We start from the raw sequence: 57,671 nt of genomic DNA, 5'->3' as shown, positions 1-57,671 counted from the left end.
AGAGGCGCCCGCAGATTGAGTGAAAGCAAGAGTATACAGGCAACTATCACGGCCACAGTGAGCGGGGAGCGCCTGGAAGCGCGCTGAACGGGGGTCCGGGTAGGTTCATTCGTTTTCAACACGAATCACTCCTTCACGTTTTGCTTATCGTGTAATACAGGCAGTCAGGCAGAGCAGAAAGCCTTTCTTGTTCGGCTCTCATAGAGAAAGAGAGAAATATGCTGATTGTATCAATGTATGTCATTCTCAAAGCGCGAACATGCCTGTATGGAAGAGGAAAACTGCTAGACGGGAGGTGTTTCATCTTTTATTATATCCTTCATGTAAGAAAATGCACAGGGTCAGCGCTTGCTTCTTGACGATGCTCGCAAGTTCTCTTATCCTGACGGTTCTTTTGAAGAGGGAAAGCGTATGGCGTTATTTGATTCCGGGCTTGCCCGCGAGGTAGTGCGGCGACACTATTTGAAACTTGGTGAAGCATTGGGTGAACTGGCTGCTGAACAGTTGACTGAAGAGGTGAACGAAGAGAGTCCCTTATATCAGGATATGTTGCTGTTGATCGATGTTGCCAATGGCAGATATCATCGATCAGAAGAGCTGATTCAGCAGGTTGAGCAAGCGCTGACAAACCTGATGGAAGTGCTGTTCGGGAATACGCTCCATGCTGGTGTGACCATTCCTGATAGCTTCTGGCAGACCGACATTGGTACGATGGTCTCACAGGTGCGCTGGTGGATCTCGGTTGATGACCTCATTACGATCAGTAGCGCGGCTGCTCTCGCCTTTGGAGCGAACACCCAGGCGAACCGCATGCGAATTTCACGAGCAATCGATAAAGGTCTGCTGGAATGGGTGCCTGATTCCTCAGTCATGAACCCGCAGCAGCGCAAGCGAGTGCTTCGCTCGCAGGTGGAGCGCTTGAGCGAGCTTCGTCGCCTGCCTGAGTAGGGCTATATTTCTTCGCATTGCGCGGAGTGCAGGAGCATGATCGTGCGATTGAGCCATTGCATTTCGGCATTCAGCACCGTCTGCAAGTGATCCTGCATGATTTGAGTGATCAGATCATCATCACTCTGATGCAGTACGAGCTGTTCTTGCAACGATCTGACTAGCTCGCGCCGCTCTACAAGGACAGTCAGAGCCTCATCTTTCGTCAGATAGCGCAGAAAATCGAGGCCTATATCTTGCGCCAGTGGATCACTTCCTCTGGCTTCCAGTGCCTCTTGAAGCCGATTGAGAAATTGGGTGCGCTCGTATGAAGTCTGAGCGGCCAGACAACAGCAGATGAATTGCCACATCATACATCATCCTCTCAAGGGAAAACCGGACCGGAGATCGGCCCGGTTCTCTCCTTTTTAGTCGTGTTGCTCGTTTGCTTCTTTGGGCTGTGGAAGCTTGCCAGGCCACCAGTTCGCGCCGCGTAACAGTAGTACGATGCCCGGAACCAGGAACCCGCGGACCACGAAGGTATCAAGCAGAATGCCAATCGCGACAGTAATGCCAAGCTGATAGAGCTCACGAACCGGCATCGAGCTGAGTACCAGGAAGGTACTGGCAAGAATCAGGCCAGCCGAGGTAATGACGCCGCCTGTATGGCTCAGGGCAATGGGAAGACCTTTTGCCAGGCCGTGGGTGCTGCTTTCCTCTCGCACTCGTGACATCAGGAAGATGGTGTAGTCTGCACCCAATGCGACCAGGAAAATGAAGGTGTAGAGCGGCAGGGCATAGGATATGCCTTCATCACCACCGATACGGGTGAAGATGAACGCTGAGATGCCCAGGGCCGCGAGATAGTTCAGCGTGACGGTGGCAAGCAGGTACAGCGGCGCGACGATACTACGCAGCAGTAGCCCCAGGACCAGCGCGATCAGCACAAGCACCAGCGGGATAATCAAGAGCTGATCGTGCGTGTTGACGGTACGCGTGTCGGCCTGTTGGGGCGTCACTCCAGTCAGCATGATCGAGTCCACAAGCTCTTGAATACCATTGCGGGCGGCGGCAACCTTTGCAGCATCGCGCACCGGTGAAATCGTATCCAGCGCCTTATCACTGTACGGATCACTTTTCAGCGTGACCTGCAAGCGAACGACCCGATTATCATTCGAGATAGATGAGATGGTTGCGCCATAGAGGCCGATACTGCGCGGATCTGTGGTGCGCATGGCCTTGCGAATCGTCTCCGAGTCGCCTGAACGCAGTGCCTGCCTGAGTTCCTGCGGCAATTGTGCAATGCTTTGCTGTATCTGGGCAGAAGTCATTGCGGGCTTCTTGCCATCAGGGCGTGTTGGTCCTGTAACCTGAGCAACATTGTCGACCTGTGTGATGGCCTCGGTGATCGCGTCGATGGCGTCGAGATGCTCGTAGGCGTTCTGTTGATCCTTCAAGTGAATCAGGACGCTAAAAGGTGCCAGCGTGCCCGGTGGGAAGTGGCTCGACAGGAGCTTATAGCCTTCATTGGAATCGGTGGCGCTCCGAAAACCGGTCAGCGTGTTGAAGACCTGCGGAATGCCGAGGTTCCCGAGAGCTAAGATCACCAGCAGGAAAGCGCTACAGAGTGCGGAGAGCGCTGGACGGCGTGTAACAAGCGATGCGACCCGCTCCCAGAGCCCGGGGCGTGCTTTTTTCGTGTTCGCACCCACCTGTACCGAGACGCGGAACGGCCAGAATGCGGCCCGTCCGAAGAGGCTCAACAGGGCTGGAACCAGCGTCAGGCCAACCAGTGCCATGACAAAGAGCGCGATTGCCAGCGCTGCCCCCAGAACGTGATAGAGGCCAAGTAGCGTCAGCAGCAGTGTTAGCACGGCCACGATGACGGTTCCTGCACTGGAAAGAATTGCCTCCCCCACAGCGCGAAGCGTCTTCTGGAGCGCTCGTACATGGTCGGCCTCTAGCTGCAACTCCTCACGGTAGCGCGACACGATAAAAATGGTATAGTCGGTGCCCGCTCCAAACAGCAGCACAGTTACAATTGAGGTGGCGTCCTGACTGATGCTGAAGAGGTGCGCCTGAACGCCAAAGCCAAGTAATCCGTTTACCACCACTTGCGCGATGCCAACCCCGATCAGAGGGAGTAATACCAGCAGTGGTGAGCGATAGATAACAATAAGGAATAGCAGAACAATACCGATAGTCGCAATCGTCAGGGCAAAGTCGGCATGTCCAAACACAATGCTCATATCGCCTGCAATGCCTGCCGGACCCGTTACCTTGACTTTCAGTGAGTCCCGGTCGAACTGGCCGGTATAGGCGCGGATCTGCTTGATGAGCTCGGAGACTTTGACCCCGCTCTCGTTATCCAGCAGAACAATCATATTCATCGTGGTTTCGTCGGGCGAGACAAGCTGCGATTTTGCCTGTGGTACTGTGTAGATCGAAACGACCGATTTCACCTGTTTGGGACGATCTCCCGAGACGAACCAGTCGTTCACCTTTTTTGCGGTGTTGTAATCGTCCTGACTCAGCCTGGCTGGATCATGGAAAACGATCAGTGCCGGAATACCTCGTTGTCCGGGGAAAGCCTGTTTCAGAAGTTCCTGGGCTCGAACTGACTCCTGATCCCCAATAGATGATGTAATGGAGCTGTCGTACAGGTTTGCCAGCTTGGGGGCAAGTCCCCCCAGAACACCCGCGAGGACCAACCAGAGGACGATGACGATCCAGCGTCCTCGGCGCCCGGCGGAGGCGTCGGTCAGCCAGTGAAGCGGATTCCACATATATGCATTCTCTTCCTTTTCTATGGTGTGGGAAAGAGGTCTCTTACCCCTTGCCTTATTAAGTCAAATCTGACTTAATAGAGAGATGGAAACCCTATCAGGCAAAAGTATAAGAGGGGGGGATGACAGAACGATGAATTTCCGCCGCAAACTCTGTCATCGTTTTGTCATCTTTCTCCAAAATCGATAAACAACGAGATGCAGCAGTAAAAAGGAGTAGAAAATGCATATACTGGTCATTGAGGATAATCAGAAGCTGAATCTTTCTTTACGCCAGAACCTGGAAGCGGAAGGATACCGTGTTGATAGCGCATATGATGGGCAGGAGGGACAGGATATAGCGGAATTGCTCTCCTATGATCTGATTATTCTTGATGTGCTCCTGCCCAAAAAAGACGGCCTGGAAGTGTGCCGCGAGCTGCGCAGAAGGCGAGTGCAGACGCCAATCTTGCTGTTAACGGCCCGTGATAGTATTGACGATCGTGTCCAGGGCCTGGACAGTGGCGCGGACGATTATCTTGTCAAACCGTTTGCCATGCGTGAATTGCTTGCGCGGTTGCGTGCCTTACAGCGGCGGCGTCATCCTCAGGGACGACTGACGTTTGCTGATCTGGTGGTTGATCCGGCGCTGCATCAGGTGATGCGGGCTGAGACCGTCATTGAGCTGACGCCGAAAGAGTTTGCGTTACTCGAATATTTACTGTTGCATCCCGATCAGGTGGTGACACGCGAGATGATCGAAAGCCGTATCTGGAACGATGAGCTAGAGGGAAGCTCAAACGTTGTTGATGTCTACATCCGGCGTTTGCGGCGCAAGATTGACGATCCTTTTCCCGTCAAGCTGCTTGAAACGGTGCGAGGGATTGGCTATCGTTTGCGCTCTCCACAGCGTCACCCTGCCAGAGAGTTCGTATGAGATGCCCGGAATCAGGGCGCATCGGGAGATTCGAGAAGAAAGAATTGTTATGGATAAGACATTGAGAGAACCATCAGGGCCTATGACAGCGCTTCTGGTGCGGTGCTGGAACTTTCTCGCTCGTGTTCGGGTGCGGCTGACGCTCTGGTACCTGGCGATCGTGATGGTGGTGCTGCTTGTCTTTGGGGGGAGCCTCTATAGTGCACAGGAGCACATGAACGCGACAAAAGTCGATACCGAGCTTGATGGCTTGCTGCGCAGAGATGCCCTGCAATTAACGGATGCATATCGCGAGGCGGTGGTTCGGCGTGTGGCATTTGAGCGCATGCTTGCCAGCAAAAACGTGAGGCTGCCAGAGAGTGAGGTGGTGGTAGTGCTTGACCAGCGCGGAACCATCCTTTATACGGCAGGGCCGTTGAGCAACCGGGCGATCCTGACATTGCAGGCGCTTGCATCCAGGGGTCATATGACATTGAATTGCATGTTGCCCGACGTGCCACGCGCACAGGGCGATTATCATATCTCCATTTCGCCGGTGCCAGAACAGAATGTCACGCTGCTGGTCGGGCTGCCTCGGGAGAAGATTCAGCAGGAGAATCAGGAACTCCTGCTTATTTTGTTGCTGCATGGAAGCGGGATTCTGCTTGTCTCTGCGGCTGGTGGCTACTGGCTTGCGGGAAAAGCTCTGAAGCCGGTGAAGCTCATCACGCGAACCGCGAACACCATCTCCGAGACCGATCTACAGCGTCGTCTCTCCCTGCAAAGCAATGATGAGTTTGGTGAACTGGCTGCCACCTTTAACCGCATGCTGGATAGATTAGAAGAGGGCTTCCAACGCCAGAAACGTTTTACTGCCGACGCCAGCCATGAGCTGCGTACGCCGTTAACGTTGTTGCTCCTTGAGATCCATCGCGGCCTGACTGCTCTTGAGAAGCCGGAAGAATACCGGCAGCTCCCTTATCAACTTCAAGAGGAAGCCGAGCAGATGTCCACGCTGGTAGATGATCTGCTGATGCTGGCCCGTGCCGATGCCGGACAGATCACGCTCCAACGCGAGCCGGTTGATCTGAGCGATGTGTTGGTTACGGCTATCGAGCGCTTGCTTCCTTTTGCCCGCCAGCATGAGATAACGCTTGCTACCGGCTCCCTGCCCGAACTCTATGTGTTGGGTGATCAGCAACATCTGGTGCGTATGTGCCTGAATTTGATGACTAACGGAATCAAATATACTTCGGGAACGGGCTCGCGGGTGATGGTCTCGTTGGAAGAGGGGATGCCGGGAGAAGAGGCCCTGAAAGAGCGATCCTTGCAAGGGAATGCGTTGCAAGGACGGGAAGCGAAAGAGCCGACCCGAGAAGGGGATGCGTTGAAGGAGAGAGAGCTACAAGGGGGTGAGTTGCAAGGGCGGGGAGAAGAAGAAACTGGAAGTTTGTTAAGAGGAGGAATGGCGAATAGAAGTCTCTTGAGTGGATGCAGCGACGAGAATGCGACACGAGATAGAGAAGCTCAGCAGCCTGTCGGATGGGCCTGTATTTGCATTCAGGACGACGGGCCTGGCATCGCTCCGGAACATCTCCCCTCACTTTTTGAGCGATTCTACCGAGCAGACGTGGCGCGTACGCGCCACTCGAAAGCAGGAGGGATAGGGCTTGGCCTGTCAATTGTCCGCTGGATTGTTCAAGAACATCGGGGCTGTATTGAGATAGAGAGTCAGCCCGGGTGCGGCTCAACGTTTCGTGTCTGGCTGCCCGTCGTTGCCTCTCATCAGGACTTATAGATCCCCGGGGCTGATAGGGGATTTTTTCTTTAAAAGATAATATCAAAAGAGAAGCTATCAAACGGGAAGCTATCGAGCAAGCAGGGCGCGTACGCGCCAATAGAGAGCGAGGATGAGGCTTCCGGGTTTCTGTCTTTCCATCATTTCCAATCGGCCCTTTGCAAAAGGGAAGCCGCACTGATCTCGTTCCGGACTTGTTTGGTGCTTGCTCAGTGCTCTTGTGTATGAGCTTCTGTTCAGCACTTCTTCTGATCTCGAAACAGGAACCAGTGCGGCTTATGAGCGTCGCTAGCGATGATATGAAGAGGCAAGCAGCTCAGTGCATCGCGAATCGGCTCTGCTGTTCTCGTGGAACCACGCGCATCGCTAGCGAGCCACCTGGAAGGCAGCGGCGCTCTGTGGGGCAAGCGTGATGCGGGTTTCCTGTCCGTCGCAATGCAACTTTGGAGTCTCTGCCGTGGCAAGCAGGCAACGCAATTGAGCGATAGGGACCGGAATTTCCCGGGGACTGTCGCTCAGATTGAAGACCGTCAGCACATCGCCTTCTGCCGGCTGCTCTTCCCCGCTTCTCAGGTAGGCGTAGCACGCGTCGCTCAGGTGGAGCAGGCGGCGTTTCCCGTGCGCAAGAAGCGGCGTCGTTCGGCGGATTTGGATCAATGCCTGATAGAAAGCGAGCAGATCAAGGTTCCACTCATCGCGCTTCCACGGCATATTGCGGCGGGCCTCAGCATCTCCGACCTGCTCAATGGCGGCACGTTGCGTCAACCCGATTTCGGTTCCATAGTAAAGAATCGGGGTGCCTGCGAGCGTGAACTGACAGAGGGCGGCCATTTTTAAGCGTTCGATGGAGTTCCCTGCAAGAAACAGGAAACGGTTCATATCATGATTATCAAGGAACGTGGCGCGTCCCGGGCCGTCAGCCATGAAGTGTTCATAGGCAAAGAGAAATTGTTCAAATTGTTGCACGCTCCAATCCTGAAGCGCGAAGGTATGACGTAGCGCCGAGGTCAGGGGGAAATCAAGGATGCCGTCCAGCTTGCCGCGATAGTTGCGCAGCGTCTCGGGGGTATCGGTGGCCTCTCCCAGTAAAAAGGCGTCAGGTGAGGTTGCGTGGGTGGCGTGGCGTAGATCTGTCCAGTAATCCATGCTGTGACCAATGGCGTGATCGAGGCGAAAACCATCAATGCCAAACTCGCGCATCCAGTATAGAGCGCTCTCGATAATGTGCTGACGGGCCCCTTTGCTATCGGAGCGCAGCGAGGGAAGCGTGGGAACAAGATCCAGGAAACTACGATACTGGTCAGGCCACTGCTCGAAGGTATACCAGTCATAGGTTTCGGCATCACGCTGCTGCTGTGCCGCGAGGAAGGCGGGATGATGCCATGAAGTATGACTGGGCACATAATCGAGCATGACACGCATTCCTAACGCATGCGCCCGCTCAACAAGCTCCTTGAGATCCTCTTTGCTGCCTAATCGTGGGTCGACGTCAAAGTAATCGAGCACATCGTAGCGATGATAGGTCTCGGCGGGATGCAGCGGAGAGAGCCAGAGACACGTGATTCCCAGTTCTTGCAGATAGGGCAGAGCCTCCGTTACGCCACGCAGCGTACCGCCGTGCAGGGCTTGCGGATCGTCGTTTTCATCAAAGGAACCATCTGGCTTGCTGGTGCGAAAACGGTCAAGAAAAATGTGGTAGATGACAGCGTTCTGCACCCATGCGGGCAGGCTTGCTTCTTCGACCGTAAAGGCAAAGGTGGTTGTTGCCTGCGTGCCGGTGCGGCGAAAGGCGTAGCCCTGGCCATCTTGAGCCCAGACATCGGGCGTCTCTGATGATGCAGTGCCGTGCGTCCAGCCGCCGATACGGTAGCGCACAATGCCCGGGGTGGGTTGGGCCGGGATCAGTGCTCGCCAATAGGTAAGGTAGCCCGCTTGTACATCCCAGCTCATATGATGACGCTCCATCGGGATGACGGCTGCATTGCTCTCCGGTTGGCTGCCATCAGTTGTGTAAAAAAGGGCGGCCCGCTCCAATGGCAGGGCTTCGCCACTCACAGCCAGCACCTCAACTTCCTGTCCGGGACGAGGCGCGAGAGGCACGATGGTATTATCATGACGAAATTGATGGCGAAGGGCAAGAAGGCGCTCTGCGATGGCCGGTACAGGGAGATCACCCGGCGCAGAGGCGATATTCAGCGTTTCCACTTCTATTGTCGTCTGCTCAGAAATGTCTGGCATGGTCGTCTCCTTTTCACACCCAGGCTGAAGGTTGTTTGTTGCCGGTGCAACAGTGGTGTATTCATTTGTTGCATCTGCAACAAAGTGTACACGCCGCGGTTGCCAGTTGTCAAGCCTCTCTATGAAGCAGATAAGAGTGGCATGCCGTTCTTTCTGACTGAAAGCTTGACAAAGCGCCTTTTTATAGCCATACTTTGTTGTAGACGCAACAGTTAAGCTACATATTTGTTGCCAGCGCAACAGTCAGGGGCAGGAGGAGCATGTATAGCTATCAGGATTACCGCATATTTCAGGATCTATGTGTATTGCTTGATCATGGCGATAGGCTGGTACTTCGCGCGTTTCATTTAAGCCCGTTGCAGTACCATCTGCTTCTGCTACTCGATAGGGAGGAAGGGTGGCGACTGATTGATCTCAGCGAACGCCTGCTGTGCGAGCGGAGCACCGTAACACGGCTTGTTGACGCACTGGAGCGGGAAGGGCTGGTGTGTCGCGTTGCCAATCAGGAGGATCGTCGTTCACAGCGGGTCACATTGACTGAGGAGGGCTTGCGACGGCGTGATCTGGCTCGGGCCGCGCTCGAAAAGACCATTCAACAGCGCCTGGATGCCTTCAGTCCCGCCGAACAGCGACAGCTTATCGAGATGCATCGCCGCTTACGAGCGGTGCTGCTGGCCGAGATCGAGCGCTCGCAGGAATAATCCCTTTTTGGGGAATAAGGCCCTTTTGGTTTTGCTACACTGTGTTAAAAGAGCCCGAAAAAGCCAGGAATCGCGGTTGTTTCTTTTGACAACCGAGCAGACGTGGCGCGTACGCGCCACACGAAACAATGCAGTGCGCAACCAGAAGGAGGAAAATAGCTGATGCGCCGTCTCATCTCGCATGTTCTGCCAATTCTGCTTGTCGTGATGTTGTTTTGCCCGGCTCCAGTCAGAGCAGCGCCCGCACAGGCACAAACGACTGTGAGCGGGAATACTGCGAATTTCAAACCCGATGTCATCTATCAGGTGCTGCTTGATCGCTTCTTTGATGGCAATCCCGCGAATAATGATCCACCTGAGGCGCGAGGTCTCTATGATGGCTCTCACAAAAACTGGCGGCTGTATTGGGGCGGCGATCTGGCCGGGCTGACTCAGAAGCTCTCCTACCTTGCCGACATGGGCATCACGGCCCTCTGGATCTCTCCGCCCGTTGAGAATATTCACCGTCTCACCGATCACAATGAGGCAGGGTATCACGGTTACTGGGCTCGCGACTTCTACCGCATCGATCCGCATGTCGGAACATGGGATGACTTTGCGACCCTTGTCAGGACGGCGCATAGCAAAGGAATCAAGGTGATTCTCGATTTCGCGCCCAACCACACCAGCCCACGCGAGACCGCCGAACAGGGGAGCCTCTATCGCGATGGGGCCTTTCAGGCAGCATATAACAACGATCCGCAGAACTGGTTTCACCATTTGCCTGCCATTATGGACTACAACGACCCCTATCAGAACGTCTATTATAGCCTGTTCAACCTCGCGGATCTGGCACAGGAGAATAACGGCGTCGATAGCTACCTCAAAGGCGCAATCGCGAAGTTCCTGCAATATGGTATTGATGGCATTCGGCTTGACGCGGCGAAACATCTCTCGGAGCCGGGCGGCGGCTGGTCACGTACCCTCAGCGACGCAGTGAATGCCAATGCGCCTCATTATCTGGTCGGGGAATGGCTCATGTCCGGCATCGACGACCCGACCTACCCGGCGGCTGCCTCGTTCGCCAATCACAGCGGGATCAACCTGCTGAATTTTCCGCTGACCACCGCCCTGCGGAATGTCTATGGCGCCGGGAAGAATGCAACCGAGCTGGACGCCGTGTTGACGCGTGAGGGGCGTGATTTGCTCTGGCTCAACGATCAGGCAGTCTCCATCGATAATCATGACATGCCCCGTTTCCTTTCGCTCAACGGGAGCCATGATCGCCTGCATCAGGCACTTGCGGTTACGATGACGTTGCCAGGTATTCCAATCATTTATTATGGAACCGAGCAGTACTTGCACAATGATACCGATGGCGGCGGTGATCCGTATAGCCGCCCGATGATGACGAACTTTGACACCACAACAACGGCCTATCGCGAGATCAAGCTGCTGGCGCAATTGCGGCATAGCAACCCGGCGCTCGCCTATGGCTCCTATCAACAGCGCTGGCTCAATAACGATGTATTCATCTTTGAACGGCACTTCAATCAAAACGTGATTGTGGTGGCTGTGAACAAGAGCGCAACCCCTTATACCATCTCCAATATGCAAACCCGGCTTCCAGACGGCACCTATCGCGATTATCTGGGCTCGCTGCTACATGGTGGTACCTCGCTTACGGTGACAAATGGTGCGGTATCATCCTTCTTGCTCGGAGCAAATCAGGTCTCAATCTGGCAGGCAAGCGCCGACAAAGGGCCCGCTATTGGCAGCGTTAGCCCCAATCTCAGCAGACCGGGCGGTCAGGTCGTGATCGATGGGCAGGGGTTTGGCTCCACTCCCGGGACAGTGAAGTTTGGCGCAAGCAACGCAACGGTGAAAAGTTGGTCGGCTCAATCCATTACGGTGACGGTACCGCAGGTTACGAGCGGGCTGCAAATGGTGCAGGTCTGCACGTCAACCTGTAGCAATGGCTATCCCACACGGGTCTCAACCGGCCCCCAGACAGCGGTGACGTTTACGGTACGGAATGCGCCTCCGACGAACCCGGGTGATAATGTCTACCTGACCGGGCAGTTTGACGAACTGGGAAATTGGGATGTAAAGGCCGCAATAGGCCCGCTGCACACACCAAAATACCCGGATTGGTTCGTGCTGGCAGGTGTTCCGGCCTGCCAGAAGATCGAGCTGAAATTCGTCATTGTTCGGGCGAACGGCTCGGTACAATGGGAGAAAGATCCCAACCATACCTATACGACGCCCTGCAACGGGACGGGCTCCTTCACCGTCAACTGGCAGAATTGATGCACGAACAGGCCATAAAAAAAGAGCAAGAGCCGGGATGCCCTCCCTCGCTCTTGTTCTTTTTCTGCATATTAGCCTTTGACGCCGCCAATCGTCAGGCCCGAGCGGAAGAAGCGCTGCGCATAGAGGAAGATGGCAATCAGCGGAACCGAAAAGATAATCGAGGTGGCGGCAAAATAGCCCCAGGGCGTGCGGAAGTCGCTTTGCAGGCGGTAGAGCCCGAGAATGAAAGTCAGGTTCGAGCCATCCTCATTCGCGTTTAGCAGCACGTTCGCGACGGCGAATTCGCTCCACCCGCCAATAAAGATGAGTAGTGCCGATGCCGCCAGTGCCGGGAGCGCCAGCGGAAGTGTGATTTTCCAGAAGGCCTGCCACGGGCTCGCACCATCGATCAGTGCGGCCTGCTCCAGCTCAACCGGAATCGTGTCAAAGTAGCCCTTGATGTTCCAACAACTAAACACAATAGAGCTTGCCGCATAGACGATCGCCAGCCCGAGCAGCGGCGCGGTATCCATCAATTGCAGGAATTGCAGCAGGTAATAGTAGGCAACCAATGCCAGCAGCCCCGGAAATGCCTGCAAAACGAGCAGCAGCGTCAACGTTAACTGACGACCCCGGAACCGTGCCCGCGAAAGTGCGTAGGCACCGGTCATCGAGGCAACCAGCCCATAGAGGGTAGAGAGCCCGCATACAAGTAGCGTGTTAAGTAGCCACGCAAAGAGCGGCTCTTTTGTGAAGGCATAGACATAGTTATCAAGGGTTGGCTGGACCGGCAACAAATGCAGGTCGGTCGAATAGAGGTTCTGCCCGCCTGCCAGCGAGGCCTGAACCACAAAGTAGATCGGGAAGAGCGCGAAAATCGCCATAACGATGAGAAACGCATAGGTCAGCGCCAGTTTCACTCCACCAAGTACGCCGGCGCGACGCTTGCGGAGCGGGCGACGTGTTGTCTTCGCGCTGGTGCTCGCTGCAACAGCAGCTTCCTCTGCCACAATGTCGTTCATGCGTAGAGCTCCTTATCTTTCGCTCCCAGAGCGCGTGCAAGGAAGGTGAGAGCGCCCAGGATAATAAACAGGATGATGGCAAATGCCGCGATCTTCGCGTATTGTACGTTTGCGGCTGAACCGCTGAGAATCTGGTTATACACGTAGATCATCACAAAGGAGGTCGCGCCGGGCTTATCCGCGCTGGTGACAGGACCGCCCTGGGTGATCAGGTAGACCGCGCCGAACATCTGAAATGTGGTGATTGAGCTCAGAATGGTGGTTGGAAGCAGTGCCGGACGTAGCAGAGGCAGTGTCACGCGCCAGAAGCTCTGCCAGGGCGTGGCTCCGTCAACACTCGCGGCTTCCAGTAGCTCCTGCGGAATACTTTGTAGCGCGCCCAGAATCACGATCATAAAGAAGGGATACGAAAGCCAGACATTGACAATCACGACGCCGACGAAGGCCCAGAACGGCTCTGTCAGCCAGGGGATGCCCGCCTGTGGGCCAAAAAAGATGCGCAGGATCTGGTTAATCGGACCAAAGTCGTAGTTGAAGAGGAATTTCCAGATCAGCACGGTAATGGCGTAGGGTGTGGCCCAGGGAATCAACAGGATGCCGCGCCAGAGAGCCTGAAGCTTGACACGGGGGTTATTAAGTGCCAGCGCTGTGAGCATGCCGACGATCAGGAACAGGCTGACACAGACCACCACATACAGCACGGTCAGGCCCAGAACTTGCAGGAATTCGCCGCTATCGGTGCCGACCAGCAAGCGCTGATAATTGGCGAGGCCAACGAACTTATATTCATCGTTGAAGAGTGTATTATTGGTGAACGAGAGGTACAGCGTATAAACGATCGGCGTCATATTAATGACGAGAATCGTCAGCAGCATGGGCAAGAGATAGAGGAAGATCTGTAGGCGGCTTACTTTCATCGTTGCACCTTTTCTGTTGGACGTGGAATCACTGCGGTTTTGTCTCCTGGTATGAGGAAAGCCGGTGTATAGCCACGCTACACACCGGTTCCTCCAGAATGAAGGGAAATGCTATCCTTTGATATTCTGGACGCCACTTTCAGCGGCCTTCTGAGCGGCTTTCATCGCATCCGCGGGCGATTGTTTCCCACTCCATACTGCGGTCATTGCGTCCTGCACAGGCTTCCACAGGGCCGACATATACGGTGTGTTGGGCAGAGGAATACCGTTCTCGATCTGAGCAACGTATCCATTAATCGCGGGATTCTCTTTCACCGATGTATCCTGTGCGGCGGCGCTATTGGCTGGAATCTCGCTGGACTGCTTACTCATCTTCACCTGATTCTCGGTGTTCGTGTAGAACTTCATGATATCCGCACAGAGAGCGGGATCTTTCGCGTTGCTCGTCACCCATAGCGATTTGACACCAACAAATGGCTTGGCCGGTGTATTCGTGGCGCCGATGGTGGGGAGCTTGGCGAAACCAACGTCGATCCCGACCTTTTTGTAGTCACTGTAGGACCAGGGGCCGTTGATGATAATCGCGGATTTGCCCTCGGTGAAGAGCGAGGAGGCTACATCATAGCTGATCTGTTTAGGCATATACTGGCGGAAAGACGCGAGATATTCGGTCGCCTTCAGCGAGCCCTCGCTTGTCAGGCCAACGGTGCCATCCTCTTTCACATAGTATCCACCGAAGCCGTAGAACCAGGGAGCATCGAAATAGGCATCGGTTGTGTTCCAGACAACGCCAAACTGACCGGGGTGCTTGGCCTGATACTCTTTGGCAAAGTTCAGCAGCCCATCAGTAGTTTTGGGCACATCGTTTTCTTTGAGCAGCTTCTTGTTATACATCATGGTGACCGCTTCTACAGTCTCAGGGACGCCATAGACTTTCCCATTGTAGGTGACGGCCTGTGCGGCGGGTGCGGAGTAGGTAGACTTCAGGAAGTCGGCGCTGATGTACTGGTCCATCGGGATGACGACCCGGCTTGCGGCGAGCTGACCAAGTGCATCATCTGCCCACGCGATCATATCGGGGCCGTTCTTTTGCTTGACGGCTGTGGTGGCCTTGTTGACCAGGTCAGCCTGCTGGACCAGCTTGATGGTAACGTTGGGGTGCTGTTTGTGGTATTCGTCAAAAATAGCTTTTTTCGCATCCAGGTAGGCACCCTGCCAGTTGTGCCAGAGAACGATGGTTTTGGGTGCGTTGGGATCGCTGCTGGCTCCTCCTGAGTTACTGCCGCCACAGGCTGCAATCACACAAAGAGAGAGCAGTAAAAAGAGTGAAGAGAAAAGACGCGTCGCGGTCTTCATAAAGAACCTCCGAGAAAAACGACTCTGTTACCGAGGTATAAAGAAACCGTTGTTTCTTACAACATGATGACAATATGCCATTATGCGCATGCACAACTTTGTGAACCATAATGGAAAAGGCGAAAAGAGTGATTGATATTGATGTAGTATGTGTCCCCTTCAGCTCCTCAGGTTTTGGCTGGCGTGTTTGCCAGATACTCTTCAACGTGCTGCGCAATCGTTTCAAGACATTCCAGGAAAAAGCCCTGCCGCTCGGGCGGGAGCACACCGATCAGCTCGCGAATGCGTAGTCGGTGCTGCTGTTCAATCTCATCCCGCAGCTTTTTCCCCTTTGGAGTAAGGGTAATGAGGGTAACACGGCGATCCTGCACCATTGGCTGTCGCTTGACCAGCTTGATCTTTTCGAGGCGGTCAATGATGCCGGTCATGTTGCTCTTGTCTGTCAGGATCAGGCGGCTTAAATCGATCATAGAGTGACCCTCTTTCTCGTCGAGATGGGAGAGCGTCCAGAATTGTCGGGGGCTCAACCCATAGTCAGAGAAGAAGCGGCTGTCGCTGTCGTCAAGCAACACATAGGCGCGAACAAGCTGTTGATAAATATCCAGCTCCTTATGACCGTCGTGTTCTTCTAAACTCATTGTGCTCTCTTTCCCCGTGATAGAGATACTCACTGTTCTGTGGAAAAGTATAGCGGAAAAATAGTTTGTTTGTCAACTGTTTTGTTTTCGACTTTTTCACCGGAAACAAAAAGGCATGGATGATTCAGTCCTGCCCTCTGTTTCGGTCCGATGAAATGGGACATATGACCCTCTTTTTGTGGATGAGTATTCTTCTATACTTGGGGAGAAATGCGTATTGAACTCCGACAAGGAGCGTCCTATGTTTCCATATGTTTCTCACTGTGCCGTTTGCGGATATGCGGTGGACCCCCGGAAGGGACCGGCCTGCCAGCAGTGCGGCTATCCCGTCTTCATCCCGGAAGAGCAGCGCTACCTGAAGGCTGTCCTGCGTGACCTGCACCGTGTGGGGAACTTTCAGGGGTGGCAGCTCACTGTAGAGCAGCTTGTACGGCGCTCTCAGGTGCGAGTCGAGTGGCTGGATCACCTGACCGCAGCCGCGATGCAACCGAAGCCCGTCAAGCCAGCGGTGAAGGTGGAGGCGCCAAAGCCGCCTGCGCCAAAGCCCGTCGTGGAGGTTCACAAAGAGAGCGAGCAGCCGAAGCGGCTCTTCTCGCCGGGGACATTCTTTGCCGATCAGACGATTACTATTGTCGCGGCGCTTGGTGCCTGTTTGCTCTTACTTGGCTCTTTAAGCTTTGTTATCACGACACCAGATCTCTTACAGGCTTTTCTGGTGCTGGTGGGAGTACATCTTGTTTTTGGCTGTATCGGCATCATATCGTATCGATTTCGCAGTTTTCGGCTCATCTCAATCATCTACACCGCCATTTTCGCGTTATTGTTGCCATTGGCTGGCTATGCAGGGTTTCGGCTGGTTGTGAATTCGTCGTTGACCATGTCGACCGATGTTGAGATTGCATTGGCGGCCCTTTATGGCGCGTTGACCTATGGGGCGCTGGCGGTCTATCAGCGCTACAAGCTGTTTGGTTATCTCATGGTGGTAGCGCTGGTGATCACCGAAGTGGCAACTATGCGAGCGCTTCAGCTCACGTGGTGCTGGTATCCATGCGGATTGACGCTGCTTGCGGTATGCGCGTTGCTGATTGCGCGTCACGTAGGGAAAGAGAGCCGCTTCCAGCCTGTTGAGGAGCCGCTTCGGCTCTATTCCTACTTCTGTGCAATACTCTGTGCGGTGAGCCTGTCCTTTGTCTTTCAACTCTTCACGCTATCAGCTATCGAAGTCGGAAGAACGTTTGATAGGTTTTCCAGTCCTGTGCAGGCGGTGGTGCTGTTCATCTGGCTCTGGTGCTATGCCCGACAACGGCCATTCTGGCGGCATTTCCTGCCTGGTCTGTTCCTGCTGTCCGCCCTGCTGGGAGCGTCTGCCTTTCGACTGGACAAGGCGGGGTTTGAGCTTATGTTTATGAGCTGTGCGCTGCTGTTTGTGCTGCTGGTATTCCGGGGACGGCTGGAGAAGGAGCTTGTAAAGCAGTTGGAGATCCTCGCGCTGCTTCTGATTCTGCTCTGTCCCGTGCTCAGCCGCCCGGTTCTGCTGCTCGAGTTGCTCTGCCATACCATGCGTTGCCGCTTTGGCCTCTCGATGGAGAGCACGCCCATAGAGCTTGCACTTGTGGTGGTGGGGCTTGTGGCGCTGCTCGCGCTGATGTTCAGGCGAACCGGGTTCCAGCGGGTGCCGAGAGAGCAGGCGTTTGTCTGGCTGCTTGTGCCTGGTGGCCTGCTGCTGCACTGGCTGGTAAGCGTTGCTCTGATCCGGCTGGCTGTCAACCCAATCGGTTTTCTGCTCGGACTGACGCTGGCGTCTCTGCTGGCAAGCGTACTTGTGCGGAAGCTGGTAAGTGCACCCTATGCGCAAGCACTGGAACTGCTGACGGTGCTGTATGCGGTGGGGACATTTGTTATCAGCGCTATCTCAAATAGAGATATGATGCTCTTGCAGTTGCTCCTCTTCGCTGGATTGGTCTATGTGATGGCGCTCTACCAGCGACGTCAAGCGCTTCTGGGTTTTACATTGCTATTCGGACTGCTTGCGCTGGTGTATCTGCCCGCGTATGCACTGGTGGCCTTTCTGCTCGCGGGCGGGCTGCCGCTGCTTGCTGTCGTTGTGCGGAGACTGAAACAGGAGGACGCATGCGGGTGGCTCTGGCCGCTGTGGTTGCTTGCGGTAGTATATGGAGTCAGCCTGATATGGTTTCCTCTGCCATTTCCGGCAGCGTATGCCCTGCTTGCGCTTGCGGTGATCTGGTATGGTGCGGCTTTGATGGCGGATGAGGCGTGGTGGCTGCTGATGAGTATCGGATTTGTGACGATGGGGCTGATCAAAGCGCCTCCAGTAATTGTCTGGTTGCCGCATGCTATCGTGCTGTGTGGGCTGGTTCCGCGTCTGTTGCTGTCTCGAAAGCGTTACGCGTTCCCGTTCTACTGGGCTGCTGTTTTATGCATGTGGTTGCTGCCGTTAAGCAGTCCGGTCGGCTTCTGGGCGCTGGTTGGCTTTGCGCTGGTCTGTAGCGTTGCTGGTTTGATCGACAGTGGTATGTTCTGGCTGGCCTGTCTGGCTGCTCTCCTCGCGGCCTGGAACGCGCTGGCGCCTGGCTACATCTACTATGCCCCGGTGCTTGCGTTTGGCCTGTTTGGCCTGGGGCTGCTCTGTGGGCGGTTTGAGCGCCTGAAGCAGTTTTCCACGCCCGGCTTTATGACGGCCTGTATCGCGGGCCTGCTGATGTATGGACTGCCGTGGCCCCCGGCGGTGCATCTCCTCTATGCGTCGCTGATTTTTGGTGTCCTGTGGCTGAAGCGGAAGCCGACTTTTATGCCCGCTGTACTGCTGTTTACAGCATATAGCCTGTATCAGACGATCCCACATGCGCGCTTTGCTGCGTTTGATCTGTCTGCAATCCTCTGGTTGACTAGTATTGCCGTGGGTGCGGGACTGCTCGGAATGCTCTGCGGATATGTACGACGCAACGAGGAAGAGCCGGGTCTGAAGCGCTATCAATGGAACTGGGCGCTGTATGTCACGATGGGACTGGCAATAGGCCTGCTTTTCTGGTCCAGCTACATGACGCCTGTGCTGCACGGTCCGATCCTGCTGGCGCTTGGCCTCTGTGGCGCGTTGACCATCGGGGTGGTGCTGTTCGAGCGTATACCTGTATTGTTGCTCCTGCCTTTTGTGCTGAGCTTGCGACTTGTGTCACTTCTTCCCTGGGCGCTCTGGCAGCAGGTGTTCGCCTGCAACCTGATAGCTGTCTTGCTGTTTGCTTCTCATCGGCTCTGGGTGCGCAGGCCGGCGGTGATATGCCCTGTGTCACCAAAGGCATTTCATCTTGTGTCTGGTTTGCTGGTTCAGTGTGGTGTGGTCGGTTTCTGTCTGGTACGGGGTATCTGGCCATACGCGCCGTTGACGCATACGGGGGCATGCTCGCTCTTGCTGCTGGCGCTGCTCCTTTTCTGGTGTGGCCGCCTTCTCAACAGGCCGCTCTGGCAGCATGGGTGCATCTACGGAGCTGGAATCCTGGTTGCCCTCAGCTTTACCTGGGAGCTGTACGCGCTTGGTCAGAGTCATCCCGGCCTGTTGACGCTTGCGCCGGCGCTCTGCTTCATCATCATGACACCGGTGCTCATGCGGGATCACACGATTCCTCACTATCGTCGGTACGCGCAGGGAAGTGCCGTGCTCGGGTCGCTGCTGCTGTTGATGCCGATGCTCTGGCTCAGTATCAGTGAGGCAAACCTTCAGCCAACGCTGATGCTGGCGGGCGAGGCGCTGGCGCTCTTCCTGCTCGGTCTGATCATGCGCACGCGAATCTTCGTCCTGGCCGGGGCGGCGCTGGTTGTTGTCAGCGCGATCTATACCCTGTTCCTGCCTTCAACGGGATTGCCGCTCTCGCTGGCGTTGCTGCTGTTTGGTGGCTTGCTGGTAATGCTGGCGACCGCGCTCAGCCTGGCGCGTCATCGGGTGGCGAGAGTCTGGCAGCGGCTCAAGTGATAAAAAAGCGGGGGAACCGATTGGTCCTCCCGCCAGGCACACCATGTGATGAAACGAGCTTTACAGCGCAGGATATGCATTCTTGACCAGGAGCTCAAAGGCATCCTCGAACCAGTGTCCGGCTAACGGAGCGTTCGGCATGGCCTCGGTCAGATTGCCGCCGTTTGCCTGCTGGCTGCCATGATAGGTCGGGTCACACATGCGATCAAAGCCTTTCCCTTCGTCGTTATCGACTGGCTGGCTTGCACCGTCGGACTCACCGGGCGGTTTGATCCACACATAGGCATCAAAGCCGGGGGCCGGATTCGCCTGAGGACGAGCGCCGATGCCGCCATACTGGTTGCACCAATTGCCTCGATGGACGCGGCGGTCAATCTTGGACTGATTGACGAAGGTGTTGAGATCGGTTGAGCTACTCGGGCCGGTCGGTCGTGAACCCTGCGGTCCAGAGCCGCCCCAACCGTTGCGAGAGGTATCGATCAGCATGCCAATCGTATTCGGGAAGCCACGACTGATAAACGCGTTGCGCATCGCGGTTCCATACGAAGCCTCATCAATGTAGTCGTTCCACTGATAGAAGTTCGCCGAGCGCACAGGCTGCCCGTTGATATTCTGGTTTGCCGTCATGTAGGGCTCGGTGGTCGGCGTGTAGTTCGCGGTATTGCTGATAAAGCCCGCGACGCTGTTCACGCCTGCATCGGTGCCCTTCACTGTCGAGGCAATCAGATCAGCAGCGGGACCAAAGTTGCTGCTCCAACCGAGCCAGCCAGAGTGTGCGATATCGATATAGTTGTACACGTTGGGGATCGCGTACAGCTTATTCAGCGCATACTGGATGCCTTTGACATACGCGCCACTGGAATTGGCCTCGGCACATTTTGCCATACTGAGGTTCGTAACCAGATTCGGGAGTGAGTCGGGCTCGATAATCGCAACGATGCGCAGCTTGCTGTACTTCGACTGGCTCAGTGTAGCGGCCAGAGGATCGATATATTGCGATTTGTACTTATTCAGGCCGTCTTGAGCCACAAGCAGCTCACCATTGGAAGCAAGGGCCGCACAGTCACGGTTTGGCAGATCATAGACAACAATCGTGATGACAACAGGAAGTGTGCTGTTACTTGCCTGTTCCAGTGCGGCATCAAGGTGACCGGCAAGGGTGCGAGTCACGCCGGGACCGCCGGTGATTGCCGCGATGCGATCAAGCCAGACAGCGGTAGGATAATTGGCGACCTTTGCCATCTGCTGACCGAGCGTTCCGCCTACTTTACTGGCCGCGTCACGGACCTCTGCCGCGTAATCGGGGTTGATATAGCCCACGGCGCCCAGGTAGGGGTTATCGACGCGTTCGCCCGAAGGTGGTGGCGTCGGGGTTGGAGTAACGGGAGTGCTTGTCGGCGTCGGGGTTCCGGGCGTATTAGTCGGTGTCGGGGTTCCAGGTGTGTTGGTCGGCGTGGGTGTCGGATTACCTGTTGCACCGCAGGTATTGCCATTGACAGCAAACTCTGTCGGGACAGGGTTGCTCGCTCCAAAGGTGCCATTGAAGCCGGGGTTCACGGTGCCGTTCGCCGCAACATTCCCGTTCCAGCTCAAATTCTTCACAGTGACATTCTGCCCGCTCTGGGAGAAGTCGCCATTCCAGCCCTGCGAGACACGCTGCCCACTATCGGGGAACTTAAAGGTGAGCTGCCAGCTTGACCAGGCTGAAGAGCTGATATTTTTGATGACGATATTCGCGCCGAAGCCGCCGGGCCACTGGTTGGTAACGGTGTACGTCACCTGACAGTAGGACGCCGCGCGAATGGCCTGCGTACTGGAAAACAGACTTCCTGTTACCAGTAGCAGCGGGATCATGAAGAGTGCCAGGCCGCGCACCCCTCGTCTGAGGCGTCGCCTGTTTTCTGGATCATGGTCCATAAAGAACATCTCCTTCAGTGAAAACTCGTACTGCATGGCACTGTGACCGCGGATAGTTCCTTCTATCCACTCACAAGTGTAGAAGGGGCAGGAATGAAAGACAAGTGGAAAAATGAGCACTTATTAGTCAAATTCTGGTCAGTGCCGGGAACACCAATGTGCCCCCGGCAGGTGTCCTACGGCTCTGTACCCCAGACCAGCGCCCCTTTATAGTAGGCCGTGACCTTATTCCAGCTAGTGTAGGTAGTGAAGGAGCCGTTGCGCGAGTAGTCATTGCTCTGGTCGTAATTGGACCAGTCGCTCTTGTTAACGCGCTGCTGAAGCTCCCCGGTATCCTTGCCCGGTGCCAGCGTGCCCGAGGTGAAGCTGACTTCCAGGTAGGTATCTGCGCCTGTACGACCCGGCGAGACCGTGACAAATTTCCCGTGAACGGTGCTGCAACCAATGGTCGCATAGTCGCAGGTATACGCCTGAGTGCCACCACCTTCGGTAGTGTACCAGTAGCGAATGGTTACATCTGCCAGATTGATCGGCGTATTGCCGGTATTCACGATCTGAAGCTGAGGCCTCAGGCTATTTGTGCTGGTGTTGCTGGCTGCGCCATCCTTATACTTGATCTGGAGTGAGACCGAAGTGGGTGGCGGAGTCACTGTCGTGGTCGGGCTTGGCGTGGGAGTAGGCGTCCCGCCACCATTGCCGCCATCCAGCGGGAACAGAATCGGGTTCAGGTAGGCCTGTTTCGCCTGATTGACTGTAGTCCAGTCGTCGTTGAGAATACCGCCCGTATCGCCAGAATTGGGGTTCCATGACCAGAAGGTCCAGTGCATCCCGCTGGTGCCATTGCCAAGATACTGCGTCAATTTGCTGAGCCATTGCTGATCGCTGGTGCTTTGCAGCTTGGTGCCAAACTCACCAAGCAGAACGGGCGCGGTGCCTTGCTTGTGCAGGTAGCCCCAGCGCTGGTCCCACAGGGCAGGCAGGTTGTTCGGGTAGTTGGGATCGCTAAACCAGCTCTGCGGGTAGACCGAAGAGGGGTAGTCGTGCGCAGAATAGACCAGCCGTCCGGGTACAGAGAGCCGTACCGGATAATCTTGCGCGCCTGTCAGGTTGCCGCCCCACCAGTAGCAGCCGCCATTCGTGCCGCCACCGGACACATAGCAATCAACGCCCTCGACAAAGATCAGCCAGTCCGGGTTGACCGAGAGAATCGCGTTTCCGGCCCGTTCAGCCGCAAGCCGCCAGTCAAGCGAGGTATCGCCACAGCCCCAACAGGCGGGAGCGTGTGGCTCGTTATGCAGGTCCGCGCCGATCACCGTCGTGTTTCCTTTATAGCGCGAAGCGAGCATTTTCCAGTCGGAGAGCCAGCGCGATTCAGGATAGGCCGAGGTGTACCAGAGTGCCGACTGTCCTCCCGAGTCCGGGCGGTGTCGGTCCAGAATAATACGTAGCCCGATCTGACCGGAGTAGTTAATAATCTTATCCATAATTTGCAGGCCGGTCAGCCCCTGAAGATCCGGGTTTTTGGCAAAGTCGATGCCGGTTGGTGTGCTTCCCGCATCAAAAAGCTGGTTTGAATAGGGGAGGCGAATCGTGTTATAGCCCAGGCTTTTGATCTGGTCCAGCATGTCGCGATAGTTGCGCGTCCAGAGCCCATGCACGGTATAGTTCGCTGTCTCAAAGCCAAACCAGTTAATCCCTGCAATGCGCACCGGCTGATTGTTGGCATCGAGAATCCGGCTGCCGTCAGTGTGCCAGTACCCTGATCCTGCTGCTTCAACTCTGTTCATGTTCAACGGTAACATACTCAATCCAAGAACGCTCAATAAAACAAGTACCATCATGACGACGCGCAATGGTCGTCTTTTCGTCGTCCCTGACATAATCCATCCTTTCTAGCAAGAACCTGCTATAGTAGCTTGCTATTTGTGTCTATACCATAGGGAAGCTTGTATCACAAGCGTTTCGCTGCCATTGATGAAAAACAGAAGAAAAGCGTTTCTGCTCGTTCATTTTTTTTCAACACGCCTTACCACAAGCAGCGAACTAGAGAAAAGAGGAAACTCGTCAGATTCTCGTCAGATGCTCGTCATCTTTTTGCAAATGGCAGTCAGACGATAGAAAACGCGCTCTTTTTCAGGTACAATGAAATACAAGGTAAAAGGAGGAACTTCCGATGAAGAAGACGGCAGCAAGGACGCACCCCCTTCGTATTCTGCGCAATCAACACAATCTAACCATTGAACAACTGGCTAATGAAGCCAGAGTAGGAGCGGCAACAATCTGGCGTGCTGAGCATCAGTACCCGATTAATGCGGAGTCGCGGCGGCGTCTCTGTAGCTATTTCGGGAAGACATCGCGCGAACTCGGTCTGATCGAGGCCGAGGAGTCTTCACCGAAGCTGCCCACCGGAGAGCAGCAACCAAGCGAGCAGACAACCGATACACAGTTCATCCAGACTGCATATGCGTTAGCCTCCTTGCTTGATGAAGGGTGGAAGCCGCACGCGCTGCTTGACGTGTTGCAGATCATTCTTCAGAGCGTGCAGGCGCTGCCTGAAGAGGTGCGCCGAGCGTTGCTGCATGGCGATAGTGCACAACTTGCTCAGAAGGTGGCACTTGTCGGGCGGACGCATGTGAGTATGAAGGAGCGTATTCAGCTCTGTCAAACGCTGAGTGAGAGTGTTTCGGTTGCCTGGCAGCTTTCGCATCAGGTGCGTCCGGATCACACGTTTATGGTGGCGCAGGCGCTCCTGACGCTGCTCCAACAAACGCATGAGCTGCTTCCAGAGCAGCAGCGCGGAAGCCTGTATGCGGCACTCTACAATCTACAAGGGGCTGCGTACCTTTATCAAGGACGCTATTGTCAGGCTCATCAATCTCATATGAAGGCGCATGTGGCGGCGCTTGAGGGGTCCGATATCTGGAATATGGCCCAGAGTTTGAATTGGCTGGCGGTGGTCGCCAATGCCAGCGGCAATCATGCCGACGCCCTTCAGTATATCCAGGCTGCCCTGCACCTGCTCATCAGGTCAAATGGAGAAGAAGACGAAAGATATGTACGCTTAAAGGCCCATCTCCTTGCCGATTGGGCGTATAATGCTGCTCGCTTGCATCGCAGAGAGGAGACCCGCGAGAAACTGGCCGCCTCCGCTGCGATCACCGAGCGCCTTAAGCCGAACGAAGAGTACGACCAGGCACGCTGGTACCAGATCGCGGGAAGCTGTAGTCTGTCGCTGGACAACCCCGCAGAGGCCATTCGCTATCTGGAACGTTCGCTAACGCAGGTCTCACCGGTCTGGATTATGCGCTGCCTGTTGACGATGATGCCGCTTGCCGAGGCCTACGCCCGGACACATGAGCTGGAAGCAAGCCTGCGGATCGCGGAGCGATCTGTCACGCTGCTTGATAATGCGGCTTCTACGATGCTCTATCAGCGCTTTAAAGAATACCAGCAGATACTGGTAACACTTTTTCCGTCAGAACCCATAGTACAGCATTTTCTGGAACAGACACAGGGAACGCTGCTGTTAAGTTCGTAGCTGGAAGCCAACAAGAAAGCGACAGGACCAGATCTATCGCACGAGCAGCATCCGCGCGATAGATCTGGCTTCACACAAGCTCCTTTCCTGCTTTCTCTTGATAGCTCTGACGAGCCTGCTCAACTTCCTCCATGTGCTCTTCAGCCCACTGCCGCAGCGCCCGCATCAGCGGAATGAGCGTGGTTCCAAGCGGCGAGAGCGAGTATTCCACGGCGGGGGGCACGGTTGACGTGACCTTTCGTTCGATAATACCGCGTTGCTCCAGATTGCGCAGCGTCTGGGTCAGCATCTTATGCGAGACGCCTTCTATGGCTCGCTGCATCTCATTGAAGCGTGTGGGGCGCTTTTCCAGCAGCGCGAAAACAAGAGCCGTCCACTTGTCGGCAATCAGATCAAGCACCTGCCGCGAGGGACAGTGTGCGATCAAAACGCTGTGTGGTGATGATGTTTCGAGCACTCTTTCCATACTCAATACTATACCATAGGGTCGGTTCTTTTTTGTACTCCCAGGTTACTTAAAAGTGCGTACTTGTAGGGCTTCCCATTTCAGCGTATAGTATGGACAACCTCGACAGAGGGAAAGAGAAAAAGCAATTCCATCAGGAAAGGATAATAGATATAAAATGGAAAACTCTATTGCTAGAAATGAGAGTACGCGAAAAGTTGCACTGGTTGTCGGTGCTCAGGGTGTGATCGGTGGGAACCTTATTCAGTATCTGAGCACGCTTGATGATTGGGAGATTATTGGTCTGTCGCGCCGTGGTGGCTCATCGAGTGAGCGTGTGCGACATATCTCGGTTGACCTGCTGGATCAGGCCGACACCCGGGAGAAGCTGAAAGACCTGTCAACAGTTACCCACGTCTTCTATGCCGCATATCAGGACAAGCCAACCTGGGCTGAGCTGGTTCAACCAAATCTGACGATGCTGGTCAACGTGGTTGAGGCCATTGAGGAAACGTCACCTGTCCTACAGCATATCAGTTTGATGCAGGGCTACAAGGTCTACGGGGCGCACCTGGGACCCTTTAAGACGCCTGCTCGCGAAACCGATGCGTTCCACATGCCGCCAGAATTCAACGTCGATCAGCAACTTTTCCTTGAGGCGCGGCAGAAAGGTAAGCGCTGGACCTGGAGCGCTATTCGTCCCTCGGTCGTCGTCGGGTTTGGGCTTGGCAACCCGATGAATCTGGCGATGGTGATCGCGGTCTATGCGTCTCTGTCGAAGGAGCTCGGGATACCATTGCGCTTCCCTGGCAAGCCGGGTGCATATCACTCGCTGCTGGAAATGACCGATGCCGGTCTGCTTGCTCGGGCGACGGTCTGGGCGGCCACAAATGAGCGCAGCGCCAATCAGGCCTTCAACATCAACAATGGTGACCTCTTCCGCTGGTCCGAGATGTGGCCGAAGCTTGCCCGCTTCTTTGATCTGGAAGTCGCGCCGCCGTTGCCGATGTCGCTTCAGGTCGTCATGGCCGATAAAGAACCGCTCTGGCAGCGGATGCAGGAGAAGTATGGGCTGGCGAAGATCCCGTATAAAGACGTGTCATCCTGGACCTTTGGTGATTTTGTCTTCTCATGGGATTATGATATGTTTGCCGATGGATCAAAAGTCCGTCGATTTGGTTTTCACGAGTATGTTGAAACTGAGGCCATGTTTCTGGATGTCTTTGCTGACTTCCGTCGCCGTCGAATTATTCCGTAACGTTTCCATACCCGGATACGAAAGAGCGTCTGTGTCATGGAATATTTGTACCGTCTGGTCACGTTTCATTCGTAGAGAAAATGTGACTCCAAGGCAATAAAGGAGGAAACAAGTCAATGGCTGATCTCAACAATCCGACTGTTCAGAAGATCCTGAAATCGAAGAACTTTGCCTTCCTTGCGACCCTCGGCCCTGCCGGGGATCCGCAGGTATCACCGATGTGGTTCCTGTGGGATGGTCAGTATATCAAGTTTACGCACACGACGACCCGGCAGAAATTCCGCAACATCAAGCGTGATCCGCGTGTTGCAGTGGCGATTATCGCGCCTGATAATCCCTATACCGCTGCCGAGTTCCGGGGTAAAGTTGAGCGTATCGAAGATGACCCGCAGGGCGATTTTTACAACGAACTGGCCGAGCACTATGGCAGTGATCTGCGTTGGTCGGGAGACCCGCGTGTGGTGCTCTATATCAAACCGGAGCATGTTACCGGTCAGAACCTCTAAAACTCCGCGTGGCCCTCTATGCATAGGGGGCCACATGTCGCTTTCTCCCGATGTACCTTGAAAGATGATGGAAGGGGAGAGCGACATGTCTTTCAACCCTCTCATAGGTGTTATGCCTGGTGGGTCATCGCTGCCCGGGCCGCTTTTTGACGGCGAATATAGTTGACGGTTCCAAACATAGCCAGCGCAACGACACAGATCGGGAAGGCTTTGGTGACGCCGACCGCTACTGAGAGAGGCAACGTGCAGGCAAAGATTGCCGTTGACAGGAAGTTGAGCAGGAAGGCGCTGCCCCAGAACACAGTGAGCACGCGGTGACTATGACGCATTGATGATGAGCCTTGCTGCCAGCGCTGATTGAACTGTGCCACTTTTTCGGGATCGTTGCCAGTTGCGAACTGTCTGATAACATAGAACATAAATGGCTTTGAGAAGAAGAGTGATAGAAAACAGATGATTCCGAACACCCCCTGAAGAAGCGAGCTGGTAGCGATATAGAGTTGCGCATTGTGAACCAGCAACAGTAATACGATACTGACAACGATATCTGCCAGTGAAATCAGGCCAATGATATCCAGTGAACGCTTTCCGATCAATTCCTTGAGCGTGTAGAGCAGCGGGACCATCGAAATGACGCCGAGCGCGAGCAGTTCTTGCATGTGCATTTGTTGGGTGAGCAGGAGAAAGAGCAGGTAAGGCACTGCGGCCGTGACAACTAAACTGATGATAAGTCCTCTGAAACTGTTCTTCATTGTTTTCCTCCGTGTTGTTGTTTTTGTTGCCCTCAGTATAGCCGTGGAGACGCTGTTTTTCTTGTGCTAAAGGTCATTCTTTGCGGGCTATCTTCGCGGAAGCACACCCATGACTGGAGTCATATGACCGGTGTCACTGGCACAGAAGTATGTGGTTCAGTATAATCAAGGGATGGATTGAAGGATTGCATAAGGGGGAGCACATGAGCCAGATAAAGCCTGAGCGCCAGCCTGTTGCCTGGGGCTGGCTTGATACTATCTTTTATCTTTGCTGCATCGTCGGGTTTATCAGCTCGGTCCTCACGGCGAGGCATCTGACTTTTCCGTTGCTGCTGGTGGGTATCGTCTGTACCGCACTCTGGGCAACAGTTGCCTTTCTCATAGATAGAGTAGGTGGGAAGATGCGGACGCTGCTTTTACTCCTCTTAACGCTTCTTTCGGCTGCTATTCTTGTTCTCGCATTATTTGGACTCGGGCTCAACTGGCTCACCGCGGCGGCCTGTGTAGGGATTGCAACGGCGGTCGTGGGTTGGTTTGCGCTTCTTGTCATTGCCGGGCTCGGGCTGACCGGCATTCTTGTCATGGTTTTCCTGGGCGGTAGCCTTGCTCTGGGTGATCTGGGCTCATTTCTGATATCGTTGTTTTTCTCCTTTGCGCTGGTGAAGGTGATGCGGCAACTGATCGAAGCGCATAAGTATTCCCAGAAATTGACAGAGGCCCTGAAGCAGTCTCATCAGGAACTCATTGAGGCGAACGAACAGCTTCAACAGTACGCGGAGAAGGTGGAAGAATGGTCAACGATGCGTGAGCGAAACCGGATAGCGCGAGAAATTCATGACTCGGTGGGGCATTCCCTCACCCTGCTGGCTGTACAGTTAGAGACCGCGATTAAGCTGGAAGAGCGTGGTGACCCGAGCCTGCGTCAGGAGCTCTATGAGGCTCGACGGGTTGCCGGTGAGTGCCTGGCTGATGTCCGTCGCTCGGTTGCTGCGTTGCGCCCGGGAACGAAGGAACTGCTGGCTGACATGGTGCGGCGGCTGGTTTCTGAGTTTGAGGTGGTGAATAAGGGGTGTGAGGTTGCGCTTGACCTGGACGAATTGACTGTCGAACCAAAGGCTGAGCAGAAGGGTACCCTCTATCGCTGTGCGCAGGAGGCGCTGACCAATATCAGCAAGCACTCGCGGGCCAACAAGGTACTCCTGCTATTGCGCACCGATGAGGAGCAGGCTGAACTGACGGTGTTAGATAATGGGGATGGTGGTGGGATCGCGATTTCCTCATCTGGCTTTGGGCTTCAGGGAATGAGGGAACGCGTAGAGGAGTTACAGGGCACCTTCCGAACAGGCGCAGAGCCGGGTCGAGGCTGGCGAGTGGAGGTCAGGCTACCGATGCATACAGATCAGAAGAGGAGAATACATTGATATGGGAGCACAACGCATTCGTGTCTTGATCGTGGACGATCAGCGCCTTTTACGCGAGAGTTTTCGCAAGTTAATCGAGATGGAGCCCGATTTTGAGGTTGTGGGCATTGCCTCTTCGGGAGCCGAGGCCCTGCGTCTTGCCGAGCAATTACGGGATCAGCAGCAGGCCCCCGACGTTGTGCTGATGGATATTCGGATGCCAGAAATGGATGGTATCGCCGCAACACAGGCTTTTAAAACGCGCTGGCCCGATAGCCATATTGTGATTCTCACCACCTTTGATGATACCGAGCTTATTCAAAGTGGCCTGCGGGCAGGAGCGCTCGGCTATCTGCTGAAGGATATTTCCGCCGAACAGCTCTCCATGACGATTCGGATGGCGGCTCAGGGGCAGATGCTGCTGCAACCGGAGATCGCTCAAAAGGCCTGGACGATTCCTGCCGCGCCGCCAGAGAGCCACCAGGAAAGCACGGGATCGCAGTTGACCGAACGCGAGCGCGAGATTCTGGCAATGGTTGCCCGGGGTGCTTCTAACCGGGAGATCAGCGAGGCGCTCTACATTACGGGTGGCACCGTCAAGAATCATTTGAGCAGCATTTTCGGCAAACTGGGTGTTCGTGATCGCACGCAGGCTGCAATCAAGGCGCGTGAAATGGGGCTGTAACCGGGTGAACACCTTCAGATGAGAAACGCCAGCCTTGAAGAGAGGCTGACGTTCTCTGTGAAGCGAAGGAGTGCAGAGAGGCTGTCTAGCTGCACGCTGTTCCATTCAGAGTGACACTGCTTGGTGGCGGGTTAGATGACCCGTTCGCGACAAAGCTCACCGAGGCTGAGCCGCCCGCCGCAATAGAGCGGTTCCAGTCGGGAGCTTTCGCTGTCACCTGTGAGCCCGACTGCGTAACGGTAGCATTCCAGCCATTCGTGACTGATGTACCTGTTTGCATGGTCCAGCCAATTTCCCAGGGAGCAACTGAACGTGAGCTGGTATTGGTCACGCTGATAGTGGCCTGGAAGCCGCCCTGCCATGCATTATCGATTTTCACCGTTGCCTTGCAGGTCAGTGGCGTTTGTGTCGGCGTCGGGGTCGGCGTGGTCGGAGTGCCGCCGCCGGTAAAGACGACATCGGAACAGTTGTAGAATGCTTCGGGGCTATCTGAGCGCTGCCAGATAGAGTAGATGATATGACGCCCGCTCTTGTTTGCGGGAAGCTGTGCCTGCCACTGGTATGCGCCATCCACGATTGGCGGATTGGTTACCGTATTGAAGGGCAGCGGTTCCAGATCGGACCACTTGAGCGGCTGCGTCGGGTCATATCCATCGCGGGTGACATACAACTCAAAGGTGCCTGGATGGGGAGCCCATGCTGCATATTTGAAGGTATGTATTACGCCTGATTGGAGTGTTGTCGAGGGCCAATCAGTGCGAGCGGCGTCATAGGCGGCATACTTGGTAGTCCCGGCTGAGCAGAGGTGCCCATCAGGGATAATCTCGCGATGACGCCCGGCTGCGTTCGAGATCAGAATAGCGAACCAGTCGTAGAGCGGCTGCGTTCCTCCTATCGCGACCGCATCCTGACAGGCCGGTGAGTCGGGGTCTTCGGGTCCTTCCAGATAACAGAAGTAGGTGCGCGTGGCAGGCGAGGTCATCGCCCCATGCGCCTTGACGATTTGGGTGGGAAGAAATGCGGCCAGAAGCGCGGGCACAATCAACGCGGCAAGAACCAGCCCGAGCACGGCCCATCTCGTTTGCTTGCTGTGCGGGAACATCGATTCCTCCTATCCTCTCTATTCCCTGGCAACAATAACCGGCGAACATTCAAACGCACTCCGTCAACGTTGTCCTTAATCATGTTTTCCGTGATCTAACAGCAGTATTCCGGGCGCTTTTGTTTTTCTTGTACCATATGACAGGTATGATGGTCAAGCAAACACGGCTACTGATGAAAAACTGAATAGTACTGAATAGTATCGAAAAATAGGTAAAACAGTGAAAGAGGAGAGGAGTGAGGGAATCTGACACAACACTCAGATTTCTAAACAAAACGATTGGCGCGTACGCGCCATTTCAGCAACAATCATCCCTGTGGGAGTGTGCCCTGAAAGATCGCGCCCCCGCCTTCCTGATTGCTGACAGAGAGCTCTCCCCCATGAACCTGCATGATCTGGCGGGCGATTGTCAGGCCCAGACCAGCGCCGCCGGTCCTGCGATTACGCGAAGCCTCGCCCCGGAAGAGTGGCCGAAAGACACGCGGAAGGTCGTTCGGAGCGATGCCGGGACCACTATCAGCGACGGTAAAGTGCAGGTGTTCCCCTTGCCATTGCCAGCGAATCGAGATAACGCCTTGCGCTGGTGTATGACGAAGTGCATTTTCAAGCAGGTTGTCGATAACCCGTGCGAAGAGCCGCTTATCCACGTTCAACAGCGGCGGTGTATCACCTGTTGCGGTCACCGTAATGTCTGCTTGCTCCGCCAGAGGACGGATCGCTTCAACGCTTTTGGTCAGCAGGGCCGCGATGTCGGTCGGTTCGCGCTGCGGCAGGAGTTCAAGGTATTCGAGCTGTGTATAGGTGAAGAGGTCGGTGATCAGGTGCTCAAGTGCGTCCGCTTTTTCTCGGCAGATCCGCAGATAGTGGGCGATCTTCTCGGGAGTATCCGCAATCCCCTGCTCGATTCCTTCGAGATAACCTCGCAAGGAGAATAGCGGCGTGCGGAGATCGTGCACAATCGCGCTGATAAAGAAGCGACGTTCCTCCTCCATTCGGTTTTGTTGTGCCAGAGAGTCGCGCAGAGCCTGTCCCATTGCGTTGAACGCGGCAATGGCTTCGGCCATCTCACGTGTCGATGACGAGGGAAGTGAGAATGTGAGATCTCCCTGTCCGATCTGCTGGCTTGCTTTACCGATAGCGCTTAATGGGTGGAAGATGGAGCGTTGCAGAAAACACGCGGTCGCGGCAGCCAGAAGCGCCTGCATGATCAGGAGAACCAGGAGGATGAAGCCGAAGAAAAGCGCAGTTCCCGGGTGGACAGGCGAGGCATTGGAGACGCCCGTTGTGGTCAGCATCAGGAAGCAGACGGCGATGGTGACAAGGAGTAGCACGGCATAGAGCATCCAGAAGAAGGTGAGCCAGCTATGCAGCGAGCGCTGTTTCATGCTCTGTTTCATTCTTTCTCCCCCTCGAAGCGGTAGCCGACGCCACGCACAGTGATGATATGGTGTGGTTCCGCCGGGTTCTCCTCGATCTTTTCCCGAATGCGCCGAATATGGACCGTAACCGTTTGCCGGTCGCCGATATCACCCCAGAAGCGTTCAAAGAGCTGCTCACGCGTAAAGACCTGACGCGGGTGTTCCGCGAGCAGACTGAGTAGCGCGAATTCGCGAGTCGTAAAAGGAACCGGGCGACCTGCCACACGCACTTCATGGGCGGTCAGATCGATCACGAGACGACCAAAATCGAGCACTCTGGTGGTTGGCTGTTCCCTCTGGCTGCGCCTGAGCACTGCCTTGACGCGGGCCACAATCTCACCAGGAGAGGCCGATTTTGAGATATAGTCATCCCCTTTCAGGCCAAATCCCCGGAGCTTCTCGCGATCGCTGTCATACGCGCTGAGAAAAAGAATAGGCAGGTCGCTTGTTTCGCGGATCTGGCGACAGAGATCGAAGCCAGAACGCCCGGGCATCATCACATCAAGGATCATGCAATCAATCGGCTCCTGGTGCAGCATGGCAAGCGCTTTGTCCGCGTCTGTTGCCACCAGCACATGAAACCCTTCGGCCTTCAGGAAGTCCTTAAGAAGCTGGCCGATGGCAATATCATCGTCTACAACAAGCACGGTTGCAGGTAGCTGAACCTCTCTCATGGTGTTGTCCCCCTGTTTTTTTCTCATTATGGCTCATCGGGTCGGAAGATGCCAGAAGGATGAAGCCGGGATCGCAAATGTTGAGCTGTTGTTAACCTGTTGTTTATCTTTCTTTCCCTGAAGCTGTAATGTTGCGCGGGTAGACTGAGGTGCAAGCAAGTCGCTCACGGATAGCGCGACTGCTTGTTGAGAGAAAGGAGCTTTTTGCATGATACAGCATCTTCCGCGTGTGACTCCCGGGCGGGGCATATTGGCGGGATGCAGCCAGGTTCTGGGAGCACTCCGGGCCGAACTGCTGATGCAGTGGCGGCGGCCAGGTTTCTGGATCGCGTATGGCTGCGTGACCGGGCTGTTGATTTTGTTGACCCTTCAGGGCGCGATTCCTTTGCGGGCGCTTCCCCCTGACTCTATCTATGTACAGAAACACTACACTGCTGAGCATCTGGCGCATCTACTGGTATGGAATGCGATGATGTATGGAGCGATGTTCTTCGGAATTATGGCGGCGTTTCTGGTGGTTGATCGCCTGGAGCGCGAGAAGCGTCTGGGCACATGGCAATTGCAACGAACGAGCGTGGGAGGCTGTGGACGCTATGTCCTGGGTAAGATCGGGGGAAATATGCTTGCCGTCTTGCTTCCGGCATTGGTCGCGGTCCAGCTTTGTGCGTTGGCTGCGGTGCTGGTTGGTTGGCCCGCGAAGCTTCAGCTACAGTTTCTTGAGGCCTCCTGTCTGGTGCTGATTCCCTCGATGCTTGCGGCGGTGGCGGTCACGTTCTTGCTGGCGAGTCTGCTCCCTGTACGTATCGTTCAGGTCGCGTTTTCTCTGCTCTGGCTTGAATTGAATATCGGGACAGGCTGGTACGGGCTGGTGTTTTCACCATTCAATCCAAGCGGGATGCTTGTTTTGCCGATCTTCTTTCCCACGCCACCCACCACCTACGTTGATCCAACCTTCAAGCCGTCAATGGAGCTGGCTCTGCTCAACATTGGTACTTTGCTGCTAACGACGCTTGTGGCGCTCTGTCTGACGTATGGCAGCCTTGTCATGCAGCAGCGGAGGGAGGAGCGAGCATGAAGATGCTGAAATACTCAGGGGAGCGGCGTTCCATGCCGATGCGTGAGCAGGCGCTGTTGCTCTGGTATCATCTCCGCTTGCTGAACTGGTGGCTGTTTCTGTTGATGGTGCTTGGCTTCTTTGTGGCCGGCCTGCTCGTCTGGTTTCAGGTGCAGAGGGGCAGCGCGGAATTTATGTACAATGCGGGCGTGCTAAGTCGCTTTATGCTCGAACCTGGTATCGGGCTCTTCGCGGGCCTGCTTGCCAGTGTATTGATTGTCGGTGATCCACTGCTTTCGGTGGTGATGGCAACCTCCCGAGGGCTGTATAGTGTGGTGCTCTGGCGTTTGTTGTTGAGCTGCTCCGGGCTGCTGCTGTGTTCGATGGTGTTTCTGGGCTGGACGCTTGCGCTTGGCGTGGACTATGCGCGACAACAGGGGCCGCTCTGGTTTCTGCTCGGCTGGCTGGCTCCCTTCTGCTTGATGAGCATGCTCGGCCTGCTTGGATCTCTGTTGACACGCAACGCAACGCTTGGCCTGTTGCTTGCTGTCCTCCCGCTGGTTGCTTCGCTGTTTCTATACGAGAAACTATCCTCTATTGAGGCGCTCCATCCATTCTTTATCACCTATACCTTCTCAGGAGGGCAGGATGCGCCCGACTGGTGGATCAACCGTCTGACGTTGCTGGCTCTTGCGGCGGGATGCGCTCTCTGTAACTGGTGGCTCTTACGACGAGAAGAGCGATTGCTGAACGAAAAACAGTGAATGAAAGGGCCATACTATGGAAATTGTGATTGATCATCTGACAAAGCACTATGGATCATATGAAGCATTAAAGGCGATCTCTGTTCGGATTGAGCGTGGTATGTTCGGCCTGCTTGGGCCCAATGGAGCCGGGAAAACGACTTTGCTCCGCATTCTGGCGACGTTGTTGCAGCCAACGAGCGGGCGCGTGCTTGCCGGTGCGTTTGATTTGAGGCAGCGGGCACAGCGCAAGGCGATGCGAGCCAGCCTGGGCTATCTTCCGCAGGAGCTCTCTTTCTATCCCGAATTGACGGGCCGGGAGTTCCTGGATTACATGGGCCTGCTCAAAGGGCTCTATCAGCGACGCGAGCGACGAACACAGATCGATGCCCTGCTTCAGCTTGTGAACCTGACCGAGAAGGCGAACCAGAAGGTAAGTGCCTATACCGGAGGAATGAAGCGGCGTCTGGGGCTTGCTCAGGCGCTTCTAGGTGATCCTCAGGTAATTGTGATCGACGAGCCGACCGCTGGCCTTGATCCCGAAGAACGAATACGCCTGCGCACCCTGCTGACCGGGCTTGCCGAGGATCGAATTGTGATTCTCTCAACCCATATTGTGGAGGATATCAGCCAAACCTGTGAGCGCCTGGCCGTGCTCGATCAGGGACAACTGGTCTTTGATGGCTTCACACGCCAGTTGACTGCGGCGGCAGAGGGTGCTACGTGGCAATTGCTGGCTACGCCTGATGCGGTCTTGCCACGAGAGCTCAGTGTCATCTCGGCGCTTCCACAGCGGCATGAGGTGCTATATCGAGTGGTTGGTCCGAAACCGGATGGGCCGGTGCGAGCTGTGCAACCGGTAGCACCAACGCTGGAAGATGGGTATGTCTGGTTGCGGCGTCAGCATGCAGAGCGGCGTCAGCAGGTTTCGGTCTTCTAGATTGTATGCTTAGAAAAACGCTTGACTCTGACACGGTGTCATACTCTAGAATACCCGACAGAAGGAAGACAGGAGCGAAGGAATAGAATAAATGGAACCAGTATATAGCTGATCTATTATGCTCTGGATGTCTTTCATGTATGGGGATCTTGAGCAAGTTTCTGTTCTACAAAGAGGAGATTGAGGATATGCAATTTGGCATCGTGTTTCCCAATTTTGGCAAGTATAGCGATGTGCGTGTGCTGGCCGAGCTTGCTCGTGAGGCTGAGCAAGCGGGATGGGATGGCGTTTTTCTGAATGATACTATTCAGATGCAAGGGTTTGAAGGTTTGCCTGCCAATGATCCCTGGATGGCGATGACGGCGATGGCGTTGAGCACCAAGCGGGTCAAACTCGGTCCCTGGGTGACTGCTCCTACGCGGCGGCGTCCCTGGAAAATGGCCCGCGAGGCGACAACGCTGGATCATCTTTCCGGTGGGCGGCTCATACTTGGGATCGGCTCGGGTGATGAGCATGATCGGGGTTTTGAGCTGTTCGGCGAGGAGATGGATAGCAGGAAGCGTGGACGTTTGCTTGATGAAAGCCTGGCCATTTTTGAGGGCCTGTGGAGTGGCAAGCCTTTCAGCTTTGATGGCGAGTTCTACCACATCAAGGAGGTGACGCTGCTACCCGCGTCGTTGCAGCAGCCACGCATTCCCATCTGGATCGGCTGGCTATGGCCGCGTAAGAAGCCACTGGCCCGCGCCGCTCGCTTCGATGGCGCGACACCGTTTGCGGTCAATCCGGATGGCTCCTATAGGACAATCATGCCTGATGAGGTGCGGCAGATGAAACAGTTGCTTGAGGAGCGTCGTGTAGCAAGCACGCCCTTTGATATTGTCATCAATTTGCCTTTGTTCCAGATGCATGATGAGAAGGGGCAGGAGCTTCTGCGCGCCTATGCTGCCGAGGGGACGACCTGGGGCCTGCAATATGTGATGGAACCAGATCCAGAGGTGACGCGGGCTACGCTGCGTCAGGGGCCACCTGTCCCGAAGGAGCACTAAAAAGCAGGATCATTTGACCGATCGTTCATGAATAATCGAGGGGTAAGCATGCCAGTGCTGCCCTTTTTCTATGTCTGCCGAGAAAACTCTTGATTGTGGTCTGCAAAACGCTTGACATCACAACTTTTTTTTGGAATATAATCCAGTCATTCCAGAAAAAGTTGTACTGTTTGTTCCAAAATGGGGCGAAGAACATCAGGAGTCTTCAAAAGGACATAACTATGAGTGGTAAAACGCGACATGCTGGCTGGATTCTGGCTTTGCTCGGTCTGGCATCGGAATTATTCTTGCGTCGCTGGTATTGTTTGTCGTCTTCTTTGTGATCGAAGCCCGCACGAAAGAACCTCTGATGCCCTTGCGACTGTTCCGCAATCGGAGCTTGATCGCGTCGATGGGGATTACTGCTATCTTCATGGGAACCTTTGGAGTGCAGCCATATCTGTTGACGATCTGGCTCCAGCAGGTGCATCATGTTTCGCCACTGGAAGCCGGGCTTGTCTCATTGCCGCTCTCACTGGCGGTCATGGTCGGGACGAATCTTGGTGGAGCGTTGGCGACCAGGATCGGGACGCGTGCCACGCTGGCACTTGGTCTCGCTATTGGTGCGGTAATGTTTGTGGTGCTGGCGTTTGTGTTGCCGCCATCTGGTCCGTACCTGCTGAACCTGTTGATTGTTGGGATTATCGCGGGTCTGGGACAGGGGATCGTCTGGACTGCCATGTGGATTGCGGCAGCGGCGGGTACGCATGAGCAGGAGCAGGGGATTGCGTCGGGGATGGCAAGTACCACGCAGCAGGTCGGGAACGCGCTTGGCCTTGCGGTGTTTGAGGCGGTCGCCTATGCTGGCGTAAGCGGGTTGAGTGGTGGCAATATCGAGGGTGTGCTGAATCAGGGCATACAGAACGCTTTCCTGATCGCTGCAATTCCGATGGCTGTTGGACTGCTGATCGCACTTATCGTGTTGCGGTCACGCGCTCACGAACCCAAAGGAGAGCCTATCCCGGCTGGCGCGTAGATGGTGCAACAAGCGCTCACCATGCTCGGGAAAATGCTGAGGCCTTGAACTGGGAACTGGGCGCCGAAGCGTTTGGGGCAATTGATCGGGCTTCTACTCCATAGATAGCGCTTGTAGTACAGAGTGAACCGTAAGAATCGCATGCCAATGAACGTCATCTGAACAGACACTTATTCCTCTCTTGCCTGAAGACGGGGCTTCCTGGGCCGATTCAGTGACGGGTGATTGTAATGGGGAAAAGCAATGGGCATGCGATTCTTTTCTTTGGCTAAGAGGTTGCCGGTAGCAAGCTTCCTTTATCCCCAGTTTCTTATGGTGATCGAGGGCAGCAGGGATAAGAGATGGATACGATCCTGTTGCCGCTTCTTCCACGTTGAGGCATTGGTAGCGATCTAGCGGGAGGCGCCTGATTCTAAAAGGAGAAAGTGGGCATGGGTCATAGTCAGGAAATACTTGAGGAAGAGAAAGCTATCAGTGCGCTGGAATAAGTTAAGAGCGGTACCACGCTGGTTGTGTCGGCTTGAAGAGCGCGGTTGTGCTATTTATATGTAAGCCTGAATTTTTTGCTCCACGTGCAATTTTCGATTTGACAAAGCAAAAAAACTTGTGATTAAGTATGATTGTTATGTAGTGTAACAGGTAAATAAAAGGAAGAGTTATGCTGTGGAGAAAAGTGCTTTTCAGGATATCTTTGCAGGCAGTACCAGTTATTGTTGGGGATGTGGCTGTAATAATCAATACGGGCTGCAACTGAAGAGTTATTGGGCAGAAGATGGAGAGGGAACAATCTGTGTCTGGCGGCCTCAAGCGCATCATACTGCTGCCTGGCCTGATATTCTCTCTGGCGGGATTATTGCTTCGTTGATTGATTGCCATAGTGTTTGTACCGCGATGATGGTCGCGCATCGCGATGAGAACGTTGCCTGGAGTAGTGAGCCCGCGATTATTTATATAACGGCATCGTTACAGTATCTCAAGCCAACCTCGATGGCCCATCCTGTGACACTTCGGGCTACTGTCAGGGAGCAGACAGAGCGCAAGATGCGGGTGGAGTGCGGTGTGTTTTCACAGGACGAAGTGTGTGCACGTGGCGAGGTAATAGCGGTTCGTCTGGCTCCGAAAACGTGAAATACACTCCGAATCGATACAGGGTGTGGGCTCTCTCCGAAGAGAGCAACCCACAGCTTGTTTGCCGATTATTGTACGCTTGCGGTAACATCCTGTAGCGCCCGTTCGAGCAGCGCTGCCGCCTGATCCAGGTCGGCGCGAGTGATCGTCAGAGGTGGGATCATGCGGATGGTATCCTTTGACGGGTTGTTGAGCAACAGTCCATGTGCCATTGCACGCTCAACCAGTGCGGGGGCAAGCTCATGCTTGACATGCACGGCACGCATCAGGCCGAGCCCTCGCGGGCTGTCGATGATGGGATACTTGCTGCACAGAGAACTCAGGTGTTCGTGCCAGTAGGCACCCATCTGTGCCGCGTTCTCAATCAGCTTCTCCTCAAGAATGGTTTTGAGAGTGGCGACACCGGCAGAGCAGGCAAGCGGGTTGCCGCCAAAAGTTGTCCCGTGTTCGCCAGGGGTGAAGAGATCGGTGCGCGGTCCGGTCAGCATTGCGCCGATGGGCACGCCGCCTGCCAGCCCTTTGGCCAGCGTAACGATGTCCGGGCGGATGCCGTACTGTTCCCAGCTAAAGAAAGTACCTGTTCGGCCCATGCCTGCCTGAATCTCGTCGCAGATCAGCACAAGGTTCTGCTCGTCGCACCACTGGCGCAGGCCCTGCATGAATTCTTTAGTAGTAGGCCAGATGCCACCCTCGCCCTGTACAACCTCAACCAGAATAGCTACAGTTTTCTCACTGGTGGCTGCCTTCACGGCGTCAAGGTCGTTCAATGGAACTTGCTGAAAGCCGTCTGGAAGCGGGGTCCAGGCGGCCTGATAGGAGGGCTGACCGGTGGCGGCTGTGGTGGCAAGCGTGCGACCGTGAAAGCTGTTGTGCATGCTGATGACTTCGTAGGCTCCATTACGATGCAAGCGGCCATATTTGCGGGCCAGCTTGATGGCTGCCTCGTTGGCTTCCGCGCCGCTGTTGCAGAAGAAGGAGCGCATGCCGCCGCTGAGCTTGCCCAGTTGTTCTGCCAGCTCAACCTGCGGAATGTTATAAAACAGGTTTGATGTGTGAACAAGCTGCGTGACCTGTTCTTGCACTGCCTTGATAATCGCGGGATGACAGTATCCGAGCACGTTGACGGCAATACCCGCTACCAGATCAAGGTATTCCTTGCCCTCGCTATCCCAGACACGAACTCCCTCGCCGCGCACAAGTGTCAGCGGCAGGCGTTTAAATGTGCCCTGATAATATTGGTGTTCAAGGGCGACCCAATCGCGTTCATGTACTGTTGTCATACGTAAGAGGTCCTTTCAAAAATGGGTGGACGCAAAGACCTGTATAAAAAAAGAAGAGCCCCGGCGGCTGGAAACTGAAGGATCGCAACGCCGGGAACTCATCAGTTGCGGTCTATTGTACACTCTGGCCGCTGTTGGCTTCAAGTATATGGGGTATTGGTACTGGGAGAAGGTGGAGAGGTTCGCCTTGTGATGCGTCGTCTTTTCTGCTATAGATGACCTTCTTTCCATTATTGCTCCTTTTGAGCGGGCATGATATCATCTCAAAAGAGAGGGATTGTCTCTTATAAGGAGAATGATGATATGAATATTCGATCTGAGGTCTTCAGCGATTATGCAGTTATTGGCGCGCTCCATGCCCGTGCATTCGATAATCGCGCGACAGAGGCGATAATTGTTGCCTTATTACGCCAGCGCAGGTCATTCGATCCCGAATTATCACTGGTTGCTGAAAGAGATGGCCATATCGTCGGGCATGCCCTGTTTTCGCCGCAGCGTATGCGTCTGCTTGAGCAGACGGTTCCGGTAGTAAACCTTGCGCCGATCGCGGTTGATCCGGCATATCAGGGCCAGGGAATCGGCAGCCAGCTTATCATGGAAGGGCATCGATTAGCTGCGGCAAAAGGCTATCAGGGAAGCGTGCTGCTCGGTCATCCCGACTATTATCCGCGTTTTGGCTATCAGACGGGCGCTTTTGGAGTTTCAGAGCTGGTTGTACCCTGCGAGAAACGGGGGGCCGGTACAGTCTGTATGCGGAAGCCTATCTATGAGGATGTTCCGGCTTTACACGCGCTCTGGGAGCATGAAGAGGGGGCCGTTGATGCGGCGCTGGACCCGGGCACTGACCTGCTTGACTGGCTCAGCCCGAATCCAACCATCCAGGCAACCGTCTATACACGCGAGGGGGAGATTGTTGGCTATACGCGTACGCATAGCAAGGAACCAACAAAACCGCTTGTTTTCCTCGCGCAGGATCACGAGGCCGCCCGGGCGATCGTCGCAATTATGGCTTGTTCCTCAAATATCTCCGAGGAAGAATACGTGCTGCCACTGCATCCCTCCTCGGCGTCTACCCCGGCATTTGGTGCGGCAACGTGTACCACATGGAAGGCTGCTATGATGTGTTCATTTGGCTCTGAGATCATCGAAGCCTATCTTTCTATGGTGCAACACAAACAGCGAGCACCGGGCCGGGTAATATGGCCTGTCGCGTTTGAGCTGGAATAAGCAGCCTGGCAAGCGAAGCCCTTATGCACGGTTACGTAGAAATGTGTCCCAGGTAATACGGCCGACCGCTCGTTCTGGTACCAGGTTTATTCCTGATTGAAAAACGCTGAGAAGGGTCCCGTTTGGGTCATATTGAGTGGTTGCTTGCTTGTGGTATATCTGTTTGTAGATCTCAACCATCTCCTCAAGGGAAAGAATCTGCGGCCCGCCCATGTCGGGAGCACGTCCGGCTGGCCCCTGTTCGGCAAACTCAATCAATGCATGGGCAACATCGGCGATATCGATGGTCTGGAAGCGCATGCGCTCAGGAATCGTGATGGTTCCCGTAGCTGGATCTTCTGCCTCGGTTATGATTCTCAGGACGAAGTTGTGAAACTGGGTGGTCCGCAGGATAGTATAAGGGACGCCCGATTGCTGCAGAACTTGCTCAACCCTGTATTTAGCCTGATAGTAGGGGTACGTTGTTTTGTCTATGCCAACGATGGAAATATAGACAATATGCGGTCGACCCTGTGCGGCTTCAAGCAGGCGCTCTATGCCCTGAAGCTCTGTTGCATTGGTTTCGTCTCGCAGGCTGGCGCAGTGAATGATCGCATCGACGCCGTTGGTCGCTTCTAACAGGCTGCTGCCGGTGCGGATATCGCCCTGATAGACGGCAACATTCTGAAAAGATGGTGCCTGTCGACTATAAGTACGCACAGCATGTTGACGTTGTTGAAGCTGATACACCACTTCGCGTCCTAGCTTGCCAGTCGCCCCGGTTACCAATATCGTTGACATACTTTTTCCTTCCTTTCTCGTCTATAAGCTCTATTAAAGATAGATGTTATCTCTAATTGGGAATAAAAAAACACCTCATCGTTCGGTTGCAGCGTTTCGCAGCCATGCCTCGCTGGCTTGAAGAAATTCCGGTTCTACGCCCTGGCTAAAGCGCTCATAGAGATCGCTTAGCGTCTTCTGCCCTAAGAATTCGCGCATCAGATTCTCTGCTTCCAGCATCGTCTGATGAATCTTACACATGCCTTGACGTCGCGGCTTTTTGCCTTCATAGAGCACGCAGTTTCGGCGAATCTCCTGGCACTGAAAGAACGGAGAGCGCCCCTCGACAGCTTCGACAACATCCCAGAACGTGATCTCGCTTGCTGGATGCGCCAGCTCGTACCCCCCTTTGACACCAGGGGTAGAGTGGACAAGACCCGCTTTTTGGAGCTTGGTCATGATTTTGGAGAGATATGTTTCCGATATCCCGAGATAGGTTGCCAGCTCCTTGATGCCCAGATAGTTCCCTTCCGGGAGCTGTACAAGGCAGAGCAGGCTATGCAGGCCATATTCTACACCAATGCTGAATTTCATAATGCTCCAATTAGAGATAAGGGTTGTCTACGATATCTGTCAAGAGCGTATCATATTATTCGAGAAGCTGTCAAGGGATTGTATTATTGTGGGATCGGCTGCTTTCTGGGGCGGCCCCGGCGCTTCAGGCGAGACCTCACCTGAAGCTACTCATATTCAAGGATGTTACCGTACTGATCTGTGACGATTCGGCAGCAACCCCGCATCAGATCTTTGAGCATCTGGCGTGCCCGCTGAACTCGGGAACGAGCTGTTGAGAAAGAGATACCGAGCTTTTCCCCCGGTTCTTTTTGTGACATCCCACGAAGGTCGGTCAGCTCAAGTGCCTCACGGTAGAGCGGCGGAAGGAGTGGCAGCATGTTTCTTGCAGCAGCGGCTGCTTTCTCAAGAAGATCAGATGTATGTTCTGGTTCCTCGATCTCAAGCGCGGTTGTGTCCTCGATTTCGATGAGCGGCTGTTGCTTGCGGTAATAATCGGCGTGTTTGCGGTAATCTGATACAGCCAGGAACGGAGCTTCTGAGGGGCGCGCAGGCTAGCGCTATGGCTACAGGTTTTCAAGAACGTATCCTGAAGAATGTCATCGACCGCTGTGGGGTCCTGCACTTTTGAGGCCGTAAAGCGCTTCAGTGGCTCATACCATTGGGTTCAGGAATCCTGTTCGTTCACGACAAAAATCCTTTGGGCGCTCTGAAGAACTGCTTGGCAAGGCCTCAAAAGGACATTGTCAGGACGTGTTGATAGCAACAAAGGTACGTGGGCGTGTTGGTTCCGGCCCGAACGAACTCGGGCTATCGCGGCTTCACATCATGCGGCAGGTTGAAGCAAGTCTCAAAGGGCTAGGCACCGACTATATCGACCTCTATCAGATTCACAATCGGCTCACCGATTGGGAGGATACGCTGCGAGCGCTGGATGATCTGGTTCGGAGCGGCAAAGTGCGCTACATTGGCTGCTCGAACCTGTTTGCCTGGCAGATCATGAAGGCGCGAGGGATCTCTGAGCGAAACGGATTGCATGCATTCAAGAGCAACCAGGTGTATTACTCGCTTGCTGCGCGCGAGTTGGAGCGCGAAATCATTCCGGCGATGCAAGATCAGAAGATGGGCTTGCTGGTTTGGAGCCCGCTGGCTGGCGGTTTCCTGTCGGGCAAATATAGCCGTGAGCAGCAGGGCAGCGATGAGGATCGCCATACGAAGTTCACCTTCCCTCCGGGCTGATCGGGAAAGGGGATTCGCCATCCTGGATGTGCTCCGGGAGATTGCGGAGGCGCATAAGACCCCGGTGTCGAGTATCGCGCTTGCGTGGCTATTGCATCAGCCGGCTGTTATCAGCGTGATTGTGGGGGCGAAGCGCTCAAATCAGCTTGCGGAGAATCTGGCGGCTGCTGATATTCAATTGACTGTCGATGAGCTTGCACGACTGGATGAAGTGAGCCGCGTGCCTGAGGAATACCTGACCTGGGAATTTTTGCAGGAGGACGATTCGATCAGACGATAAGGTTGATACGGGGAACCTTGTGGGAGGTTCCCTTTCCTTTTATCCTGGTTTATAAGTATAGCGTTTTGCCTGCTTCATAGGACTGATGATAAATAGTGCCAGTAACACGAACAAAAACCATGAACTGATCTTATCGGGTGAGACCGGGTGCCAGCTCTGAAGCTGCTGCGGATAGGCCCAGGCGTGGAAGTAGGTAGCGATGTTTTCCGCGAGCCAGATAAAGAAGCCAATCAGAAGGAACGCAAGCAGCAAGGGCATTCTATATCTCTGCTTATTGACGGTAAAGTACACACTGGTGGGCCAGAAAACCAGCACCAGGAGCGCCATCAGGATCCAACGCATATCCGGGAGAAAATGGTGCGTGAAAAAGTTCGCGTAGATGAGCATGCCAAGCGGTATCACCAGTAAGAGGGAAGGCCAGTGTTGGATAGAGAGCTGTAGCCGCTTCCATGCTTGCATGATATAACTGGCAACGCTGGCATACAGAAAGCCGCTGTAGAGTGGTACACCCCCTATTTTTGTCCATGCATATTCTGGATAGGACCAGGAACCCATATGCACCTTATACAGTTCCATGATCAGCCCGATGAGATGGAAAAGCGAGATCAGCGCTATCTCGGTTCGAGTTTCCAGCCCGCTGCGGTACATCCCCCATTGAATCAGCAGGCAGATGACAAGCATCCAGTCATAGCGTTGGGGCAGGGCAAAAAGCTGCGTCAGAGCAAGGGACACAAAAATGAGTACTGGAAAGAGACACGATAACGCTTCCTGCACGCCAAAATGGACCAGAGTAACGAGCCATTGCTTCATAAAAAACCTCCTTATTCATGCTGAGTATAAGAGGGAGATGCGGCGTGGAGAAAGGTCTTGAGTGATCGCTTTCGTTGCACTGAGGAGTCTCTTCTGTGGTTTCGGGACAAGCCTGAAAGAGGTATAGGATCTCTTTTTCTGCTACCCGGTTTTTGATGAAATAAGGATGCAGGACATCTTCCACCATCGTTTTCAGAAAATTGAGCAAGACACAAGAAGCACCTTCTACATCTGTGTCCTGTCTCTCCACTTATAGAGGGGATTCATTGCTCTTACTGGCGGAATGTCATCACGCACCAGTACAATTCTGCTCAATGGGGAACATGGTTTCTGGTGGACGGCGAGCATAAAGGGGAGAGAAATAAGCTATGATGCGGTGATGTTGTGCGTGAGGAAGCAGAGAAAGAACCCCTGGCATGTGTGGCAAAGAGGTTCTTTCTTTGGGAGGAATCTAGCCCCATGCCCTGATTTTGGTGGGCGTGATCCGAATGGGTTCTGAATAGTTGCTCGCCATTTGTTCGGCTGTCCAGCCCATTGCTTTCATCTTCGCGATATATTTCTGCACGTACTCAGGGAGCGTCGCCTTGAGGTTGGGGTCCTGAAGATGCTCAGCGGTGCCCTCTACAATGACGACATCGCCCCCGCCTTTGGTGTCATCCAGTGCAAGCGTGACGTACGGGTTCTGCTGGATATTGCGGAGTTTCAGCTTCCCGGGCTGGCTGAAGAGCAGAATACTGTTACCATCCCAGAGGAACCAGACAGGTACCGTAAAGGGTTTCCCTGAAGAGCTGACCGTTGTCAACCAACCGATTAGATCGGAACGTAGACGCTGCTCGGCGTGTTTTCCCCATTCTGTATTCGTATCGAGCATACTTTCAATCCTTTCTCAGAAGAACGAAGTGGCAATAGGCTATTCTCTGTCTATCATACCCCATAGAGCGAGAAGAGGCAATTAAATACAACAATGAAAGAGATGCAAAAAGCTTTCTATTGGTGGGGAACACTTTTGCTGAGATCGCTACTGGTAGATACCTGGCAAGAACATTCTAGAAATATCTATGCATGAAGCGGAGAAGAAGAGGGACCGGACGTCTGTGCCCGATCCCTCTGGTCAGTCGCTAACTCTGTGTCCAGGAAGACCATCCTGTATCATACTGGAGCCCGTTGCGCTGATAGGTAAAGGAATACTGTAGCGTTTGCCCGGAACTCAGGCCGCTCACATCGTATTCCCAACGTCCCGCACCGCTGTTGTAATGCATATAGACGTTCTGTTGGGAGAGGCCGGGGCGCGTATAATGCAGGATCACATAGCCTGCCGTCCAGCCGCAGGGTTGGAACCAGGGCCGTGCTGTGGTGGAGCCGGTTTTATCGACTCCGTACTTGAAATCGGTGCAGTTAGAAGGCGGAGGTGTGGGAGTGCTAGCGGAGCCCTTTGAGGTATAGACGCGCACATAGTCAACCAGCATCGGTGCCCCAGAGACGGTAGAGCCGGTCGGTCCGCCTCCAAAGGCTCCCGGGAAGCCGCCACCCATCGCCACATTCAGGATGATGAAGAAGCCATGGTTCAGGGCGTTGCGCCATGTGGTATCATCCATGCCTGATCGATTCTGCTCGACCTGCCAGAAGAGCACGCCGTCCTGATACCAGCGGATCACTTCCGGCGAAACACTGCGATCATATTCAATACGGTAGGTATGGAAGCTTGCCTGACAGGTCGTCGGGGAACAGTTGCGCTGGCCTCCGATGCCGTTTGGCTCATTGCAGGGGCCGCCGCCATAGTAGCCACAGTGGAATGTACCCCAGGTCGTATTCAGGCCATTGACGTTCTCCATAATATCGATTTCACCGACGCCTGGCCAGTTGAGGTAGTTGCCACGGAACGGTGCGCCAAGCATCCAGAAGGCGGGCCAGTAGCCTGCCGCACCAGCGCCAGTGACGTTGGGAAGCTGGATGGAGCCCTCAACGGCAAGTATGCCGCCAGCCGGTGCCGCAAAGTCGGTTCGCTGTGTCTCGATACGTCCTGATGTCCAGGTTCCATTGGATTCGCGTATTGGTTTGATTGCAAGGTGTCCGGCTCCGTCCTGATAGACGTTTCGCGTGCTGTTCGTCATGACCTCGACTTCGCCGGTCCCCCAGTTGGCCGGGCAACCCGAGCAGCCATAGCCTGTACCCTGATCATAGAGCCAGTTAGAGGTATTTACGCCCGAGCCGGCTGTCCCGTTGAACTCGTCGCTCCACACGAGATCCCAGGAGGCTGCCTGTGCCGGTGCCGGTTTATTGCCGAGCTGGAGCAGGAAGATCGAAGAAATGCAGCAAAACGCAAGCAGAACTGCAAATACCTTTCGCTTCATCACGTAGACTCCTTTCTGTATGTTATTGCGCTGTACCATTCAGGACAAAAGGTAGTATGGTGGACCGCTCGACTTCCGGATGCAGAGCTGTGTGGGGAGCTGGAGGTGTATAGAACACTCTTCCTGCTGTTTTGAGTGCTGTGAGTCAAGCATGTTCAGCAGGAGCTCAACCGCCTTGAAGCCCATATCCGAGAATGGCTGATGCACTGTAGTCAAGGGCGGTCTGAGGTGGGACGAGAGCATGTTATCATCGAAGCCAACAAGCGAGACATCTTCGGGAATGCGCACCCCGAGCCGCTCGGCGACATCCATAACGCCATAGGCCATCTGATCGTTTGCTGAAAAGATAGCGGTGGGCCACGCGTTGCGGGGGCGGGAGAAGAGCGTTTCCGCGCATCGCTGTCCACTTTCAACCTCGAAGCTTCCCTGAAGTAACAGGTTCGGGTCTGGCGTAATTCCCGCCTCTTCGAGAGCGCGACAATATCCTTGATATCGCTCCTGACTGCAAAGATAGTGTAGCGGTCCCTGGATATGAGCAATCCGCCTGTGGCCAAGCTCAAGCAGGTAGCGCGTGGCAGTGTATGCACTGTTCACGTTGTCGATGCCGACCCTGGGAACCTGTGCCGGGACTTTCTGATCATCGATCACCACCAGAGGCAGGCCCAGATGAAACCGCTGATAGAGATAACGACCGAGACCACCCGGCAGGATAGCCAGAAGTCCAGACACCATGCTCATTGAGAGAATACGGTCAAGCACATCGGAATGATTGCGCTCGAAGCTGATGCTGTAGAGCACGATTTCATAGGGGGAACCCTCGATATATTCGGCGACACCGCGCATGATTTCAGGGATGGCGGGCCATGTCAGAGGAGGGGCAAGCACCCCGAGCAGGCGTGTATGTCCGCTGGCGAGCCCTGTCGCTGTCGCATTCGGGATAAACCCGTATTCGTGAATAGTGCGCAGCACGCGTTCGCGCAGGCTTGGATTGACGGAAGGTCGGTGGTTCAGCACACGTGAAACAGTCGCTTTTGAAACGCCTGCCAGCCGTGCGATGTCCTGGATGGTGAGCTTTCTCTGAGTGTTGCTTCCTTGCATTCCGGTTGCTCCCCTTTGTGGAACCAGCTTATAGGAAGAACAGTACCTGAGAAACCGGTTTCTGTCAAGTATTTTTGTAGCAAGTTTCCTGGTGCTTGTATTGCTCTACTCCTTCTTTGGACGATGGGAAGGGAAAAGCGGAGGGATAGAAGATATCGCGTACTGGCTTATGTGCTATTTTCATAACGATATGTGGAATAGGATTTGTATGCATCACGTATAGAGCATATACTGTGGACAAATGAAGTAGGTATCTGAAATCTCAGGTAAGGAAAACAGGATGAGCATGAAAGAACGCATGATTCTCGTATTCGGTGCAAACGGCCAGCAGGGAAGCGCGACGGCCCGGCATCTGTTGGCGAAGGGATGGCAGGTCAGGGCGTTTGTACGTCGCCCGGAGGCCGCCACACAGCTTCAGCGTGCGGGTGCCGAAATTGTGCAGGGTGACCTGAATGATCGCGCTTCAGTGGTGCGAGCAATGCAGGGCATCTATGGCGTCTTCAGCGTCTTGCCTCATAATGAACAGGAGAGCGAACAGGGAAAGAATATTGCTGAAGCCGCGCTAGAAGCCGGTGTACGCCATTTTGTCTATACGTCGATCAGCAACGCGGAAGAGCTTTTTCAGAACAACGTGAATACGCCCAAGTGGGAGATCGAGCAGCATATCTGGAAGCTTGGTTTGCCTGCAACCATATTACGGCCTGCTGGCTTTATGGATTCGATGGCGCATCCGCTCTATGGCGTCGTCCAGGGCACGCTTGCTATTCCGCTGAAACCACATACTCCCTATCCGATGATTGCGGTCAGTGATATCGGGATGTTTGCCACATTGGCATTCGAGGAGCCGGATCAATACCTCGGCAAGACGCTTGAACTGGCTGGCGATGCGCCGACACCGCTTCAGATTGTTGCCGCTATCAGCCAGGCAACCGGGCATGAGGTTACCTTTACACAGCTTTCTCTTGAAACGATTCGTCAGCAGAGCTCAGAACTTGCGCGGGCGTATGAGTTGATCGAAGCGGGCGGCTTTAAGGGCGATAGTGCTGCTTTGCGCCAGCTCCATCCTGATCTAATGGACTTTCCGACCTGGCTGCAAAAGGAAGGTGCGGAGCAATTGCAGGCTATTCTGGCATAGCCTGGTGTGCGGAGGGAGATGCAGCTTGCATTTTCTCTCCCTCGTGCAGTCACTGTGTTTGAGGATATTGGTTGTAGAGAATAAAAGAAGCTAAAGCGTAATTGTGCTATAGAAGCAGGTGAACGAGTGGTAAAGAGTGCTCTCAGCACACCTGGATGCTTCATGGAAAAAGTTGCATAGTTCAGTATACTGACAGTAGAGATACTGATGATGTGGGGTGAGGAAGTCATAAGGTACTACATGACGATGATAGGTGTTAATGCATGAAAAGGGGAAGGAGATGGAGGAGAGAGAACAGCATATATCAGCGGCCCCGTGGGATATATTTGAATTATTGTGTGGGATGTGGAAAACGCGAGCGATTGCTACCGCCGTCGAGTTTGGTATCCCGGATCTTGTGGCGGAAGGCCCCAGGACAGTGAGTGAGCTGGCAACAATCACCGGTACCCATGCATTGTCGCTCTATCGTCTGTTACGTGCCCTTGCATCTCTAGGAATTTTTGAAGAGGTACCGGGGGAAGATGTGGCAGAGGCAAAAAAGTTCACCCATACAGAGATGTCGCGCTATTTATGTAGCGGACAAAAAGGGACAATGTATTTTATGGCGCGGGCGGTAGCGTTTCCACAGAGCTGGAAACTCTGGGACTATCTGAGCCACAGTGTGCGGACCGGTGGCTCTGCCTGGCAGCTTGTAGAAGAAGAGGAACTCTGGCAGTATATCTATAATAACCCGGAAAAATATGCAGTGCTGGAACAATTCTTCTCCTCCCTGGCGTCATTATTGACTCCTGCTCTGATGCAGGCTTATGATTTCTCGCATGCTCAACTGGTAGTTGATCTAGGTTGCGGGCACGGAGTGTTGCTGAGCTCTCTTTTACAGACATATCCTCATCTTAAGGGGATAGGCGTTGATCGGCCTGACGTACTTACGACTACCTCGTGTATGCTTGCTTCTAACATCAAAGAGGGGCGCTTACAGTGTATCGCTGCCGATGTGCGGCAAGAGATACCCGCAGATGCTGATATTTATATTCTGCAACAGGTGTTACACGATATGTCGAATGACGACTGTATCGCGGTTCTAAAAAGCTGTAGGCAGGCATGCAAGCCGGAGAGCAAGCTGCTGATTATCGAATGCCTGCCCGACACCTGTGCTGCTTCGTCGTATGGTGCCTTTATGGACTTGCAGGCGTTACTTGCGGTGGAGGGCGCAGGTGTGCGAACCGTTGCCGAGTATAGCGCATTAGCGGAAGCTGTCGGTTTTTCGCTGGTACAGACAATTCCTACAGCCTCCTTTCTGATGATTCTTGAGATGACTGTATGTCAGGCAGCAAGGCAGCAAGATTAGATGCCTGTAACACCTGTAGCACCGAAATATCAAGACCGAGTTCGCGCTTCAATTGGCTGCTCAATTGCAGCGCTTTGAGGGAATCGAGCCCCAGTTCTGTCGCGGAACGCTGGAGCATAGAACGCGAAACGGTGATCCCCAGAACACTGTTCAGTACAGCAAAAAAGCGCGTGTGTTGCTCTTTGTGAGTCCGGGTTTGTTCTGGAATGAACAGGTGTGGATATGGCCCCTGAAGGTAGGACTCAAGTCGGGCTAATGCTTGCTCGAAAGGAAGTGTTTCAGCAACCTGCCAGGCTGTGTTATCCTCCGAGGATTGGGTCAGTTCTCCCCAATAAAACGAGAGTGCAGGCAGGCCGAGCATGCGCCGATGAGTGGCCAGGAGCGAAGGGAACATTGTTTCAGCCCTGTCGCCTGGAAGATGGCCGGAAAAGAGCAGGAACAGGTCCAGTGGAAGAGATTGTGTCTGAATATGAAGATTCCAGAGCGCCTGCTGATCGGCTCTCCGCGCGGCTTCGTCGGCATAGTGCTGTGTTGTTACGGTCAGGTGAATGATGCCGCGTAACGGGGGGAGCGTGTCCTTCAACTCGTTGAGTAACCGGGCGACCGCTTCAGGTGCGGCCAGATCGGTCGGGATGAAGCAATACCGGGCGCTGCTTGCCTGTAATAGCTCAAGCACATGTCGAGGAGGAGTGGGAGCCGCGAACGCCAGATGCCGGGCGCCACGAGCGATCAGCCAGGCGGCGACACTCGGTCCGATGCTTTCCAATGCTCCCGTGAGCAGATAGGTTGCATGCGGCTGGAGGCTGAAAGCAGACATGGACGGTTGGGCGGGCTCCCGGTGCCTGTGATACTGGCTTGCACTCTGTAACAGCGTTTCCAGAGAGGCCTTGTTTGACAGGGTCTGAGAAGAACTGCATTCCGCTGAGGGGTGCCATGTTTCGGCATGCAGAGGAAGCTCCTGTTGCGGGACAGGAAGCGCCTGTAAGCGAAGCCTCTGAGCTTCGAGCAGTGTCGTTTGTTGTGTATCAAAGAGGGTGATATTCACAGTAAAGCAAGCAGGTGTCTTTTCCTGTATCTGTATCAGGTGATACAGGCGTGTGGGGAGCGTCCCGGACTGATACAGGCTGAGACGTTCCAGCGCTATGGGAGTGAAGGGCGGCGTATCATGCTGTGCTGGCCCGAAGAGCGTAAGCACAGAGAAAAGCTGTTGGAGAACGCTTTCAAGCGATCCAGAAGGGTTGTCTGTGCGGCAAAGCCATACGCGCCTGTCGGCTGAGCAGCGAACCTCAGTAATTGGCACAGGGGATCGACGTATGCCCCGGCTCCACAGCAGAAATTGAAGTTCTACCGACGAAACGATACAGGAACAGCGCTGTTTCAGCGCCTCCTGATCGAGTGGAGCAGGCTGAGTGGACGGCTGACTGATTCGGGCTCTGGCGAAGGGGCTCCATTCCTGCTGTTCATGACGAGAGAACAGATGCACAAAGTTGTCTGGCGGTACGAGTGCTATTTGCAGGCAGGCTGTTTCTCTGAGTAGTTCGTGTTGCATGAATTGCTCGATAGAGATGGGTCCAGCGCCAAACGCCTTACCCGCGACCGCAAGCAGCAGCATGAGCAGGCCACCCGGAAGCTGTGTGTCAAGCGTCGTCTCCCAAGTAGGCAGCGCGGTAGCCAACTGGCGGCCTAACAGCGGATGGGAGGCGCCTTCAGATATCGTGCATGAGGTTGTTCGCGGCGTGAGCCAGTAGCGCCGTCGCTGCCAGGGATAATGGGGTAGTGGCACAAGCTTCCCTTCAGGCATACTGTTCTTCCAGCGGAGCGGCCAACCTCGCACATAAAGCGCTCCCATTGTGCGGAGCGGCGTCAATGGGTCCTTCCGGTGAAGAGTGGGGAGAATGAGCCCCTGGATGTCGTGGTATTGCAGGCATTCAGAGAGATAGCCGGAGAGGACAGGGTGAGGGCCAATTTCCAGGAACACCCTGTAGCCCTCCTGAAGAAGCGTGTGCACGCCATCGGCAAAGCGGACAGGCGCATGCAGGCAGTTCCACCAGTGAGCTGCGTCGCCGTCTCGGTGCGCTTTTCCCGTCACGGTTGAAACAAACAGGCGGCGAGCCAATCGTGCCGGAAGCTGTGGGCTGGTGTTGATGAACTCCTCGCGAAGCGGGTCCATAGCGCGCGAGTGCAGAGTATAATCCAGCGGGAGATAGCGGCAAAAGATGCCCTGTTGCTCAAGTTGGCTGGCTATCTGATGCAGGGATGCTGCATCTCCCGATAAAGTCACCGATTGAGGAGAGTTGATTGCGGCCAGTGAAACCGTGTCAGAGCAGTCGGCAAGCAGGGCAAGGGCCTGTTCCTCCGGGAGACTGGCCGCGAGCATGCGCCCACAGTTCTCTGTTTGCTTAAGGATTTTATGGATAAAGCAGAACAGATGGAGGGCCTCTTCAAAGGTCAATAGCCCGGCCACATGAGCGGCGGTAAGCGCTCCCATGCTATGCCCGATAGTGGCCTGTGGCTCGACTCCACGGGCCTTCCAGAGCTCGACGAGGGCGACCTGAAAGGCGAAAAACGCTGGAGCAACAATATCTGCATGGTGGATGCGTGAGTGCTCGCTATCCGCAAGGAGTTCTTTTATAAGCGACCAGCCAGCATAGCGTTGAACGATCGGGTCGTAGCGTTCGATCGCTGCACTGAATACAGGTTCCTGCTCGAAAAGCGCATGCGCCATACCCCACCATTGCGAACCAATCCCGCAGAAGACGAAGGCCATCTTCGGGGTGATGCCCTGGCGGCGCCCGACAAGCGGATAGGGATCGCCTGTTAAGAAGGCATCCAGTTGCTCACGGAGCTCCTCTTGTGACTGAAAAACAAGCGCTAACCGATGAGAAAAATGGTCTCGGTGAAACAGCGCGCTGGAGCACATATCATGCAAAGAGATTGGCTCTTCCGCGAAACGCCTGTAGGCATGAGCCTGCGCGACAAGCCCTTCGTGGCTCTGTGCCGAAAGGGGTAGCAGATAGCCGGAGCGTGTATACGTAGTCTTTTGCTCGGGTCCGGTCTGAAATTCCTCAAGGAGCACGTGTGCATTGGTTCCACCAGAGCCGATACTATTCACTCCTGCAAGCAGGGGAGCCTCTTCAAGCGGTGTGAGTTGTTGGGGGACGCGCAAACGAAATGAGGCAAAGGGAATATAGGGACCCGGTTGCCTGAAATGCGGATTGGCGGGAAGCTGTCGGTGTTTCAAGATCAGAACTGTCTTGAGCAGGCCTGCAATGCCTGCTGCTGCACCGAGATGCCCGATAACCGCCTTCACGGAATCAATCCAGAGATCAGCGTACCGATGCAGACCAAGCGCTGTCCCCAATGCGTAGCACTCGGCTGAATCGTGAAGAGGGGTACCGGTCGCATGGGCTTCGACATAATGAACCTGTGCGGGCGTGATAGCGGCTTCGCGATAGATTCGCCGGAGAAGCGCTTCCTGGGCGGAACTGGTGGGGTTTAGCGTGCTTGTTCTGCGTCCATCCTGATTGGTTCCTGATGCCCGGATGATTGCATGTATCCGGTTTCCATCGGCCAGTGCATGGGCAAGAGGCTTGAGCAGGATCACGCCAGCTCCCTCGCCGCGTATCGCGCCGTCAGCGTCCGCATCGAAAACCTGACAGTGAGCAGAGGGAGAGAGCCAGGATGTTTTACAGGCGCAAATCTGGGCGATGGGATCAAGCAGCAGGTTGACGCCGCCCGCGAACGCTAGCTGACATTCCCCTCTTCGCAGGCTCTCGCAGGCCAGATGGACGGCAACCAGAGAAGACGAGCAGGCGGTATCAATGCTGAGAGATGGCCCATGCAGGTCGAAAAAGCCTGAGATGCGGTTTGAGGCAAAGCTGTGCGCTGTTCCGGCCTGTGAATAGGCATCGATCAGCGTCGGGTCTTGCTGGAGGAAACGGCTATAGTCGTGAGCGCTGATCCCAATAAACACGCCTGTGGACGAGCCTGCAAGCTGGCGCGCGAGGAGCCCTGCGTCTTCCATTGCTTCCCAGCACGTTTCCAGCAGAAGGCGTTGCTGCGGGTCTATCTGTACAGCTTCTTCATCGGTGATGCCAAAAAAGGCCGCGTCAAACTGGTCAATCTGGTTCAGAAAGGCCCCACGACAGGTGTACATTTTGCCAGGGGTGTCTGGCTCAGGGTGGTAGTAAGCAGCAGTATCCCAGCGCTCGGGAGGCAGATCGCGTATCACATCGGAGCCACTGCACAGAAGTGTCCAGAAATCATCAAGCGTACAGACGTTGCCCGGAAGCCGGCAACCGATCCCGATAATAGCAATGGGTTCCGGTCGCATAATTGATTTCTCCTCACCAATAGAGCCGCTGCTGCACTTTGTCCAGGCAACTTTGTAAAGTGCGGGCCACATGGCAGACGGCAGGCTCGTTGAGCATCGTATCATGCTCACCCGGCACCATATGTACCTCGACACCTTCTGTGGCAAACTCCCGCCAGGAAACTGAGAGATCATGGCCCTGTTCCGTGCTGGTCATTTGCTGTAAGAGGGGCAGAGCCTCGGTAGCGGTGTGGAAGAGAGTTATTGTGCCGTCGAAAGGCGTATGAAGCGTATACTGTGCTGCGATTCTGGCATTATGGAAGCTCTGATAGAGAATGTTCTGCACAAATGCCTGTGATTCCCCTTCGGTGGTCCAGCTTATTTCAGGGCGAGCAGTCAGACGAGCGACCCACGCCTGTTGTTCCTCTTCACTCATTTGTTGTAGCTCAGCTTCGTCTGGGCCATCAACGCCAGCAATATCCATTGCGTAGCGAATCAACATTGCGGGATTGTTTTGCTCTTCCCAGTTGGAACCATCGGGCAGGTAGGTGTCAAACAGTGCGAGGAGTTCAACGGGCTCACCGAGCTGCTGGAGCTGGATCGCAATCTCGAAAGCGATTAAACCACCCATCGACCAGCCTCCCAGCAGATACGGCCCGCGTGGTTGCAGATCCTGTATGGCCTGCCGATATGCGGTTGCTATCTCTTCGAGGCAGGTATAGGGAGCTTTCGTGCCGTAGAGATGGGGCACTTGCAGACCGTAAAATGGCTGTGTAGCGTCCAGGTACTGAACCAATTTACGGTAGCAGAGCACATTTCCTGCTGCCGGATGGACACAGAAAAAAGGCAGGCGGCTTTCATCTCCGCGTTGCAGTGAAACCAGAATCGAGCGTTCGTCCATGGATATTCCCTTTAGTTATTATTGATCTCTTCGTATAAGGGCTGTGATACAGGTGAAAAGTGAAACGGGAGCTTAAGAAGACTGCAAAACTGGTCGCTTGCCAGATATTCTGGCGGGACGGTGCGATCACGGCGTAGCTCTGGAAGCTGCTCGAAGACCATTGGTAAGGCAATAGAGGCTTCCAGTCGGGCCATATGGGCCCCCAGACACCAGTGGATTCCCCGTCCGAAGGAAAGATGCGGGTTGTGCTGGCGGTGAATGTCGAAGCGATCGGGATGCGAAAACACCTCCGCGTCGTGATTGGCGGAGGCGATCCAGGCAAAGATGTTGCTATTGGCTGGAATGTGCTGATCCCTGATAACAATATCGGTTTTTGCCTGCCGCCGCACGCCCCACAACGGAGAGCGAAAGCGCAGCACCTCATCGAGAAAGCTCTTCATCAGCTCAGGAGTATGCAGGATCTCAGCCTTGATGTTCGGGTACTCATCACACAGATACACGGCATGACTCAGCATGCTTGGTGTTGTCTCGATGGCTCCTAGAATCAAGGTGACAAGAAAAATGGCGGTCTCGATATCGTTCAGGTTATGATGCCGTCCGTTCTCACCGACCGTGAGTAGCTCATGAATCAGTCCCTCTGATGGCTGGTTTGGAAAGACCTCGTCCTGAAAGAAGCGAGCGACCTCTTCCATCACAACAAAGCGCTCCTCTGGCGGTCTTGTGACATCGAGAATCAGGGGGTGCTCCAACCAGGTTTTGAGCTTACAATATTGGGCTTGAGAGAGGTTGAAGAGCGCCATGACAGCTCGCTCGTGCAAAGGATAGGAGAAATCGAGCGGGAAGTTTGTTTCACCTCGGGGGCGTATCTGGTCAAGGAGCTCCTGCGTGATCGTGCGAAATTTCTCGGCAAGGGGTGCGAGTGCCTGTACAGTAAAGTGACGCGATACGGGATAACGATACCAGCCGTGACGAGGAGGCTCCAGAGCTACCAGGACCGCCTGAAGGAATGCTTCCATATCCTCATTGTCTTTTTTGCGTGGGAAGGTAGAGAAGACCTCGTGTTTCGTCAGGATAAAAGCCACATCATGGTAGCAGAAGGCGTGCCATGTCTGTGTGGCTGGTTCGTAGTAGAGCGGGTGCTGTTCCCGCATGTATTGAAGCCACCCATATGGATCTTTCAATTGACCGGGGAGAACGCGCGTT

The 57,671-nt window shown here is 54.6% G+C and carries 48 protein-coding genes and 2 pseudogenes (2 of these 50 cut by a window edge); 22 read left to right on the top strand and 28 right to left on the bottom strand.

All coding sequences use genetic code 11. The features are described from left to right. A protein-coding gene (locus EI42_RS09155; protein WP_211326095.1) for a CynX/NimT family MFS transporter crosses the window boundary here: on the bottom strand, window positions 1-122 show its start. 1,105 nt of this gene lie to the left of the window's left edge; 122 of the gene's 1,227 nt are visible here — the first part of the coding sequence; the start codon lies at window positions 120-122; the stop codon falls past the left edge of the window. Window positions 123-411: 289 nt separating this feature from the next. On the opposite strand from EI42_RS09155, the gene EI42_RS09150 reads away from it, so the two are divergent. Beyond that, entirely contained in the window at window positions 412-948 is a 537-nt protein-coding gene (locus tag EI42_RS09150; protein WP_111321199.1) for a hypothetical protein, read from the top strand. Window positions 949-950: 2 nt separating this feature from the next. Here EI42_RS09150 and EI42_RS09145 read toward each other — a convergent pair whose 3' ends face one another. Continuing rightward, window positions 951-1,301 carry a DUF4464 domain-containing protein gene (locus tag EI42_RS09145; protein ID WP_137686292.1) on the bottom strand — a complete coding sequence of 117 codons (351 nt, stop codon included), beginning with the start codon at window positions 1,299-1,301 and terminating at the stop codon, window positions 951-953. A 54-nt stretch (window positions 1,302-1,355) separates the two neighbouring features. After that, window positions 1,356-3,713: an MMPL family transporter gene (locus EI42_RS09140; RefSeq protein WP_111321092.1), complete on the bottom strand. Its 2,358-nt coding sequence runs from the start codon at window positions 3,711-3,713 to the stop codon at window positions 1,356-1,358. Between the two features lie 223 nt (window positions 3,714-3,936). Between EI42_RS09140 and EI42_RS09135 the strand changes: the two genes are divergently transcribed. Beyond that, the gene (locus EI42_RS09135) at window positions 3,937-4,629 is read left to right on the top strand and encodes a response regulator transcription factor (RefSeq protein ID WP_111321090.1); all 693 of its coding nucleotides are present in this window, start codon (window positions 3,937-3,939) and stop codon (window positions 4,627-4,629) included. 49 nt (window positions 4,630-4,678) lie between these two features. Next, a complete protein-coding gene (locus EI42_RS09130) occupies window positions 4,679-6,406 on the top strand; it encodes a sensor histidine kinase (protein ID WP_170142488.1) in 1,728 nt (575 codons plus the stop codon). A 705-nt stretch (window positions 6,407-7,111) separates the two neighbouring features. Here EI42_RS09130 and EI42_RS34850 read toward each other — a convergent pair. Further along, window positions 7,112-8,356 (bottom strand): annotated as a pseudogene (locus EI42_RS34850) (alpha-amylase family glycosyl hydrolase); the annotation flags it as partial. 548 nt (window positions 8,357-8,904) lie between these two features. Between EI42_RS34850 and EI42_RS09120 the strand changes: the two are divergent. Further along, window positions 8,905-9,345 (top strand): MarR family winged helix-turn-helix transcriptional regulator, encoded by a 441-nt coding sequence (locus EI42_RS09120; protein ID WP_111321084.1) that lies wholly within the window; start codon window positions 8,905-8,907, stop codon window positions 9,343-9,345. 162 nt (window positions 9,346-9,507) lie between these two features. Next, window positions 9,508-11,634 carry an alpha-amylase family glycosyl hydrolase gene (locus tag EI42_RS09115; protein ID WP_111321082.1) on the top strand — a complete coding sequence of 709 codons (2,127 nt, stop codon included), beginning with the start codon at window positions 9,508-9,510 and terminating at the stop codon, window positions 11,632-11,634. 71 nt (window positions 11,635-11,705) lie between these two features. Here EI42_RS09115 and EI42_RS09110 read toward each other — a convergent pair whose 3' ends face one another. The 4 genes from EI42_RS09110 to EI42_RS09095 all read right to left on the bottom strand — a co-directional run bounded on the left by EI42_RS09110 (window position 11,706) and on the right by EI42_RS09095 (window position 15,549). Further along, window positions 11,706-12,638 (bottom strand): sugar ABC transporter permease, encoded by a 933-nt coding sequence (locus tag EI42_RS09110; protein WP_111321080.1) that lies wholly within the window; start codon window positions 12,636-12,638, stop codon window positions 11,706-11,708. Beyond that, window positions 12,635-13,555 (bottom strand): carbohydrate ABC transporter permease, encoded by a 921-nt coding sequence (locus tag EI42_RS09105; protein WP_111321078.1) that lies wholly within the window; start codon window positions 13,553-13,555, stop codon window positions 12,635-12,637. Before EI42_RS09105 ends, EI42_RS09110 begins: the two co-directional genes overlap by 4 nt. Window positions 13,556-13,666: 111 nt before the next feature. Next, window positions 13,667-14,911 carry a sugar ABC transporter substrate-binding protein gene (locus EI42_RS09100; RefSeq protein ID WP_111321076.1) on the bottom strand — a complete coding sequence of 415 codons (1,245 nt, stop codon included), beginning with the start codon at window positions 14,909-14,911 and terminating at the stop codon, window positions 13,667-13,669. A 167-nt stretch (window positions 14,912-15,078) separates the two neighbouring features. Further along, entirely contained in the window at window positions 15,079-15,549 is a 471-nt protein-coding gene (locus EI42_RS09095) for a MarR family winged helix-turn-helix transcriptional regulator (protein ID WP_111321074.1), read from the bottom strand. 241 nt (window positions 15,550-15,790) lie between these two features. On the opposite strand from EI42_RS09095, the gene EI42_RS09090 reads away from it, so the two are divergent. After that, window positions 15,791-19,534 (top strand): hypothetical protein, encoded by a 3,744-nt coding sequence (locus tag EI42_RS09090; RefSeq protein ID WP_111321072.1) that lies wholly within the window; start codon window positions 15,791-15,793, stop codon window positions 19,532-19,534. Window positions 19,535-19,594: 60 nt separating this feature from the next. Here EI42_RS09090 and EI42_RS09085 read toward each other — a convergent pair whose 3' ends face one another. Both EI42_RS09085 and EI42_RS09080 read right to left on the bottom strand, forming a co-directional pair. Further along, window positions 19,595-21,451, bottom strand: a complete 1,857-nt coding sequence (locus tag EI42_RS09085) for a glycoside hydrolase family 6 protein (protein ID WP_246046449.1) — start codon at window positions 21,449-21,451, stop codon at window positions 19,595-19,597. 176 nt (window positions 21,452-21,627) lie between these two features. Further along, the gene (locus EI42_RS09080; protein ID WP_211326094.1) at window positions 21,628-23,331 is read right to left on the bottom strand and encodes a cellulase family glycosylhydrolase; all 1,704 of its coding nucleotides are present in this window, start codon (window positions 23,329-23,331) and stop codon (window positions 21,628-21,630) included. A gap of 293 nt (window positions 23,332-23,624) precedes the next feature. Between EI42_RS09080 and EI42_RS09075 the strand changes: the two genes are divergently transcribed. Continuing rightward, entirely contained in the window at window positions 23,625-24,989 is a 1,365-nt protein-coding gene (locus EI42_RS09075; protein ID WP_111321068.1) for a helix-turn-helix domain-containing protein, read from the top strand. Window positions 24,990-25,059: 70 nt separating this feature from the next. On the opposite strand, the gene EI42_RS09070 is transcribed toward EI42_RS09075, so the two are convergent. Then, window positions 25,060-25,455 carry a winged helix-turn-helix transcriptional regulator gene (locus EI42_RS09070; protein WP_111321066.1) on the bottom strand — a complete coding sequence of 132 codons (396 nt, stop codon included), beginning with the start codon at window positions 25,453-25,455 and terminating at the stop codon, window positions 25,060-25,062. 157 nt (window positions 25,456-25,612) lie between these two features. On the opposite strand from EI42_RS09070, the gene EI42_RS09065 reads away from it, so the two are divergent. Next, complete coding sequence (locus EI42_RS09065) at window positions 25,613-26,692, top strand: SDR family oxidoreductase (protein WP_111321064.1); 1,080 nt, start codon at window positions 25,613-25,615, stop codon at window positions 26,690-26,692. A gap of 116 nt (window positions 26,693-26,808) precedes the next feature. Beyond that, entirely contained in the window at window positions 26,809-27,198 is a 390-nt protein-coding gene (locus EI42_RS09060; RefSeq protein ID WP_111321062.1) for a PPOX class F420-dependent oxidoreductase, read from the top strand. A gap of 110 nt (window positions 27,199-27,308) precedes the next feature. On the opposite strand, the gene EI42_RS09055 is transcribed toward EI42_RS09060, so the two are convergent. Next, a complete protein-coding gene (locus tag EI42_RS09055) occupies window positions 27,309-27,950 on the bottom strand; it encodes a VC0807 family protein (RefSeq protein ID WP_111321060.1) in 642 nt (213 codons plus the stop codon). 203 nt (window positions 27,951-28,153) lie between these two features. On the opposite strand from EI42_RS09055, the gene EI42_RS09050 reads away from it, so the two are divergent. Continuing rightward, complete coding sequence (locus EI42_RS09050; RefSeq protein WP_170142487.1) at window positions 28,154-29,371, top strand: sensor histidine kinase; 1,218 nt, start codon at window positions 28,154-28,156, stop codon at window positions 29,369-29,371. A 1-nt stretch (window position 29,372) separates the two neighbouring features. Beyond that, the gene (locus tag EI42_RS09045) at window positions 29,373-30,035 is read left to right on the top strand and encodes a response regulator (protein ID WP_111321056.1); all 663 of its coding nucleotides are present in this window, start codon (window positions 29,373-29,375) and stop codon (window positions 30,033-30,035) included. Window positions 30,036-30,120: 85 nt separating this feature from the next. On the opposite strand, the gene EI42_RS09040 is transcribed toward EI42_RS09045, so the two are convergent. The 4 genes from EI42_RS09040 to EI42_RS32430 all read right to left on the bottom strand — a co-directional run bounded on the left by EI42_RS09040 (window position 30,121) and on the right by EI42_RS32430 (window position 33,439). After that, window positions 30,121-31,137, bottom strand: a complete 1,017-nt coding sequence (locus EI42_RS09040) for a lytic polysaccharide monooxygenase (RefSeq protein WP_111321054.1) — start codon at window positions 31,135-31,137, stop codon at window positions 30,121-30,123. A 308-nt stretch (window positions 31,138-31,445) separates the two neighbouring features. Next, window positions 31,446-32,522, bottom strand: coding sequence for a sensor histidine kinase (locus EI42_RS09035; protein ID WP_211326093.1), 1,077 nt, complete (start codon window positions 32,520-32,522; stop codon window positions 31,446-31,448). Window positions 32,523-32,530: 8 nt separating this feature from the next. Beyond that, complete coding sequence (locus tag EI42_RS09030) at window positions 32,531-33,229, bottom strand: response regulator transcription factor (RefSeq protein WP_111321050.1); 699 nt, start codon at window positions 33,227-33,229, stop codon at window positions 32,531-32,533. A 33-nt stretch (window positions 33,230-33,262) separates the two neighbouring features. Then, complete coding sequence (locus EI42_RS32430) at window positions 33,263-33,439, bottom strand: hypothetical protein (protein WP_170142486.1); 177 nt, start codon at window positions 33,437-33,439, stop codon at window positions 33,263-33,265. On the opposite strand from EI42_RS32430, the gene EI42_RS09025 reads away from it, so the two are divergent. From EI42_RS09025 to EI42_RS09000, 6 genes are all read left to right on the top strand, one after another. Then, window positions 33,438-34,304 carry an ABC transporter permease gene (locus EI42_RS09025; RefSeq protein WP_111321048.1) on the top strand — a complete coding sequence of 289 codons (867 nt, stop codon included), beginning with the start codon at window positions 33,438-33,440 and terminating at the stop codon, window positions 34,302-34,304. The genes EI42_RS32430 and EI42_RS09025 overlap by 2 nt on opposite strands. Window positions 34,305-34,306: 2 nt before the next feature. Next, a complete protein-coding gene (locus EI42_RS09020) occupies window positions 34,307-35,047 on the top strand; it encodes a hypothetical protein (RefSeq protein ID WP_137686291.1) in 741 nt (246 codons plus the stop codon). Between the two features lie 16 nt (window positions 35,048-35,063). After that, entirely contained in the window at window positions 35,064-35,966 is a 903-nt protein-coding gene (locus tag EI42_RS09015) for an ABC transporter ATP-binding protein (protein ID WP_111321044.1), read from the top strand. Between the two features lie 188 nt (window positions 35,967-36,154). Further along, on the top strand, window positions 36,155-37,012 hold the full coding sequence (locus EI42_RS09010) for an LLM class flavin-dependent oxidoreductase (RefSeq protein WP_170142485.1): 858 nt from the start codon (window positions 36,155-36,157) through the stop codon (window positions 37,010-37,012). Between the two features lie 319 nt (window positions 37,013-37,331). After that, window positions 37,332-38,027 (top strand): MFS transporter, encoded by a 696-nt coding sequence (locus tag EI42_RS09005; protein WP_246046510.1) that lies wholly within the window; start codon window positions 37,332-37,334, stop codon window positions 38,025-38,027. A gap of 663 nt (window positions 38,028-38,690) precedes the next feature. After that, on the top strand, window positions 38,691-39,155 hold the full coding sequence (locus tag EI42_RS09000; RefSeq protein WP_111321038.1) for a PaaI family thioesterase: 465 nt from the start codon (window positions 38,691-38,693) through the stop codon (window positions 39,153-39,155). 68 nt (window positions 39,156-39,223) lie between these two features. Here the strand turns inward: EI42_RS09000 and EI42_RS08995 are convergent, their stop codons facing one another. Further along, window positions 39,224-40,435, bottom strand: coding sequence for an acetylornithine transaminase (locus tag EI42_RS08995; RefSeq protein ID WP_111321036.1), 1,212 nt, complete (start codon window positions 40,433-40,435; stop codon window positions 39,224-39,226). 303 nt (window positions 40,436-40,738) lie between these two features. Between EI42_RS08995 and EI42_RS08990 the strand changes: the two genes are divergently transcribed. Then, window positions 40,739-41,662, top strand: a complete 924-nt coding sequence (locus EI42_RS08990) for a GNAT family N-acetyltransferase (protein ID WP_170142483.1) — start codon at window positions 40,739-40,741, stop codon at window positions 41,660-41,662. A 21-nt stretch (window positions 41,663-41,683) separates the two neighbouring features. Here the strand turns inward: EI42_RS08990 and EI42_RS08985 are convergent, their stop codons facing one another. The 4 genes and pseudogenes from EI42_RS08985 to EI42_RS34845 form a co-directional block, all read right to left on the bottom strand. Next, window positions 41,684-42,442: an SDR family oxidoreductase gene (locus tag EI42_RS08985; RefSeq protein ID WP_111321032.1), complete on the bottom strand. Its 759-nt coding sequence runs from the start codon at window positions 42,440-42,442 to the stop codon at window positions 41,684-41,686. 75 nt (window positions 42,443-42,517) lie between these two features. Continuing rightward, a complete protein-coding gene (locus EI42_RS08980; protein ID WP_111321030.1) occupies window positions 42,518-43,015 on the bottom strand; it encodes an RrF2 family transcriptional regulator in 498 nt (165 codons plus the stop codon). Window positions 43,016-43,161: 146 nt separating this feature from the next. Then, window positions 43,162-43,434 carry a sigma factor-like helix-turn-helix DNA-binding protein gene (locus tag EI42_RS32425; protein WP_246046509.1) on the bottom strand — a complete coding sequence of 91 codons (273 nt, stop codon included), beginning with the start codon at window positions 43,432-43,434 and terminating at the stop codon, window positions 43,162-43,164. A 119-nt stretch (window positions 43,435-43,553) separates the two neighbouring features. Beyond that, window positions 43,554-43,619 (bottom strand): annotated as a pseudogene (locus tag EI42_RS34845) (hypothetical protein); the annotation flags it as partial. Between the two features lie 128 nt (window positions 43,620-43,747). Between EI42_RS34845 and EI42_RS34285 the strand changes: the two are divergent. Next, the gene (locus tag EI42_RS34285) at window positions 43,748-44,233 is read left to right on the top strand and encodes an aldo/keto reductase (protein ID WP_170142482.1); all 486 of its coding nucleotides are present in this window, start codon (window positions 43,748-43,750) and stop codon (window positions 44,231-44,233) included. A 28-nt stretch (window positions 44,234-44,261) separates the two neighbouring features. Beyond that, the gene (locus EI42_RS34280; RefSeq protein WP_211326091.1) at window positions 44,262-44,513 is read left to right on the top strand and encodes an aldo/keto reductase; all 252 of its coding nucleotides are present in this window, start codon (window positions 44,262-44,264) and stop codon (window positions 44,511-44,513) included. 39 nt (window positions 44,514-44,552) lie between these two features. Here EI42_RS34280 and EI42_RS08955 read toward each other — a convergent pair whose 3' ends face one another. The 4 genes from EI42_RS08955 to EI42_RS08940 all read right to left on the bottom strand — a co-directional run bounded on the left by EI42_RS08955 (window position 44,553) and on the right by EI42_RS08940 (window position 48,772). Next, window positions 44,553-45,323, bottom strand: a complete 771-nt coding sequence (locus EI42_RS08955) for a DUF817 domain-containing protein (RefSeq protein WP_111321020.1) — start codon at window positions 45,321-45,323, stop codon at window positions 44,553-44,555. Window positions 45,324-45,774: 451 nt separating this feature from the next. Then, window positions 45,775-46,194, bottom strand: coding sequence for a TIGR03667 family PPOX class F420-dependent oxidoreductase (locus EI42_RS08950; protein ID WP_111321018.1), 420 nt, complete (start codon window positions 46,192-46,194; stop codon window positions 45,775-45,777). Between the two features lie 247 nt (window positions 46,195-46,441). Then, complete coding sequence (locus EI42_RS08945) at window positions 46,442-47,674, bottom strand: glycoside hydrolase family 16 protein (protein ID WP_111321016.1); 1,233 nt, start codon at window positions 47,672-47,674, stop codon at window positions 46,442-46,444. Between the two features lie 39 nt (window positions 47,675-47,713). Further along, a complete protein-coding gene (locus EI42_RS08940) occupies window positions 47,714-48,772 on the bottom strand; it encodes a LacI family DNA-binding transcriptional regulator (protein WP_111321014.1) in 1,059 nt (352 codons plus the stop codon). 280 nt (window positions 48,773-49,052) lie between these two features. Between EI42_RS08940 and EI42_RS08935 the strand changes: the two genes are divergently transcribed. Both EI42_RS08935 and EI42_RS08930 read left to right on the top strand, forming a co-directional pair. After that, window positions 49,053-49,907 (top strand): NmrA/HSCARG family protein, encoded by an 855-nt coding sequence (locus tag EI42_RS08935; protein WP_111321012.1) that lies wholly within the window; start codon window positions 49,053-49,055, stop codon window positions 49,905-49,907. A gap of 280 nt (window positions 49,908-50,187) precedes the next feature. Continuing rightward, complete coding sequence (locus EI42_RS08930; protein ID WP_170142480.1) at window positions 50,188-51,255, top strand: methyltransferase; 1,068 nt, start codon at window positions 50,188-50,190, stop codon at window positions 51,253-51,255. On the opposite strand, the gene EI42_RS08925 is transcribed toward EI42_RS08930, so the two are convergent. The 3 genes in view from EI42_RS08925 to EI42_RS08915 are tightly spaced (at most 13 nt apart) and all read right to left on the bottom strand, a layout consistent with a single transcriptional unit that may run on beyond the window. Beyond that, window positions 51,191-55,588, bottom strand: coding sequence for a type I polyketide synthase (locus EI42_RS08925; RefSeq protein WP_170142479.1), 4,398 nt, complete (start codon window positions 55,586-55,588; stop codon window positions 51,191-51,193). The genes EI42_RS08930 and EI42_RS08925 overlap by 65 nt on opposite strands. Window positions 55,589-55,601: 13 nt before the next feature. After that, a complete protein-coding gene (locus EI42_RS08920; protein ID WP_111321006.1) occupies window positions 55,602-56,468 on the bottom strand; it encodes a thioesterase domain-containing protein in 867 nt (288 codons plus the stop codon). 11 nt (window positions 56,469-56,479) lie between these two features. Beyond that, on the bottom strand, window positions 56,480-57,671 hold the 3' portion of the coding sequence (locus EI42_RS08915) for a cytochrome P450 (RefSeq protein WP_211326090.1). 5 nt of this gene lie beyond the right edge of the window; the window shows 1,192 of its 1,197 coding nt (coding positions 6-1,197); its start codon lies beyond the right edge, outside the window; the stop codon is at window positions 56,480-56,482.

Origin of the sequence: Thermosporothrix hazakensis (assembly GCF_003253565.1) — a bacterium.
Taxonomy (GTDB): Bacteria; Chloroflexota; Ktedonobacteria; order Ktedonobacterales; family Ktedonobacteraceae; genus Thermosporothrix; species Thermosporothrix hazakensis.
This window is presented reverse-complemented; position numbering and strand designations above follow the sequence as displayed.

Coding starts and splice junctions, on each gene's coding strand:
- EI42_RS09035 (WP_211326093.1), bottom strand. CDS start 32,522: ATGAAACAGCGCTCGCTGCATAGCTGGCTCACCTTCTTCTGGATGCTC.
- EI42_RS09150 (WP_111321199.1), top strand. CDS start 412: ATGGCGTTATTTGATTCCGGGCTTGCCCGCGAGGTAGTGCGGCGACAC.
- EI42_RS09025 (WP_111321048.1), top strand. CDS start 33,438: ATGATACAGCATCTTCCGCGTGTGACTCCCGGGCGGGGCATATTGGCG.
- EI42_RS08940 (WP_111321014.1), bottom strand. CDS start 48,772: ATGCAAGGAAGCAACACTCAGAGAAAGCTCACCATCCAGGACATCGCA.
- EI42_RS09060 (WP_111321062.1), top strand. CDS start 26,809: ATGGCTGATCTCAACAATCCGACTGTTCAGAAGATCCTGAAATCGAAG.
- EI42_RS09055 (WP_111321060.1), bottom strand. CDS start 27,950: ATGAAGAACAGTTTCAGAGGACTTATCATCAGTTTAGTTGTCACGGCC.
- EI42_RS09040 (WP_111321054.1), bottom strand. CDS start 31,137: ATGTTCCCGCACAGCAAGCAAACGAGATGGGCCGTGCTCGGGCTGGTT.
- EI42_RS08990 (WP_170142483.1), top strand. CDS start 40,739: ATGAATATTCGATCTGAGGTCTTCAGCGATTATGCAGTTATTGGCGCG.
- EI42_RS09100 (WP_111321076.1), bottom strand. CDS start 14,911: ATGAAGACCGCGACGCGTCTTTTCTCTTCACTCTTTTTACTGCTCTCT.
- EI42_RS08920 (WP_111321006.1), bottom strand. CDS start 56,468: ATGGACGAACGCTCGATTCTGGTTTCACTGCAACGCGGAGATGAAAGC.
- EI42_RS08950 (WP_111321018.1), bottom strand. CDS start 46,194: ATGCTCGATACGAATACAGAATGGGGAAAACACGCCGAGCAGCGTCTA.
- EI42_RS09075 (WP_111321068.1), top strand. CDS start 23,625: ATGAAGAAGACGGCAGCAAGGACGCACCCCCTTCGTATTCTGCGCAAT.
- EI42_RS09020 (WP_137686291.1), top strand. CDS start 34,307: ATGCTGAAATACTCAGGGGAGCGGCGTTCCATGCCGATGCGTGAGCAG.
- EI42_RS08925 (WP_170142479.1), bottom strand. CDS start 55,588: ATGCGACCGGAACCCATTGCTATTATCGGGATCGGTTGCCGGCTTCCG.
- EI42_RS08995 (WP_111321036.1), bottom strand. CDS start 40,435: ATGACAACAGTACATGAACGCGATTGGGTCGCCCTTGAACACCAATAT.
- EI42_RS09115 (WP_111321082.1), top strand. CDS start 9,508: ATGCGCCGTCTCATCTCGCATGTTCTGCCAATTCTGCTTGTCGTGATG.
- EI42_RS09135 (WP_111321090.1), top strand. CDS start 3,937: ATGCATATACTGGTCATTGAGGATAATCAGAAGCTGAATCTTTCTTTA.
- EI42_RS09110 (WP_111321080.1), bottom strand. CDS start 12,638: ATGAACGACATTGTGGCAGAGGAAGCTGCTGTTGCAGCGAGCACCAGC.
- EI42_RS08930 (WP_170142480.1), top strand. CDS start 50,188: ATGGAGGAGAGAGAACAGCATATATCAGCGGCCCCGTGGGATATATTT.
- EI42_RS09105 (WP_111321078.1), bottom strand. CDS start 13,555: ATGAAAGTAAGCCGCCTACAGATCTTCCTCTATCTCTTGCCCATGCTG.
- EI42_RS09050 (WP_170142487.1), top strand. CDS start 28,154: ATGAGCCAGATAAAGCCTGAGCGCCAGCCTGTTGCCTGGGGCTGGCTT.
- EI42_RS09080 (WP_211326094.1), bottom strand. CDS start 23,331: ATGTCAGGGACGACGAAAAGACGACCATTGCGCGTCGTCATGATGGTA.
- EI42_RS08935 (WP_111321012.1), top strand. CDS start 49,053: ATGAGCATGAAAGAACGCATGATTCTCGTATTCGGTGCAAACGGCCAG.
- EI42_RS09120 (WP_111321084.1), top strand. CDS start 8,905: ATGTATAGCTATCAGGATTACCGCATATTTCAGGATCTATGTGTATTG.
- EI42_RS09095 (WP_111321074.1), bottom strand. CDS start 15,549: ATGAGTTTAGAAGAACACGACGGTCATAAGGAGCTGGATATTTATCAA.
- EI42_RS09015 (WP_111321044.1), top strand. CDS start 35,064: ATGGAAATTGTGATTGATCATCTGACAAAGCACTATGGATCATATGAA.
- EI42_RS09140 (WP_111321092.1), bottom strand. CDS start 3,713: ATGTGGAATCCGCTTCACTGGCTGACCGACGCCTCCGCCGGGCGCCGA.
- EI42_RS08945 (WP_111321016.1), bottom strand. CDS start 47,674: ATGAAGCGAAAGGTATTTGCAGTTCTGCTTGCGTTTTGCTGCATTTCT.
- EI42_RS08985 (WP_111321032.1), bottom strand. CDS start 42,442: ATGTCAACGATATTGGTAACCGGGGCGACTGGCAAGCTAGGACGCGAA.
- EI42_RS32430 (WP_170142486.1), bottom strand. CDS start 33,439: ATGCAAAAAGCTCCTTTCTCTCAACAAGCAGTCGCGCTATCCGTGAGC.
- EI42_RS09030 (WP_111321050.1), bottom strand. CDS start 33,229: ATGAGAGAGGTTCAGCTACCTGCAACCGTGCTTGTTGTAGACGATGAT.
- EI42_RS09045 (WP_111321056.1), top strand. CDS start 29,373: ATGGGAGCACAACGCATTCGTGTCTTGATCGTGGACGATCAGCGCCTT.
- EI42_RS09085 (WP_246046449.1), bottom strand. CDS start 21,451: ATGGACCATGATCCAGAAAACAGGCGACGCCTCAGACGAGGGGTGCGC.
- EI42_RS09070 (WP_111321066.1), bottom strand. CDS start 25,455: ATGGAAAGAGTGCTCGAAACATCATCACCACACAGCGTTTTGATCGCA.
- EI42_RS09145 (WP_137686292.1), bottom strand. CDS start 1,301: ATGATGTGGCAATTCATCTGCTGTTGTCTGGCCGCTCAGACTTCATAC.
- EI42_RS09090 (WP_111321072.1), top strand. CDS start 15,791: ATGTTTCCATATGTTTCTCACTGTGCCGTTTGCGGATATGCGGTGGAC.
- EI42_RS08980 (WP_111321030.1), bottom strand. CDS start 43,015: ATGAAATTCAGCATTGGTGTAGAATATGGCCTGCATAGCCTGCTCTGC.
- EI42_RS09010 (WP_170142485.1), top strand. CDS start 36,155: ATGCAATTTGGCATCGTGTTTCCCAATTTTGGCAAGTATAGCGATGTG.
- EI42_RS08955 (WP_111321020.1), bottom strand. CDS start 45,323: ATGAAGCAATGGCTCGTTACTCTGGTCCATTTTGGCGTGCAGGAAGCG.
- EI42_RS09130 (WP_170142488.1), top strand. CDS start 4,679: ATGGATAAGACATTGAGAGAACCATCAGGGCCTATGACAGCGCTTCTG.
- EI42_RS09065 (WP_111321064.1), top strand. CDS start 25,613: ATGGAAAACTCTATTGCTAGAAATGAGAGTACGCGAAAAGTTGCACTG.